The organism is Variovorax sp. P1_H12_2 (assembly GCF_056405335.1).
On the sequence record NZ_JBFUCI010000002.1, the window covers coordinates 1 to 57671 of the forward strand.

Consider the following 57671-nt stretch of genomic DNA (forward strand, 5'->3'; position numbering starts at 1 on the left):
TCCTTGCGCGCCAGGATCTCGTTGCCGATCTTCTCCAGCGCCTCGGAGCGCGCCTGGATGCCGCCGGTGGCCCAGGCCGGGAAGGCGGCGGTGGCGGCCGCGACCGCCGCCTCCACCTGGGCGCCGTCGCCCTGCGCATACTGGCCCAGCACGTCGCCGAGGTTGCTCGGGTTGACGTTGGCGCTGTAGCTGGCACCGGCGCGCCATTCGCCGTTGATGAGGTTGTCGAAATTCTGCATGTCGGCTTTCAATCTATTTGGCCCAACGCAGCACTTGCGCATCGAGGCGTTTGGCAGTTTCGATCAGCAGTGTGCGCGCAGCAGGATGGATCGGGGGGAAAGGATGACGCGGCGCTTCGCAAGCAATCACGCTACCTTCCTTCATCAAGGACTTCGCAGCCAGCGGGCCGCACTGCCGGTTCTCGATGTTGATGAGCGGCAGCCAGCGTTCGTAGTCGGCGATGGCCTCGTCGCGACGGCCTGCACGCCACGCGTCGAGGATCGGGCGAATGCCATCCGGAAAACCGCCGCCGGTCATCGCGCCAGTCGCGCCGGCGTCGAGGTCGGGCACCAGCGTGATCGCTTCCTCTCCATCCCACGGGCCTTCGATGGAGTCACCGCCAAGGCGGATGAGCTCGCGCAGCTTGGCAGCCGCACCAGCCGTTTCGATCTTGAAGTACGCGACATGCTCGATCTCCTTCGCCATGCGAGCGAGGAAGGCAGCCGACAGCGGTGTACCGGCGGCCGGCGCGTCCTGGATCATGATGGGAATGTCCACCGCGTCCGACAGTCGTGCGTAGAACTCGTAGATCTGCGCTTCAGGCACGCGGAAAGTCGCACCGTGATAGGGCGGCATCACCATCAGCATCGACGCTCCCTGGTCTTGCGCACGGCGGCTTCGCGCGGCGCACACGGCGGTGCTGAAGTGCGTGGTGGTCACGATCACCGGTACGCGACCATTGACATGTTCGAGGATGGCGCGTGTGAGCACTTCGCGTTCGTCGTCGGCCAAAAGGAACTGCTCGGAGAAATTGGCGAGGATGCACAGGCCATTGGAGCCGGCGTCGATCATGAAGTCGATGCAGCGCTTCTGGCTGTCGAGGTCGAGTTCGCCGCTTTCGGTGAAGGTCGTTGGCACGACGGGGAACAACCCCTGGTAGCGGGCGGGTCGGTGGGTGCTCATGTCAGTCTCTATTCGATGATGTCGAAGTCCTTGAGAAATTCGGTCTTGAGCGTGAGGCCCAGGCCGGACTTGTTGTCGTCGAGCTGCAGGAAGCCGTTCTCCGCCACCGGCTCGCCGTCGAAGATGTAATAGAACAGCTCGTTGCCCACTTCGACGTCGAACATCGGGAAGTACTCGGCCATCGGCGAGGCCAGCGTGCTCATGGTCAGGTGGTAGTTGTGCATCTGACCGGCATGCGGAATCACCGGCACGCTGTAGGCCTCGCACAGGGCGTTGATCTTGTGCGCAGCGGTGATTCCGCCGACGCGGTTGGTGTCGTACTGCACCACGCTCACCGCCTTGCGTTCGAGCAACTGCTTGAAGCCGTAGAGGCTGAACTCATGCTCGCCGCCCGAGATCGGGATGCTCGTGAACGCATTGAGCTCGGCGTAGCCGTCAATATCGTCGGCGATCACCGGTTCCTCGACCCAGCGAGGCTGGTACTTCTCGAGCTTGGGCAGGATGCGCTTGGCGTATTCGACGTTCCAGCCCATGTAGCACTCGAGCATCAGGTCGTTGTCATAGCCGATCACTTCCCGCATCGCTTCGACGGCCTTGAGGTTCTCGGCCACGCCCTTGGTGCCGTGCGCAGGACCGTAGCCGAAGCGCGACTTGAACATCGTGAAKCCCTGGTCCAGGTACTTCTTGGCCTCGGCCTGCATCGCGTCGAGGTCGGTGCGGTAGAGCTTGGAGTAGTAGCACGGGATCTTCTCCTTGGTGCGTCCGCCCAGCAACTTGAACACCGGCTTGTTGACGGACTTGCCGAGGATGTCCCAGATGGCCAGGTCGATGGCTGAGATCRCCGCCATCGTGACGCCCTTGCGGCCCCATGCGTGCGTGGCGCGGTACATGCGCTGCCAGAGATATTCGTAGTCCCACGGGTCCTGGCCGAGAACCAACGGCGTCAGGTACTCGTCGATGATGGCCTTCGCGATCTTGGGTGCCAGAGCCACGTTGCCAAGGCCGACGATGCCGTCGTCGGTCTCGATTTCGACCACGGTCCACGAGTGAAAGCGGAAGGTGCTCATCGTCTCGGTCTTGGAGTACACGAGATCCATCGCGTTGGAGCAGAAGTTGCCCTGCGGCGGGACGGTCTTGCCCTTCCATTGAAAGACGCGGGCGCGGACGGATTTGATCTTCATGATTTGTCTTCGTTGTGCGATGTGAATCAGGCAGCGACGGGTGCTGCGAGGTGATGCGCCGCGCCCATGCGACTGGCGATGCGGAAGGCTTGCCATGTCGCCTCGACGTTGGCCTTGCCCTGGCCCGCGATGTCGTACGCCGTGCCATGGGCGGGCGTGGTGATCGGAATCGGCAAGCCGCCCTGGACGGTGACGCCGCGGCTGAAGCCCAGCAGCTTGATCGCGATCTGGCCCTGGTCGTGGTACATGGTCACGATGGCCTGGTACTCGCCAGCCTGGGCTTTCAGGAAGATGGTGTCGGCCGGGAAAGGGCCCGCGAAGGGTGACTCGGTCGGCCAGGTGCGCGCCTGCAGTGCCTTCACCGCAGGTTCGATGATGTCGATTTCTTCGCGGCCGCAAACGCCCCCGTCCCCGCCGTGCGGGTTGAAGGCGGCAATTGCCACCTTCGGCTGCACGATGCCGTTCGCCAGCAACGAGCGATAGATGAGTTCGGCCGCCTGCTCGATGCGCGCCACACTGAGGAGGCCGGCCACGTCCTTCATCGGAACATGCGAGGAAATGCGCGACGTCCAGAGGTCGCCGAGCGTGTTGAACTCGCAGAAGTAGCCGGTCACGCCGAGGTGCTCGGCAAAGTGATGCAACTCGTCGTCATGCTGCATGCCGCCGACCTTCATGGCCTGCTTGTTGAGCGGCGCAAAGCAGATCGCATCCACGTCGCCAGCCACCGTGGCGTCCATGCATCGGTCCAGCACCTTCAGCACCGAGCGGCCACCCGCGGGCTCCGCCTTGCCGCGATGCACTTCGGTCGGGTCGATGGTGTCGACGGCGAGAAACGCGGGACGCCGTGTGTCGGCGCGGTCACGCACTTCGACGAGTGAATGCACTTCATCGGTGGCGACCTGCTGGCCTGCGATGCGCTGGCCATCGTCCCACAGCCAGCGGTCACCCACCAGCACGACGTTGGCAAGGGCAGTGGCTTCGGGCTTGGCGAGAAGACGGGCGATGAGTTCGGCGCCGATGCCGGCAGGGTCGCCGAGCGTGACGGCGACGACGGGGAGGCTTGCGTTGTTGTTCATGGCCTCAGTCCATCCGGATGTTGCTCTTCTTGATGATGTCGCCGAAGCGCTTGTATTCGGCCGCATGGAATTCGGCGAACTGCGCTTGGGTCATCGGCGTGATCTCCGCGCCGATGGCGTCGAGGCGAGCCTTGGTTTCGGGCAGGGCCAGCACCTTGTTCACGGCGTCGTGCACCTTGTCCTGCACGGACTTCGGCGTCGAGGCAGGCATGTAGATGCCGTACCAGGCACTGATCGCAACGCCCGGGTACCCTGCCTCGGCCATGGTCGGAACGTTGGGCAACTTCGGGTTGCGCTTGGTCGTGGTCACGGCCAGCGCACGGATCTTGCTGTTCCTGATCTGGCCTAGCACCGAGGGCAGCGTGTCGAAGCTCATTTGCACCTGGCCGCCGATCAGGTCGACCAGCGCGCCGCCGCTGCCCTTGTAAGGCACGTGCGAGATGTCGATGATTGCTGCATCCTTGAACATTTCCGCAGCGATGTGCTGCGTACTGCCCGCACCGCTGGAGGCAAAGTTGAGCTTTCCCGGCTCCTTCCTGGCAAGCGCAACGAGTGACTTCACCGAATCGGCCGGCACGTCGTTGTTGACAACCAGCACGTTGGGCACGGCGCCGACGAAGACCACCGGCACCAGATCCTTGTTGCTGTCGTAGTTGAGCTTGAGCAGATGCGGCGCGATGCCATGCGCCGTGACCACGCCCATCACCATCGTGTGGCCATCGGCCGACTTGGCCGTCGCATCGGCCGCGATGGTGTTCGACGCGCCGGGCCGGTTCTCCACGACGACGGGTTGCTTGAGAAGCGGGCCGAGGCGGTCGGCCACAGCGCGAGCCATGGCATCGGTGCCTCCGCCAGGCGGCGAGCCGACAAGGATCCGAACCGGCTTGCCGGGCCATTCGTCAGCATGCGCCGCACCGACGCCGGCAAGGAGCACCAGCGCTGCGGCGCATGCGGTCATCATCTTCTTCATCTGTTTTGTCTCCAAGCYGTTGGGGGTCAACGAGGCCGATGGTAGGCAAGCGATTGATTGCCGTAAACTGAAAACAGTTGATTAATTGATTACCTGAGGAGATCAAAAATGGGCTCGATCGACCGACAGGACAGCACCCCGCAATTGCTCAACCGTCTGCGCATGCGGCAGGTTGCGTTGATGTTGGCGATCGAGGAGCGGCGCACACTGCGCGCCGCCGCGACGCAGCTCGGGCTGACGCAGCCGGCTGCCACCAAGATGCTTCACGAACTGGAGGACGCGCTGGGCCAGACACTGTTCGAGCGCGTCGGCCGCGGCTTGCAAATCAACGCCGCGGGGGCGCGCGTGACCGGCTATTTCCGTAGCATCCGCGGCAGCATGGAAGCATTGAACCGCGAACTGGGAGAACTCAAGCTCGGCAGCGCCGGCAAGTTTTCCGTCGGCAGCATCATGGCCGCTTCGCCTGGGCGTCTCACGAATGCGTTGCTCGGCCTGAAGGCGATGTACCCGCTGTTGTCATTCGAGATCGCGGTCGACACCAGTGACAAGCTGCTGGCGCAACTCCGCGAAGGCGTGCTGGAGGTGGTGATCGGGCGGCTCGTCGAACATCCGGGCGTCGACTGCACCTTTCGCGCGATCGAAGACGAGGCGCTGGCCATCGTGGTGGGCAATGACCATCCGCTGGCGCGCAAGAGAAAGGTCGAGTTCGAGGCATTGCTCGACCACCCGTGGGTGCTGCAACCTGCAGGCAGTCCGATGCGCACCCTGATCGATCGCGAGTTTCGTGACCATCATGCGGCGTTGCCGAAGGGGCTGATCGAGACAGGCTCGATCCTCACCACGATCAACCTGATCCGCCGCTCGAACCTGATTGCCGTGATTCCCGCGGCCGTGGCAGCGAACGATGCGAAGCACGGCATGTTATGCATCCTGCCTTACCGCTTCCGCCAGACGCTCGAGGCCTATGGCAGCCTGGTTCGCTCCGATCGACCGTTGAGCAAGCCGGCCCTGGAATTCCTCGAACTGCTGCATGGCGGAAAACAAACCGAGATCTGATTCGGGCGGTGTTCAATCGGGCATGCCGTCGATCGCAGAACTCGGTGAAGCGAGTGGTAGTCAAAGTGCGCAACGGAGCGTTTCCAATGTTTGCAGACTTGCTGAAGCACTCGGTCGATGCCAACATGAGCGAGGAAGAACGAATCAGCGTCAGCTTCAACCTGATGTTCTCTTCGTTCACGCAGCAGTTGAGCAAACCGCTCGGGTGACACCAAACGGAGACCCTGATGGACGCTGCCGACAAGCTCGAAGCGGTCCTGCGCTATCACGAACGCACCAAGCACCAGTTCCACCGCTATGCGCGCTCCGCCGGCGCCCTGGATTGGGTGAACCAACCCAACCCGCTCCGCCGTTACGAGGGGGCGCCGCTCACACAGTTGCCCATCCTTGGCGCGGACGAAGAGCCGCTGTCGCCTCGCTACGAAGCTATGTATCGGCGGGGCGCGGTGCCGAGCGCGCCGCTCACGGTCCGCTCACTGTCGCGGTTGTTCGAGTACGCGCTGGCGCTGTCGGCCTGGAAGCAGGCGGGTGGCACGCGCTGGGCACTGCGCAGCAACCCTTCGAGCGGCAACCTGCATCCCACCGAGGGCTACCTGCTGATCGGCGTGTTTCCCGGGCTGGCGCTCACGCCCGGCCTGTACCACTACGCGCCGAGAGAACACGGCCTTGAACGGCGCGCGAATGGCTCCGCCGAATGGTTCGCGCAGTTGATGCGGGAGTTTCCCCCACAGGCCTTTCTGGTCGGTTTCTCGTCCATCCACTGGCGCGAAGCGTGGAAGTACGGCGAACGCGCGTTCCGCTATTGTCAGCACGACGCGGGCCATGCCATCGGCACGCTTCGCATCGCCGCCGCGACTTTGGGATGGAGCGCTGTCGTGTTGCACGGCCTAGCCGATGAAACCATCGAAGCCTTGCTGGGGCTGGACCGCGCCGAGGACTTCGCAGGCGCCGAGCGCGAACAACCGGAACTCGTCATGCTCATCTGGCCGAACGACTCGGCAGGGCCGTGGTGTGCAGGCGCGCAGCGCGCGGTGCCGCTCGGCCTGGATCCGCTGGTGGTGGGCCAGCTCACGAAGCAAGTCTGGTGCGGAACTGCGAACCGGCTCAGCCGCGACGACCCCGTCGCCTGGACCGTCATCGACGAGGTGGCGGTCGCCTCACGTCGAGCGATCGGCGAGCGGTACGGCTTGGACCTGTTCGACACGCCTGCCCCGGCGGATCGATGCGCAGCACTCCCAGACGGGCCACCGGCCGGCCGCATCATCCGCCAACGGCGCAGCCTCCTGGCCTGCGATGGCCGGACCTCGATCACGGCCGAGCGCTTCCACGGCATGCTCGCGCGCGTCATGCCGCGCGTGGAACTGGAGGTGAACCGGCGGCCGATGCCCTGGGATGCCATTGCCTGGGAGCCGCGCATCCACCTGGCCTTGTTCGTTCATCGGGTGGACGGACTCGAGCCAGGGCTGTACGTCCTTGTCCGCGACCCGGCCAAGCTGGACAAGCTGAAGCGCGCCATGCATCAGCACTTCGACTGGTCCGAGCCTCCCGGGTGCCCGGCGGAACTTTCCCTTCGCAGGCTGGAAAGCGGCGATGCAAGGCAGCTTGCGACGCAAGTGAGCTGCTTTCAGGACATCGCGGGCGATGGGGTCTTTTCGCTCGGCATGATCGCCGAGTATCGAGACGCCTTGTTCACGCACGGGCCCTGGTTCTATCGCCAGCTCTTTTGGGAAGCCGGGGTGATCGGGCAGGTGTTGTATTTGGAGGCCGAAGCGGCGGGCATAGGCGCCACGGGCATCGGCTGTTTCTTCGACGATCCGGTGCACCGGGTGTTCGGTTTCAGCAACCTGGAGTTCCAGTCGCTCTATCACTTCACGATCGGCGGCCCGGTGGTGGACAGCCGACTTACCACGCTGGCGCCCTATGGTGTGCGTGATGAAGACGAGTTGAAGCGTCGTCCAGACCGCGGGTGACGCAACGAGCGCGGAGGTCGCGGGGCAAGCACTGCCCGGCGGGTGGCCCGTCTGGTTGGACGAAGCATTGGCCTGCGATCGCCGCACGTAGAGCGACGACGATCGAAGGGTGACTTGCGAAGAAACCCGCTACGAGGCGGGTTTCAGGGCAATGCGGGAGGAAGGGGCGAACCCCTTGGAGCAAAGCTCCCGTGGCAGGATGAGCCACTGAGTCCACCGTTGCATCACGAACGTTTGATCGTCCCCCGCACAGGAAGTTCCGGGCCAATTCACCGTGGGTGTGGGTCGCCGCAATGCGCCGGATTGAAGTGGTCGTCTACATCCAAGGCAATCGAAAGGCCATGCCAGGGTTGGCGGCGCGGTTGTCATGGCCGGGAAACGCGCTGCGCAGGCGTACAGTCGCGCATCAGCATGTCGAATCGGTGCGCACTCGGCTACTGATGGCGGCGTTACCCCGTCCATCGCGGTATGCACCAATCATCTTCCCCGGAGGCTGCCCATGAGCGAAAGATCCGCAATCGACGAAGCACGCTTTGCGCAAGCGGTGCAACTCGTTGTCGCAGCCGTATCAGCCACTTCGCTGAGCAGCGATCGGAGCTTTGATGCGCAAACTCACCAGGACGTCCTTCGAGTAGCGCTGATTCGCGCGTACCAGACGCTTGGGGAAGCGCGTGACGAAATTGAGGGTCATGTGCGCAGTCCGGATTGACCCGGTCCAGTGCGTAGCTTCCCAGCCGCGCAAGCACTCGAATCAGCGTCGGCGAATGCGCCAATCTCATTGCTGCTCGAGTGGTTGCCTCACGAAAGACCAGCAGCGCGACTCTGGTTCTCGCGAAGTGCGCCTTTTCGTACGCCTATTTCCGGCTGAGGAGAAATTAGGGGTATGCAATGAAGAGTACCCTGTCCCCACGTTCACAGCTTTCGCTCGCAATTGCGCGGCGGCCTAAGGTTCGTTCTGAGGAATCTTCGCCATGTCTTCCCCGCAACTGCTTGCCCGTTCCCAAATCGACTTCATCGGCGGCGACTTCGATGCGCTAGCAACCCACATGCGACATTGCGCGCTCGCACAAGGGCGATGGTTTGCAATGGGGCGCCATCTACAGCGGGTGCGTTCAGTCGCCGCCGGCCGCATCGTGACGATGGCCTGCGTGGCCGTGTTGCTCGCCATCGGACTGTTCGCGGTCGTTTGAGCGCTGTCGCGGTCGTCGACCGACTCGACACGCTCAGCCAATACGCACGCGAGCTCCTCCTGCGTCCCCACGAACCGGTCGAACCACCGATCCGCGCCGAGCTCTTCGGCACACAACGCTTCGAGCAGCACGGCCACAGCCTGGCCCGCGCGCAGGTGGTGCAGCGTGGGAGCGCCCACGGCGACACTACGCCTTTTTTTCCGCGGGTCGACAAGAACCTCAAGTCACTGCGCCGCGCCTTCGACTACATCGCGCTGATGTCGCAGAGCGGGCGTTATGTGACACCAGCGGCCGAATGGCTGCTCGACAACTTCCACCTCGTCGAAGCGCAGCTYCAACAGATTCGCGAGGGCGTGCCCCGCAGCTATTACGCGCGCCTGCCCAAGCTCGCCGCGGCGCCGTTGGCCGGCCTGCCGCGCGTCTACGGCATTGCCTGGGCCTACGTGGCCCATACCGACAGCGTGCTGAACGAGGAACTGTTCACCGCCTTTCTCAACGCCTATCAGGACATTGACGAACTCACGCTGGGCGAACTGTGGGCACTGCCGACCACGCTGCGCGTGGTGCTGCTGGAAAACCTGCGTCGCGTCGCCGAAAGCATCGCCGAGAACAAGGTGGCGAGCGAAGTCGCACACGCGGCGTGGGATACGGCCGAGTCGCTTTCCGCGCAAGATCTGGACGTGCTCTACCGTGCGCTCCAAAGCCGCGGCATGCAGGAAAGCTACCTCACCCAACTGTGGCGACGCCTTCCGCTCGAGCACGGCGACGACACCCCCGCTCTCGTGAAATGGACCGAGCAGCACTGCCCGAACGGCCCCTCGCTGATCGCCAACGCGCAGAGCGCGCAGGCCGCCGCCAATCTCACCGTCGGCGACATCATCACCACGCTGCGCATGATCGGTCAGGTCGAGTGGGCCGACCTGATCGAGCCGGTCAGCCGGTCGCTGCGCGTGCTGCGCGAGCTGCCGAGCTTCAGCCGCGAAAGCGAAATCACGCGCCAGCAGATCACGCACGCAATGGAGCAGGTCGCACGTGCCAGCCGCCGGTCCGAGCGCGAAGTCGCTCAGGTGGTGGTGCGGCTGRCCTTCGACGTCGCCGCCGACCCGCACGAGCCGGACGACGACGAGGATCGCTGGTCGCTACCAGAACGAACGGCAGGCTACTACCTCTTTGGCGAAGGCCGCCCGGCGTTGATCGCCGCCCTGGCGCCTGCGCGCGGCAACGGCAAGGCTCCCTTTGCGATGCGACGGATCGCCCATCGCAGCTGGCGCCTCCCGCTCTACCTGCTGACGATCGTCGCCGGCACCGCGCTGTTGCTGGCCACGGCGGTACATGGGTTGAACCGCATCGGCTGGCCGGACGCGGCATGGACTTCGATCGTTGCGCTGGTGCTGCTCGCATGGCCGCTCTCCGAAGCCGTGATTGCGTTGGTGCACCGTATCGTGGCCGAATCGACTCGCGTACGCGCGCTGCCACGACTGGATTTCGCGGCCGGCGTTCCGCAGGCGCATCGGGTGCTGGTGGTCGTTCCGTCGATGCTGGGTTCGCTGGAGGCGAATGCCCAGCTCGCCCATCGCCTCGAACTGCACTGGCTGGCGAACCGCGAGGATCACGCGCAGTTCGCGCTGTTGACGGACTGGGCTGACGCGCCGCGGGCCTCGATGCCGGACGACGCGGCTTTGCTGGACGACGCGACGCGGCGCATCGCAGCGCTCAACGAAACGTACCCTCCACCGGCGGATGCTCCCCCGCGATTCGCGCTGCTGCATCGTCCACGGACCTGGTCCGACACCGAGCAGCGCTGGATGGGCTGGGAGCGCAAGCGGGGCAAGCTCGAGATGCTGCTGCGCCTGCTGGCTGTCGGCGATGCGAGCGGCTTCGTGCCGATGGCCGGGGGAATGCAACTTGCAGCGCGCATCCCCTACGTGATGACGCTCGACAGCGACACCGGCCTGCCTCCAGGCACCCTGCGTGAACTGGTCGCAGTGGCGGCCCATCCGCTGAATGCGCCGCAGATCTCCAAAGCCGGCCATCGCGTGGTGGCCGGCTTCGGCATCTTCCAGCCACGCATCGTCACACCCTTTCCGGAGCGGCGGGAGCGCTCGCTGTTTCACTGGATGTTCGCGGGTCAATGCGGACTCGACCCCTACAGCAACAGCGCTTCCGACATCTACCAGGACGTCTTCGGCATCGGCTCCTTCACCGGCAAGGGCCTGCTCAACGTGCGGGCCGTCCATGCCACGCTGGACCGGCGGGTGCCTGACGGCGCCGTGCTGAGCCATGATCTGTTCGAAGGCACGGTCGCCCGCTGCGCCGTGGTGAGCGACCTGGTCCTGATCGAAGACCACCCGCACCACCCCGGCGTCGCGGCCTCGCGCGTCCACCGCTGGACGCGCGGCGACTGGCAGCTGGTCCCGCTGATGCTGCGCGCGCGACACTTCGGCATCGATGCGCTCGGGCTGTGGAAGATGGGCGATAACCTGCGACGGGCCATGGTTGTTCCGGCATCGACGGCACTTCTCGCGTGGGTCGCCTTCACCGATTCGTTCCCGTTGAACTGGGGACTCGCAGCCGTCGGCGCGGCGCTCGTCCTCGGGCCGCTGCTGGGGGCACTCGCGGGGCTGGTGCCGACGCGACGCTCGATCGAACTGCCCCACTTCTTCGACGTCGGAGCCACCGAGCTGATGCGCACCACGGTCAGCGCGGCGTGGCAATTCGTGCAGCTGGCGGCGCAGACTCGCCTTCTGCTCGACGCGTCCGCCCGCGCCGCATGGCGGCTCGCGGTGAGCCGCCGGCATCTGCTCGAATGGACGACCGCGGCCCAGGCGCAGACACAGGCGCGCTACGACCTCCCTGCGTTCCTGCGCGGCGCGGCACTCACGAGCGCCGTCTGCATCACATTCGCCGTGGCGTCGTTGTGGAGCCCGCATCCGCGGCTGGGCGCCGTTCTCTTCGTACTGTGGGCGCTCGCCCCTGTCGCCGCGTGGTGGAGCAGCCGCACGCCAGCGGAAACCGAAAGCAAATTGACCGCCGAGCAGCGCGACTATCTCGAAGCGTTGGCACACGACACGTGGCACTTCTTCGAGCAGGTGGTCGGGCCCGAGGACAACCATCTGCCACCCGACAACTTGCAGCTCGAGCCCGAGCCCACCATCGCGCACCGCACTTCGCCGACCAACATCGGCATGTACCTGCTGGCAAGCTGCTGCGCGCGCGAGTTCGGGTGGATCGACACGAAGGCGCTCGCCGCCCGGCTCGCGGCGACGCTCGACACCATCGATCGCCTCGACAAGCACGAGGGCCATCTCTACAACTGGTACGACACGCAAACGCTGCGGATGCTGCCGCCGGCCTACGTGTCCAGCGTGGACAGCGGCAATCTCGCGGGCCACCTGATTGCCGTCGCGCAGGCCTGCCGCAGCTTTGCCACCGACAACGCCGATGGCGCCGGACTGGAGGCGCTCGCGCAGCGCTGCGAGACCCTGTGTGCCGGCATGGATTTCCGGGGGCTCTACGACACCAAGCGTCATCTCTTTCACATCGGTCTGCGGGTGGAAGAGAACGCGCTCGATTCGAGCTACTACGACCTGCTCGCCTCCGAATCGCGCCTTTTGAGCTTCCTTGCCATCGCCAAGGGCGACGTGCCGCGGCGCCACTGGATGGCGCTCGGCCGGCCCTTCTTTTCGGTGGGCGTGAAGCCGGGCCTCAAGTCGTGGTCGGGCTCAATGTTCGAATACCTGATGCCGGCGCTCGTGATGGCGGAGCCGGTCGGCGGCTTGCTGCAGGTCGCGAACCTCGCCGCGATCGGCGAGCAGCAGGCCTTCGGCTCGGTGCAGAACCTGCCGTGGGGCGTCTCCGAATCGGCGTATTTCGCGCAGGACCATTCCCTTGCCTACCAATATTCGCCCTTCGGCGTGCCGCGTCTTGCGCTACGTCGCACGCCGCCGACCGACCGCGTGGTCGCGCCTTACGCCACTGCGATGGCCGCACTGCTTCGGCCAGCCGATGCGGTGTCGAACCTGCGCTTGCTCGAGTCGCTCGGTGCACGCGGCGAGTTCGGCTTCTTCGACGCGATCGATTTCACCGTCTCGCGCCAGCCCGCCGAGCAGCCCTTCACCGTCGTGCGCAATGTCATGGCGCACCACCACGGCATGTCACTCGTGGCTTTGTGCAACGCCGTGCGTGACAATGCGCCGCGCCGCTGGTTCGGCAGCGCGCCGCTGGTGCAGGCGCACGAATCGCTGATGCATGAGCGCACGCCGCGGCAGATCATCGGCAGCGCCGATCCGCGCCCGCCGCCCGAGCCCGCGACCGGCGAAGCGCCGCCGATTTTCCAACCGCGCGTGGTCGATCCGATGGCACCCGGCTTTCAGCCCACGCACTTGCTGTCGAACGGGCAGTACACGGTGGCGCTGCGCGCCAATGGCGCCGGCGTGAGCCGCTGGCGCTCGTTCAACGTGAGCCGCTGGCGGGACGATCCGCTGCGCGACGGCTATGGAACCTTCTTCTACGTGCGCGACGCGCACAGCCCCGCGCTCACCTCGCTGACCGCCCTTCCTGCGCCCGGCGAACACTGGCGCTACCGCGCGCGCTTCCTGGCCGACCAGGTTCAGTTCGACGCGAGCGGACCCGGTCTTCAGGCGCGCATCACGGTGCTCATCAGCCCGGAGGACGACACCGAGCTGCGTACAGTCTCGCTGCACAACACGGGCAGCGAGACGCGCACGCTGGATCTCATTTCCTACTTCGAACCGGTGCTGTCCAACCCCAAGGCCGATGAGGCGCATCCGGCCTTCGCCAACCTGTTCGTAGAAAGCCGCTGGGAGCCGGGCTGGCGTGCGCTGCTGATGTCACGCAGGCCCAGCCTGCACGGCGACCCGGTGGTTGCTTCCGCGCACTTCGTCGCATCGGTCGATGCGCAGGTGCTGTCTGTCGACTGCATGACCGACCGACGCGCTTTCGTCGGGCGCAATCGCACACTCGCGGCGCCGGCGATCGATCTGCAGCCGCTGGCGTCCGACGGCAGGCCGATCAATGGCCTCGATCCGATCGCGTGCCTGCGCGTGCGTCTTTCCATCGCACCGGGCGCCACCGCGCGCGTGACCTTCGCGACCGCCGCCAACGACAACGTGGATGCATTGATGCCCGGCATCGACCGCTACCTGCAGCCGATGCACGTGGAACGCGCTACACGCATGGCCGCCACGCTGGCGCAGGTGCGCTTGCGCGATCTCAGGCCAAGAACATTGCGCTGCAGGACCTTACGACCATCCTGACTTACACCACGCCTCGCGTCATGCGCGATCGGAGCCTGATCGACCTGCGGCAGATCTGGCGTTTCGGCATCTCGGGAGACAAGCCGGCCTGAGCGTTCGCGTTGCCCGGCGAGCTGGATCGCCGGCGTCTATCGACCCTGTCCGCCGCGCACGTCCGCTATGCGGCGCCGACTTTGACCTGCCGAATGTCGCTCTTGGGCCCGTTCCGGGCGTTGGCGATGTGGCGGATGAACGTCCGCAATGCAGCGATGAGCTGACCGACGATCGACAGAACCTACGTCCACAGCTTGGGAAGCTGCCGTTCTGCCATTGAACTACACCCGCGAACCGGACCGGATTCTACCGGCAGTCCGGATGCAGGCCAGTCCTCGACTTCGACTGCGAACCCAAGACCCGCCCCATGCGAAACGCCCGCCCCGTAAACCCCTGATGCGGCCAAACGGCGGCTCGGCCATTCGGCCAATTGACCCAGCGCCCGCGCAGTGACAGATTGTGACTTGTGAATGCCAAGTGTTGGCACACGCAGGACGTTGTCGCGGGCGTGCCCGCACGAGGAGTCGAGACATGCTGGGAGAATTCGTCCCGAGGAACATCGCAGCCAAACTCGCAGAGCGGGGGCGYGGGCTGTCCGAGCACCTGATCGATTTCTCACCGGATGCGGTCAAGGATTCCTACAACCGGCGGCCCTTCCTGGTCAGCCATCACCTCGACCAGCATCCCGCTTTCAAGCTGCCATCCCTGTTCGCGTTGTGCCGGCGCCTGCCGCCCACCGAGGTGAAGTACCGTGTCGGCGTGATCCCGGAGACGGCGGACTTCGACTCCTCCTACGCGCGCTTCAGCAAGGGTCTCTCGCTGGAAGACGTGCTCGACCGGTTCGAGCAATCCAAGGCCTACATCTGCATCTACAACCCGGAACGCGACCCCACCTACCGGCCCATTCTGGAAGGCATCCTTTCCGAGGTCGCCGCGGCCATCGACGAATGCGATGCGGTGATCACCTGGTATTCGACCTACATCTTCATCTCGACGCAGGATTCGATCACGCCGTACCACATGGACCGCGAGATGAACTTCCTGCTGCAGGTGCGCGGCACCAAGCAGGTGTCGCTCTGGGACCCTGCCGATGACGAGATCATGAGTCCCGCGGAAAGGGATCGGCTGCTGTCGATGTTCAGCAGCCTGCGAGCGACCTATTCGCCCTCGTTCGAATCGAAGGCCATGAACTTCGACTTGCGGCCAGGCATCGGCGTGCACCACCCCTTCATCGCGCCTCACCGGGTGACCACGGGCTCCGAGCTTTCCATCTCGCTGGCCTTCACGTTCCGCACCCAGAAGTCCGACAAGCTGACGAGCGCCCACGCCTTCAACTACCTGCTGCGCCGGTGCGGCTGGCTGCCCGCGGAAGTGGGTCACAGCGCCGTGGCCGACGAGATCAAGGTGGTGGCATCCCATGCCGCGAAAGTGCCGATCGGCCTGCTGCGGGCCTGGCGCGCGCGGCGGATGGCGACCTAAGGAGACTCTGAAAAAGTCCTCGCGAGAGCGTGCGCCTCGGGTCGGGATGGGATGCAAGACGCAAACCGGAGCCATAGCCAAAGCTATGGCAGGATTTGCAACGCCGCAGACCGCCCGAGCCGAGGATGCGCGGTCCGCGGGGACTTTTTCAGAGTCTCCCTAACGCAGCTGCTATTTGCTGAGCCAGGGAGCGTTGGCGCTCGCGGCCGGATCGGGCCGCGCGAACATGGACAACGCAGCCTGCTGTCGCCACTCGAGCATGCGCATGCGGGCCTGTGCCAACTCGTCTTCCGGAACGTTCTTCACGGGCATCGCTTCGGTCGGATCCTTGTCGAGATCGAAGGTGTCCATTGGCGTTCCATCCAACGGATAGTGGTACTTGCGTGTGCCGCGGCGCATGGCCAGCGTGGTCCCGTCGATGGAGCTGGTGAAGAACACGGCGCGATCCGCGCCCGCCGGTTCCAGCAGCGACCGCCCCGGCAGCCGTGCCCCTTCGACCTGGTAGCCCAGCAGTTGCGCAATCGTCGGAAGGATTTCGATCTGCTGGCGCGCGCCCTGCACCCTTGCGCCCTTCAGGGCGGGCATGCCAGGCGCGTAGATGACGGCGGGGATGCGCAGGCTTTCCTCGTAGACCATGTTGAAAGACTGCTTGGCATCGTGCTCGTCGAGCATCACGCCATGGTCGCCCAGGAACACGAAGATCGTGTCGTCGAGGATGACGTGCACGCTTGGCGCTGTCGCGATGGATCGGTTCATCTGAAACGCTGGCGATAGCGGCGCGGCCTTCAATAGCTTTTTCGATTCCCCTCGGCCGCTTCACCTTCGAACGTTGCACCAGAACCGTCACCGCATCGGTTCCTCTCGATGTGATCGGAGATGTTGAACGATCGCGGAACGCTTCGTGTGCCTGCAAAAGCGCTCAGTGATCGAGAAGCAGCTTCCCAAGCTGTAGACGTAGGTCCTGTCGATCGTCGGTCAGCTCATCGCTGCATTGCGGACGTTCATGCGCCACATCGCCAACGCCCGGTCATGGCCGGGACTGCCTGTTCGCCAAGCTTGCCGACAGCAGTCCTTGGCTAACCAGGCGAACACGCCGAAGGTCAATTGCCAGGCACGCCCGCGAACTGGTGCTCGCGGCCATGAGGAGCCGGTCGTTCATCCGCCACCTACGACCGCTTTAAATGTAAGCCGACATTCGATGCGAGAGGAAGGTTCGGAAGGTCCCGCGCGCGCTCACCGCGCGCTGCGCGGCTCCATCGGGTGGATGTGAAAATCGGCTGTGCCTGCGCCGCAGGAGCCGGCGGCCACCTCGCCCACGGGGCACGAAGCGTCGAGATACTCGATGTCGTTGCCCCTGGCGCTGCGGACATGTGGAAGCAAAAGCCTGAACGTCACCATTTGGCAGCCGCGTCAGTTTTTTTCCGCCAACTGTGCAAGGACAGCCGGGTTCTCCAGCGTCGACGTGTCCTGCGTGATCGCCTCGTCTTTGGCCAGCGATCGCAGCAGGCGCCGCATGATCTTCCCGCTGCGCGTCTTCGGCAGGTTGTCGCCGAATCGGATCTCCTTCGGCTTGGCAATCGGACCGATCTCGCGGCCGACCCAATTGCGCAGTTCGCTGGCGATCCTCTTCGCCTCATCGCCTGTCGGGCGGGCGCGCTTCAGCACGACGAATGCGCAGATCGCCTCGCCCGTGGTGTTGTCAGGCCGCCCGACCACCGCGGCTTCGGCGACCAGGTCAGTGCATGACACCAATGCCGATTCGATCTCCATCGTGCCCATGCGATGCCCTGAGACATTGAGCACGTCGTCGATGCGGCCGGTGATGGTGTAGTAGCCGGTCTTCTCGTCGCGGATCGCACCATCGCCCGCCAGGTAGTAGCCCTTGAGTTCTGGCGGAAAGTAGCTGCTCTTGAAGCGCTCGGCTTCGCCCCAGATGGTGCGGATCATGCTCGGCCACGGCTTCTTCACGACCAGGATGCCGCCTTGTCCGTTCGGTACGTCATTGCCGGTCTCGTCCACGATGGCAGCGGCGATACCGGGGAATGGCAGCGTGCACGAGCCCGGCACCAGTGGCGTCGCGCCCGGCAGCGGCGTGATCATGTGGCCGCCGGTTTCGGTTTGCCAGAAAGTGTCGACGATCGGGCAGCGCCCTCCTCCCACATGCTGGTGATACCAATCCCAGGCGGCTGGATTGATCGGCTCGCCCACGGAGCCGAGGATGCGCAGGCTCGAGAGGTTGTAGCTTTTCGGATGCACTGCGTCGTTGCTGTCGGCCTGCTTGATCAGCGAACGGATGGCGGTCGGCGCCGTGTAGAAGACCGTGACCTTGTGGTCCTGGATCATCTTCCAGAAGCGGCCGGCGTCGGGGTATGTCGGCACGCCTTCGAACACCACTTCGGTCGCGCCCAGCGCGAGCGGGCCGTAGGCGATGTAGGTGTGGCCGGTGACCCATCCGATGTCGGCGGTGCACCAGAACACGTCGTCGTCCTTCAGGTCAAAGGTCCACTTCGTCGTGAGCGCCGCGTGCAGCWAGTAGCCACCCGTCGAGTGCTGCACGCCCTTGGGCTTGCCGGTCGAACCGGAGGTGTAGAGCAGGAACAGCGGATGCTCGGCGCCCACCCATTCGGGCTCGCACACGTCCGGCTGGCCTTGCGTTTCTTCATACATCCAGCGGTCGCGCGCCGGATGCCAGGCAATGTCGCCGCCGGTGCGGCGATAGACGATCACGTCCTTCACCGAATCGCAGCCGCCCAGCGCGATGGCGTCGTCGACGATGGCCTTGAGTGGCAGTTGCTTGCCGCCACGCGCCTGCTCGTCGGCGGTGATCACCATGGCCGCGCCGGCGCCTTCGATGCGGTCGCGCAGGCTTTGCGCCGAGAAGCCGCCGAACACGACCGAATGCGTGGCGCCGATGCGCGCGCAGGCCTGCATTGCGACCACGCCTTCCACGCTCATTGCCATGTAGATGACGACGCGGTCGCCCTTCTTGATGCCGCGCGCCTTCAGCGCATTCGCGAGGCGACAGGTGCGCGCCAGCAGCTCGCTGTAGCTGACGCGGGTTACCCGGCCATCATCGGCCTCGAAGATGATTGCGACCTTGTCGCCCAGGCCACGCTCCACCTGGCGGTCGAGGCAGTTGTACGAGACGTTCAGCGTGCCGTCTTCGAACCACTTGAAAAACGGTGCCTGGCGCTCATCGAGCGAACGCGTGAAAGGCGTCTTCCACGTCACGAACTCTCGCGCAAGCCGGGCCCAGTACGCACCGTGGTCGGCATCGGCCTCGGCGACCAGCGCCTGGTAGGCGGCCATGCCGCGGACGTGGGCGCCTTGCATGACGGCTTCGGGAACCGGATGGATGATTGCTTCGTGGTTGCTCATGGTCTCGTCCTTAGTCTCGGGTCAAAACGGGGGGATGGGAATTCAGGGGTCTGCATGCGCCCGCAGCCAGTTGGCGACCGCGGCAGCACTTCGGAAGTCGTCGCAGGCGCGTGCGGGAATGTGGGGGTGGCGCTGGCTCCACATGCGCGTGAGCGCCTGACCCGGGCCGATCTCCAGCACGCAGCGCACCTGGCGCGCGGCAATGTTTTCCATGCACTCGTCCCAGCGCACCGTCTGCGCGATTTGCGCGGCCAGCGCCGATCTGGCCGCGCCTGCACTGTGAATGCGGTCGGCCGCGTTGCTGAACAACACGACGCGCGGCGGATGGAAGGGCACTTCAGCGAGCGTTTGCGCGAAGCGTTCCGCCGCGTCCCGCATCCATGGCGTGTGGGATGCGACGTTGACCTTCAGGCGGGTGCATTGCCCGCCCTCGGCCGCCGCGATGCGCTGCGCTTGTTCCAGCGCCGCCACGGGGCCGCCGAGCACGACGCTTTCGATGCCGTTGCGGATCGCAATCGACAGGCTCGAGTCGGCGAGTATTCCCTCCAGCGCGCGTTGCGCAAGGCCGGTGATGGCGAGCAGGCCGCCGGGCATGCGCGCGGCACTGCTGTCCATGTCCGCGGCGCGCAAGGGCGCAAGGGCCGTCGCGGTGCCGCTGTCGAAAACGCCCGCCGCGCTGAAGGCGGCGAGTTCACCGACGCTGTAGCCAGCGACCACCGCAGGCGCCGGGACCATCGGCGCCAGTTGGCCCCACGCGGCCAGCGCCAAGCCGGTCAGCAGCGTCTGCGCGTTGGCGTTGTTGGCTGCCCAGGCCGGGTCCGCAAGGCTGCGACGCCAGTCGTCGACACCGAGCCGTGCGCGCATCTCGCCCACGCGCTCATCGTCGGCGAGCCAGGGCAGCATGGCCGCATGCTGGTTGCCTTGACCGGAGAAGATCAGCGCGAAGGTCATGCCGAAAAACAAATGCGCGTGACCCAGCACGCCGCGGCCAAGGTGTCGGCAGCGCCACCGGGCGACAGGCGCCGGGTGACGAAATCATCGGCGATGGCGTATGCGTGTGCGAGTCCGCCGCGCCTGGAGACTCCCCCTTGCTCAATGAACTGGCGTGCCGCGTCCTGTGCGTAACGCAGTCCTGCAAGTCCACCGCGATGCGCAAGGTTGCTGTCGTCCAGCACGGCCATCACGTGGAACAAGGTGTCGAGTCGAGCCAACTGCGGCGACTGCCCGCGTGCAAGCCCTCGCGCCAGGGCGGGCACCGCAACATCGAACAACACCGGAAAACCCAAGGCCGCCTCCTGCGACGCACCTCGCAAGCCCAGCCGCCGTGTGGCGATGCCGCCGGGCAGCGTCGGGACGCGTTGGCTGCGTACCGCCAGCGCCTCGCCCCAATGCCGATGCAGCGCATCGCGCAATCGCGAGGGATCCATCGCACCATTGCATTCGCGCGCAACGGCACCCGCCGCGGCGCACATCAAGCCMAGCATGAAGATCGCGCCGCGATGCGTGTTGATGCCGTTGGTTGCAGCAAGCATGCGCGCCTCGGCGGCGATGCCGCAGCGCTCCAGCTCGGAGAATTCCGCCCCGGCGTGGCCTGCATGTGCGATCCGCACAAAGTAGCTGCGCAGCGCGAACAGGCTGCGCATGAAAGTGTGCGCGTCCATGTCGGAATGGCTGCCGTTGTCGACCAGCGTGACAAGGCCTGGCTTGGGCGCAAGCGCCAGTTCGTCGTGCAACGCGAGCGTGGCGGCACGGCCGATCGCGGCGGGCGTGAGCGACGCGGCAGAATGCTGATGCGAGAAGGCCGCGGCGTTCATGCTGCCCACTTCGCATTCCGAATGGTTGCGCACCACGACGTGTCGTGCTGCAAGGCTGTGCCCGTGAGCCGCTTGACCATGACAGAGCGCGTGCGTGCCGCGCGCCAGTCCGACCACTCGCGCCACGCGACAGCCGTGCCGTCGGCAAACATCAGCTCCCCGTCCAGCCGCGGACGTTCGGCGCCAAAGCAGCGCAGGCGAGCGGCGACGGCATCCGCGTGCGCGGCATCGTCCACCGCCACCCACACGTCCAGGTCGGAACCCGGCCGCACGTGATCCAGGCCGCTCAGCGCCTGCCAGCCAAAGCTGCCGTAGACGTACGGGGTCGCGCCGCAATCCGCAAGCGCAGCCTGCAGTTTTCCGGCAGCGACGCGCGCTGGCAGCGGCAAGAGCGGCAACACGTCGACAAGCAACGGAAACTCCTCGAAGCCCGTCACGGATGAGCGTGGTACCTGCAATGCCAGCCGGCGGCGCGCCCAGCGCGTCGGCGCCGGCAAGCCCATGGCGATGAGGCCGCAGGCGCCCGCGTCAAGCGGTTGCCGCGTCACTACCAATGGCCATTGATGTGCGGCCCAGTGCGCCAGACACTCTCGGGCCTGCGCATCCCAAGGCCGGTCCAACACGGTGGCCCAGCCTTCATTGGAAAGCCGGGCGAGTCGATGTCTGCGCAGCGATTCCATGGCGCGTCCTGCCTTCAGGCCGCTGCCAGCACGCGCTGCACGACAGACGCCGCCAGCTTGCGCCCACCGCGTTCGGCCCCGTCCTTYGCGCGCGCGTCTTCAACGGGCGTGTTGCCCAGCGCATCGCGCAGCGCGGCATGGAGGTCACCGTCCCACAAGGCACGGACGCCACCCATTGCCACGTAGTTGCGCACGCCCGGCGCAAACACCGGGTTCGATTCCGACAAGGCCGTGAGCTTTTCTTCGGACAGCTTGGTCACCCGCGCCATCGCGGGAATGCGCATCACGCGGATCTCCGCTTCGGGCAGCGCATAGCAGCCGTCGGCGATCAGCCCCGAGGTGATGAAGCCGCCCGACAACGCCTGGTCGTACACCAGCCCGATCACCGGATGACCCTGTCGCCGGGCCAGGTCGATGCACATTCCCAGGTGCGCCATCGCGCGGTTGATGCCAAGCGTCTCGTCACGTCGACGCAGCTGCTGGCCCTGCGTGTCGATGAACAGCAGGATCGGCCGGCCAGGATGCTGCGCGATCGTGTCGAGGATCACACGCGCCTGCTCCAGCGCCAGTGCGACGCCGATCGGCGCATGGTTCGTGGTGCCGACGACCGTGATGGGCCGGCCTTCGAACATCACATCGCCTTGCAGGAAATCGCCCGCCGCGCGCATCCCGTGGAAAGACCCGAAAAGCTGGGTCGCGAGTTGGTTCCAGTTCATGGTCGTTTGCCTCGTTGTCATGCGACGACGCGCAGTGCGCGCACCGCGTCTACATTCAGTTCGGGCACGCGCTCGGGCTTGTCGATGCCGAGTTCGCGCCACAGCCAGGTTGCCGCATCGACGCCCTCGGTGTCGGATGGCAGCATGTGCAGGCGCATGTCGAGCAATGCGTGCTCGGCTTCGAGCCCTTCGAGCGTCACCGGCCTCGACGCCTTCAACGCGGCGATGGCCGCCGAGCGAAACGCCTGCACATCGTCCTCGACCAGCGCGTCGCAATCTCCGATGAGCCAGCGATGCTTGCCGCCGCTGGTGCGCCATACCAAGGCACGGTCGCGCGAGTCGTACTCCTCCACGCCGTGCGAGGCCTCGATGACTTCGGGGCCCGACATGGCGAGCCGCCCGACATCGCTCATCACGATGAAGTCGGCGCAGCGCGCCACGATGCCCATGCCGCCGAAGCATCCGTTGGCGCCGCCGATGAGCACGACCACCGGGATGCCGGCGGTGCGCACGTCGAGCACGGCGCGCATCACCTCTGACACCGCAATGAGACCGGCGTTTGCTTCGTGCAGGCGCACACCCCCCGACTCGGCCAGCAGCAGCACCGCTTCCGGCTTGTCTCGCAATGCGCGTTGCAGCAGGCCGACGAGCTTGGCGCCATGCACCTCGCCAACGCCGCCGCCCATGAAGGCGCCTTCCTGCGCGGCGACGAACACCTCGTGTCCGTCAAGCTTCGCGCGTCCGATGGCCACGCCGTCGTCAAACGCCGACGGCACGCCGAGCTGCGCAAGGTGCGGGCTGGTCAACCGCTCGGCCGGCGGAATCCATTCATGAAATGTGCCCTTGTCGAGGAGCAAGGCAAGTCGCTCACGCGCTGAACATTCGGCAAAGCTGATCATGTGGATGCTCCTTGCGGCAGTTCGGCCACGGCCTGGTCCAGGCGCAGGCTGACCACTGCGGGCGTGGCGCCCATGTCGTTGATCGAAACGCGCACGCCGCCGATCGGGTGCCGCGCAAAAAAGTCGTCGGCTACCGCCTGCCAGATCGGGCCGAAGCCGCGCGCCGAGGTTTCGACGCGTACCGCGCAACCATTGCCGGCAGCGGCTTCGAGCATCACTTCGAGATTGCCCGAGCCCACCACGCCAACGAGCACCGGTGCGAAGGCGGCAACACGATAGCCACCTGAGAAAGAGAAGTCCAGGGTTTCGATCCCTGCGGGAATGTCGCTCATGTTTGATGCTCCTTACCAGTTGCGGAAGCGCTTGGGCGGCTGGTACAGCCCGCCCGATGCGCGCACCAGGTCGCGCATGCTGCGTGCGGCCAGCAGATTGCGCGTGGCATCGCGCGGGTCGATGCCGAGGTCCTGGGGACGCCTGATCACGCCGCGGTCGCGCAGGTTTTCCACGGCGCGCTTGTCGCGGCCCAGCCCCACGGTCGTGTAGCCGGCGACACCGCGGATCGCCTGCTCCCGCTCCTCGTCGCTGCGGCACATCAGCAGGTTCGCGATGCCTTCCTCGGTGAGGATGTGCGTCACGTCGTCGCCGTAGATCATGATGGGAGGTAGCTCCATGCCAGCCTGCTCCTGCAGCGTCCACGCATCCAGACGGTCGACGAAAGCCGGCTGCATGTGCTCGCGAAAGGTCTCGACCATCTGCACCACCAGTTTCTGTCCGCGCGGCGTGCCGGCGGCGCCAGTGCGTCCCGCGCGCGCCTCGCGGCCGGCCTTGAGCCACGCGGGACTGGAGTGACGCCGCCCCCGTGCATCGGCGCCCATGTTGGGCGCGCCGCCGAAGCCGGAGATGCGGCCCAATGTCGCGGTCGAACTGTTGCCATCGAGGTCCATCTGCAAGGTCGAGCCGATAAACAGGTCGCAGGCGTAGTGGCCCGCCGCCTGGCAGAAGGCGCGGTTGCTGCGCAGGCTGCCATCCGGGCCGGTGAAGAACACATCGGAGCGCGCCCGGATGTAGTCCTCCATGCCCAGCTCCGAGCCGAAGGAATGCACCGACTCGACCCACCCTGCCTCGATGGCCGGGATCAATGCAGGATGCGGGTTCAGTGCCCAGTGCTTTGCGATCTTCCCCTTGAGCCCGAGCGATTCGCCGTATGTCGGCAGCAGCAGTTCGATCGCCGCCGTGTCGAAGCCGATGCCGTGGTTCAGCCGCTGCACGCCGTACTCGCCGTAGATGCCCTTGATGGCCATCATCGCCATCAGCACCTGGATCTCGCTGATCTGCGCCGGGTCGCGCGTAAACAGCGGCTCGATGAAGTTGGGGCGGGGCGCTTTCACGACGAAGCTGACCCAGTCGGCCGGGATGTCGATGCGCGGAAGCGTGGTCGTCTTGCCATCGACCATCTCGTTGACCTGCGCTATGACGATGCCGCCCGAGAAGGCCGTCGCCTCGACGATGGCCGGCGTGTCTTCGGTGTTGGGGCCGGTGTAGAGGTTGCCCTCGGCATCGGCCGCCTGCGCCGCGACCAGCGCCACCTTCGGCGTCAGGTCGACAAAGTAGCGAGCAAATAATTCCAGGTAGGTATGGATCGCACCGATCTCGATGCGCCCGGCCGACACCAGCTTGGCCAGCCGCGCGCCCTGCGGCCCCGAGAAGCTGAAGTCCAGCCGCGAGGCGATGCCGTTCTCGAAGATGTCCAGGTGCTCCGGCAGCGCCAGCACCGACTGCACCATGTGCAGGTCGTGCACACGCTGCGGGTCGAGCCCCACCAGCGCGTGCGCCAGGAAGTCGGCTTGCTTCTGGTTGTTGCCTTCGAGGCAGACGCGGTCGCCGGGTTCGAGCACCGCTTCGAGCAGCTTGCCGACCGCTTCGGTCGCGACGACCTTGCCCACGCGTTGCGCCCCGAGCGCTTCAGAGACCCGCGCCAGCCGCGCCGTGCGGTTGGCTGTCCGGGTGTTCCAGTTCATGCGATCCATAGTGTTTGACCTCAATGCACGATGGCTTTGACTGCAAAGAACAGCAGCGACGGGCCCAGCAGGCAACCGAGGCCGGTGTGGAAGGTCGCGACCAGCGCGCCGTAGGGCACCAGCTTGCGATCGGTGGCGGCAAGGCCTGCGGACACGCCGCTCACCGTGCCGGCCAGGCCGCCGAAGACCATCGCCGAGCGCGGCGTCTTCAGCACCAGGAACTTCGCGGCGATCGGCGTGCCGACCATCACGATGATGGCCTTGACCAGGCCGGTGGCGATGCTCAGCGCCATCACGTCCGGGCTGGCGCCGATCGCCGCGCCCGTCACCGGTCCGACGATGTAGGTCACCGCGCCGGCGCCGATGGTCGTCATGCTCACCGCATCCGAGTAGCCGAAGCTCCAGGCGATCGCGGCACCGACGATGAAGGGCAGCACCGTGCCCAGCACCAGCGCGACGACGCCGATCATTCCGGCCTTGCGTGYCTCGGTGGCCTGCACTTCGAAGGCGGTCGCGACGATCGCAAAGTCCCGCAGCATCGCGCCGCCCATCAACCCGATGCCGCCGAACAGCGACATGTCGGCCAGGCCCTTGTGGCCGCCGGTCTGCGTGCCGCCCCAGTAGGCGAGCGCGAGGCCGATCACGATGGCAATGGCCGAGCCGTGGACGCGCCCAAAGGTCAGGCGTTTCGAGATTTGTCCCGAGATCAGGACGACAAAGCCGACGATGGCAAAGGCGGTGACGAGGCCGTTCAGGGCCGCTGCTTTTTCAAGGATTTCGAGCATGGTGTTCACTCCGCTTCGGCGAGCAAGGGGTTGTCGTGCAGGGTCGGGGTGGCCACCGGCTCATGGGCCGGGCGCTCCGTGCGATTGATGACCGAGATGACGACGGCGCAGACGCCGACCGCGGCAAATGCCGACAGCAGCGCGACTGGCCCGCCGCGCAGTGCAGAGACCATGTCCTGCTGGGCCGCCATGGCGACGACCACCGGGATGTACATCGCGCCCCAGTACTCCACGCCCAACTCCGTGAGCTTGGGGAGCATGTCTTTCTTCTGCAGGTAGATGCGGGCGAAGATCAGCAGCAGCATCGCGATGCCGACCCCGCCGACGTTGGTCTTGACGCCCAGCGCCTGCCCGAGCAGATCGCCGATGAAGATGCCGAGCAGATGGCAGATTGCCAACAGCGCGGTGCCGTAGATGATCATGGGTTTGTCTCCTGGTTCGCGCCGCGCGACTGCGCAACTCGGAGGAACTTGGCGCCTTGTCTGCTTGGCAGATTCAGTGCTGTTCCCTGGAGACGAAAGGTACCGATGGCCCCGGCTTCGATCAATTAACCACCCGCGCGCAGAACCGCGTGGAGCGAAACGATCGAGGGTTAACCCTGAAGCGCAGCGCGCTACGACAGGTCGGCGCGGACCATCCGGCACACCGCCAGCAGCGCCAGCAGGTTCGGATCGCGCTCGCGCGTGCGCAAGAAGCTGACGCAGATCTTCTGGCGCATGAGGTAGCGCTGCTGCAGGGGAATCAGCTGCACCCGCTGCGGCATCACGCTGCGCACGCGGCCCGGCAACAGCGTGTAGCCGATGCCGCCACTGACCAGGTTCATCAACGAAAAAATGTCGCCGGTTTTCATGACCACATTGGGCGTGAAGCCGGCAATGCGAAACGATTCTTGAAAGCCGGTGTAGGTCACGAAGCCTTCGCCCAGGCTAACGAAGCGCTCGCCGGCGCACGCGCTCAAGTCAACCTCCTGCATTTCCCCGTACCGCGAGCCGGTCGGCGCAGCGAAGAAGATGTCGTCCTCGAACAGCAACTCCGATTCCACGTCGGCCGCGCCTTCGGGCGCGCCGATCAGCGCTGCATCGACCACGCCATCGCGCAGCCGCTGAAGCAGGTCGGCATTGGAGCCGAGCACCAGTTCCAACTGCAGTTCAGGCTTTCGGACTTTCATTCCCATCACGATCGTTGGCACCGTGCGGCTGCTCAGAGAATACAGCGAACCAATTCGAATCCGGTCAGCCGAATAGCCGGCGAGTTCGCGCGTCGCGCGTATCCCGTCGGACATCGTGCGCAGTACATCGCGCGCTGCCTCGGCCAGTGCTTGCGCGGCTTCTGTGGGATGCAGGTTGCGGCCTTCGTGGCGAAACAAGGCGCACCGCAGGCCTGTTTCCAGCGAGTGGAGCGCCCGGTGGACGCTCACCGTGCTGATGTCCAGCCGTTCTGCGGCGCGCGCAAGATTGCCCGTCTCCATGAAGCTCAGGAGGATCTCGAGCTTGCGGAATGTGATGTCCTCGTCGATACGTATGAGCATGGGCGGGTCGTCGCTGAAGCACTCATCGTAGTGCCAATTTCTTGACTGCCAAGCGCACGGACACCAACGTTTCGCTCGGCGAAAGGCAACGGTTGTTGCAATATAGCCGCTGCGGGAACTGGATGACCGCTTCCGCCCGMATACCTATTGTTGAGCGGACAATGCCGACGGACAGCAATGGGCCCGGAGCGTTGGTTGGCGACTTGCGGAAGCAGCCGTTCATGCGCGATGTCGACCTGGTCGTCCATTGCTGCCCGCGATCCGACGCTGGCGTGGAACTCGAACTTCCTAAACGACGTCGGCGAAGTCGGGTTCAAAAGTAGACCGGCCGTTCGTCAAAGAAAGGGCCAAGGTCAGGTTTCGGCGACCGCCGTCGTTCGGCCGCCAAATTCGAAGGACAGCAAACAGTCTTCAGCAGACATATCGGAGCCGCCCTCCCCGCGGCTCCGCCCACCTCACGACCGATCGGGCACCCTCGCCTCAATCTTCTCCCGCACCCCTCTGATCGCACCCCTCAACGCCTGCAGCTGGCGATCCATGTCCGCATTGAGGACAGTCACCAAGCCCCGCAGCTCGGTCGGCTCGATGTGAAATTCTTCGGCACCTCTCAGGGGGTAGCGAGGCGACAGAAAGCTCTGCAGGCACTCGTAGGCACGGTACGAATCAGCCAAGTTGCAGAATGCATCCTCGACTTCCGAGAAGTTCGTCATTGCCGACTCAGGCGGCTCTGGCGCCTCTTGTTTGGCGACTGGCGCGCGGCGCCGCTTCGCAGCGACCGATGGGGGTTTGATTGACTTGGCGATCCTCGGAGAATGCGCGATCGCGCGAGCAGACTTGGCCATGTTGGCCTCCCTGAAGGTTGCGGTTTACTGAAACCGCCGTCCCCGCTTCCAAACGGTGGCGGCAGCTCGAACGGGCACGCGCGCCAGCGCCCCTTGTTGCTCAGCGGATCTCCGCGATGCCCGTCCCCGCCGCGACGTAGGCGCCCTGTTCCGCCTGGAGCGCGATGCGCCCCGGGCGGTGCGCCTTGACCTGCATTTCCATCTTCATGGCCTCCATCGAGCCGATCGTGTCGCCGGCTGCGACAGTGTCGCCGTCGGCCACCGCCCACGATTGCAGGGTGCCGGAGATCGGCGCGGCGACCGCGGCAGGGTCGGCCACCGCCGAAGCCGCGGCGCCCTCGCTCGCTGCGCCGCTGCCCGCGGCCGAAGACAGCCCGCGCAACAGTTCGGCCGGCAGGCCCAGCRCCATCCGGCGGCCATCGATTTCCACCGCCGTGCGCACCAGCGAGACCTCCGCCAGCGGCTCGGGTCGCACCGCCGCGGCCAGCACATTCGCGAAATCCGTCTCGATCCAGCGGGTGTGCACCTTGAAGGCCTCGGCGGAGACGAAGTCGGCGTGCTCCATCACCGCGCGGTGGAACGGCAGGACCGAGGGCACGCCTTCGATGCGGAACTCCTTGAGCGCACGCCGGGCGCGGGCGATCGCCTGCGCGCGCGTGGCGCCGGTGACGACCAGCTTGGCCATCAGCGAATCGAAAGTGCCCGGCACCGTCGAGCCCGACTGCACGCCGGTGTCGACGCGCACGCCCGGGCCCGATGGCGCTTCGAACACGCGCACCGGGCCGGGCGCGGGCAGGAAGCCGCGGCCGACGTCTTCGGCGTTGATGCGGAACTCGAAGGCGTGGCCGCGCGGCACCGGCGTCTCGGTGATCGACAGCGGCAGGCCGTCGGCAATGCGCAGCTGTTCGACCACCAGGTCGATGCCCGTGGTCTCCTCGGTCACCGGATGCTCCACCTGCAGGCGCGTGTTGACCTCCAGGAAGGAGATCGTGCCCGAGGGGCTGAGCAGGAACTCCACCGTTCCGGCACCGACGTAGCCGGCGCGCATGCAGACATCGCGCGCGGCCTGGTGAATGCGCTCGCGCTGCGCGTCGCTGAGGAAGGGCGCGGGCGCCTCTTCCACCAGTTTCTGGTTGCGCCGCTGCAGCGAGCAGTCGCGCGTGCCGAGCACGACCACGTGCCCGTGCGTGTCGGCGATCACCTGCGCCTCGACATGGCGCGGACGGTCGAGGAACTGCTCGACGAAACACTCGCCGCGGCCGAATGCGGCGACGGCCTCGCGCACGGCCGATTCGTACAGGTCGGCGACCTCGTCGAGGCGCCAGGCGACCTTGAGCCCGCGCCCGCCGCCGCCGAAGGCCGCCTTGATGGCGATCGGCAGGCCGTTCTTCTCGGCGAAGGCCACGACCTCCTGCGCGTCGCGCACGGGGTCCGAGGTGCCCGCGACCAGCGGCGCGCCGGCCTGCAGCGCGATCTTGCGGGCCTGCACCTTGTCGCCCAGCGCCTCGATGGCGGCAGGCGGCGGGCCGATCCAGGCCAGCCCGGCGCCGATGACGGCGCGCGCGAAGCCCGCGTTCTCCGACAGGAAGCCGTAGCCCGGGTGCACCGCGTCGGCGCCGCAGCGCGCGGCCACGGTCAGCAGCTTGTCGATGTTGAGGTAGGTGTCGGCCGGGCGCTGGCCGTCGAGGCCATACGCCTCGTCGGCCATGCGCGCATGCATCGCGTCGAGGTCGGCATCGGCGTACACGGCGACCGACTGCACGCCGTAGTCGGCACAGGCGCGCACGATGCGCACGGCGATCTCGCCGCGGTTGGCAATCAGGACTTTTTTCATGGGGTCTCTCGCAGGACGGAGCGGGTGGTCGGATGGAAGGCGCGGATCGGGTTGAAGCGCACGCTGGCGCCGATCGGGATCTGCCCGGCGCGGTCGAGGTGGTGCGGCGCCACGGCGCCGATCACCGGATAGCCGCCGGTCAACGGATGGTCGGCCAGGAACAGCACGGGCTGCCCGCTCGGCGGCACCTGGATGGCGCCCAGCGCCGTGCCCTCGCTCGGCAGCTCGCCGGGCTTGGCGCGCGCCAGCGCCTGTTCGCCCGCCAGCCGCAGCCCGACGCGATTGGACTGCGGCGTGACGGTCCAGAGCTGGCTCGCCAGCAGCGCGACCGCCTCGGGCGTGAACCAGTCGGTTCGCGGGCCCATCACCACGTCGAGCACGACAACGTCCCGTGCGGTGGGCAGATCGGCGGGGGGTTGCCCGGGCAGGCCGACCACGGCGCCGCGCTCGACCGCGCGAACGGGCAGCACGTCGCCGGCCTGGATCGGCGGCGGACCGACGTGGGCGAGCGTGTCGGTCGAACAACTGCCGAGCACCGGCGCCAGGTCGAAGCCGCCGCGCACCGCGACGTAGGAGCGGATGCCCGCGGCCGGTTCGCCGAGCGTCACGGTATCGCCGTCGGCCAGCGCGAAGGCTTCGTGGCGGCGCATGTTCAGCGTCGTGCCATCCGCGGTAACGAGGCGAACCGGCGCATCGGCACCGGTGACGGCCATCACGGCGTCGCCGCGGCAGACGAACTGGAACCCGCCATACACGAGCTCCACGCAGGCCGCGTCAGCCGGATTGCCGACCAGTCGGTTGGCCGCGCGCAGGGCGCCCTGGTCCATCGCACCCGAAGCCGACACGCCCTGCCCGGCCTGGCCGTGCCGGCCCCGATCCTGGAACAGCGCCTGCAGCCCGGTGGCCCGGATCTGGAGCGCGGCGCCTGCCGGCGGCGCAGCCGCGACCGGTTCGGCGGGTGCGATCCGCCGGGGCGCCGGCGAGGCCGACGGGCGCTGTCCGGACACATCGACGAAGCGCACCTTGAAGCCCGGCTGCAGCAGCGCCGGAACCTCGCGGCCCAGGTCCCACATGGGCGTGGCGGTCACGCCGATGATCTGCCAGCCGCCCGGGCTGGCCTGCGGATAGACGCCGCTGAAGGGGCCCGCCAGTCCGACGGCGCCGGCCGGGATGCGGGTGCGCGGCGTTGCGCGGCGCGGCACGTTCAGGCTGGGGTGCCCGCCGCTCAGGTAGGCGAAGCCCGGCGCGAAGCCGGTGAAGGCGACCATGTAGTCGCTGCCGGTGTGGCGGCGGATCACTTCCTCGCGCGAGATGCCCAGCAGCTGCGCCACCTCGTAGAGATCCTCGCCCTGGTAGTCGACCGGGATCTCGACCCGCGTGGCCGCGCGCTCGACCGTCGCATGCAGGCTGCGGCCGCCGATCTGGTCGGCGAGCTGGTCTGGCGTCACCRCCGTGGGGCGAAAGCGGACCAGGATCGTGCGGGCCGCAGGCACCAGTTCCTCGATGCCGGCGATGGGCTCGGCCTGCAGCGATGCGAGCAGGGCCAGGGTCTGCGCCAGGTCGTCGAGTTCGACCAGCAGCGCATTCAGGTTGACAGGCAGGAAACGCATCATCCCCGCGCTCCTTCGACCACTGCCGGATCGACGAAGGAGCCGATGACCACGCCCGAACGCTCTAACAGGCCGCGCACCTGGCGCGCCATCTCGACCGCGCCGGGGCTGTCGCCGTGCACGCAGATCGAATCGGCCTGGACGCGCACCGTGCTGCCGTCGATGGCCTCGACCACGCCCTCGGTCGCCAGCCGAAGCATGCGCGCCGCGACCACCTCCGGGTCGTGCAGCACGGCGCCCTTCTCGCGGCGCGACACCAGCGATCCGTCCGGCATGTAGGCGCGGTCGGCGAAGGCTTCGGCGACGGTGCGCAGCCCGCTCGCCTCGGCCCAGCCGAGCAGCGGCGAGCCGGCCAGCCCGACCAGGGCCAGCCCGGCATCGATCGCCAAGATGGCGGCGATGACATCGCGCGCCTGGCGCTCGTCGTGCGCGATGGTGTTGTAGAGCGCGCCGTGCGGCTTGACGTAGCGCACCGCGGTGCCCGCGGCGGTCGCAAGGCCCTGGAGCGCACCGATCTGGTAGATCACGTCGGCCACCAGGTCGGCGCTGGCCACGTCCATGTTGCGCCGGCCGAAGCCGGCCAGGTCGGGGTAGGCCACGTGGGCGCCGACCGCCACGCCGAGCGCCTGCGCGCGCCGCAGCGTCTGCAGGATGCCGGCCGCGTCGCCGGCATGGAAGCCGCAGGCCACGTTGGCGCTGCTCACGATGCCGAGCATCGCCGCGTCGTCGCCCATGCGCCAGGCGCCCAGACTCTCGCCGAGGTCGCTGTTGAGGTCCATCTTCATCGCGGCGCCCTCAGCGGAACATCAGGAAGTACAGCAGGAACACGTTGCAGGTGAGCAGCGCGAGCGCGGTGGGCACCTGGGCGCGGATCACGGCGTTCTTGTCGGGCAGTTCCAGCAGCGCCGCGGGCACGATGTTGAAATTGGCGGCCATCGGCGTCAGCAGCGTGCCGCAGTAGCCCGAGAGCATGCCGATGGCCGCCATCACCGCCGGGTTGCCGTGGTACATGCCGACCAGGATCGGCACGCCGACGCCGCCGGTCATGACCGGGAAGGCCGCGAAGCCGTTGCCCATGATGACCGTGAACAGCGCCATCCCGACCACGTACACGACCACCGCGAAGAAGCGCACGTCCATGTTGATGTAGCTGGTGGTGATGTGCGCGACGGCCTTGCCCACGCCCGCGTCGGAGAACACCAGCCCGAGCATGCCGAGCATCTGCGGCAGCACCAGCGCCCAGCCGAGCGCATCCGTGAGGCGGCGCGATTCGCGGATGCCCTGCACCGGCGTTTCGTTCGTGAGCCTGCAGGCCAGTGCCAGCGCGACGATGCAGCCGACGCCCAGGCTCACCAGGGTGGTGTTCTTCGGGTCGAGCAACGGCGTGCCGCCGAACACGAGGTACTTGGCCGAGAGGGTGCCGACCATCGTGACCAGCGGAATCGCCAGCGCCGGCATGAACAGCTTGTTGCCCAGCCGCCGCGCGCTCGCCGCGTACTCCGCCGCGGTGCGTTCGCGGTGGCGGCCCACGCCGACGCCGCCGAAGGCGGCGATCAGCGCCATGACCACGACACCGACGCCGACCCAGACCGGCGGCACCTGGTCGCCGATGAGGAACACCAGGGAATACAGGCCCCAGAAGAAGGCGCTCGAATAGCGCTTGGGATGCTGCCGGTCCCTGAGCGTCATCACCGCGGTGATGGCGAGGATGGCGCCGACCAGATAGTAGAGATGAGCGATGGAGAGCGTCATGATCAGGCACCCTTCACTGCAACGGCGTCATCGGTGGCTGGCGCGGGCGCATCGCCGCCGAGTTCGCGCGCCAGCATCCGGTCCAGCCGGCGCAGGCGCCAGGCGTGGATCACGAAGGCGCAGGTGGCGGTCGGAAGGCCCCACAGCGCTACATGGATCGGCTCGACGTCGATGCCGGCCTCGCGCAGGAAGGTGGTCATGAGCACGATGGCGCCGAAGGCCACGAAGATGTCTTCCCCGAAGAAGAGACCCACGTTGTCGGTGGCCGCGGCGTAGGCGCGCAGCTTGTGCCGGATGCGATCGGGCAGCTTGCCGTAGCGCGCCTCGGCCGCACCCTCGGCCATCGGGGCCAGCAGCGGCCGCACCATCTGCGGATGGCCTCCCAGGCTGGTGAGGCCGATCGCGGCCGTCAGCTGCCGCGCGCCCAGGTAGACGATCAGCAGCCGGCCGACCGTCGCGGACTTGATGGTGCTGATCCAGTTCTGGGCATGCTGGCGCAGCCCGTGGCGCTCCAGCAGGCCGATCACCGCCAGCGGCAGCAGGATGATCAGCGGCAGGTTGCGCGTCTTGATGAAGCCGGTGCCGATCGTCGCCAGGATCTTGTCGACCGGGAAGTTCGCGGCAAAGGCGGTGACGACGGCCGTGACGATCACGACCAGCATCGGATTGAAGCGCAGGATGAACCCCGCGATGATGACGGCGACCCCGAGCAAGGGCCACAGGTTGATGTCGGTAGGCAAGGCGGTTACTCCTGAATGAAAGGTGGTTGACTCAACAGATCAAGAATTAGATTGAGTCAACTGGCATGGATTGTTCAACAATTCAGACAAAATTGCTCGCAAGTTGCATGCCAATTCATAGGTAGAAACCCGGATTTCGTTGAGCAAACGGGAGAAAGCGGGGGGCTAGATCTGCTACAACCGTGAACAAATGAGCCTTGTCACGCCCCCCTCCCCCGCCGTCCAGACCCTCAGCGAGCGGATGGCCGAACAGCTGCGCCTGAAGATCACCCAGGGTGAGTTCTCGCCGGGCCAGCGGCTGTCGGAGCAGGCACTGAGCGACAGCCTGGGGATTTCGCGCAACACGCTGCGCGAGGTGTTCCGCATGCTGACCAAGGACGGGCTGGTCAAGCACGCGCCCAATCGCGGGGTGTTCGTGGCCATCCCCAGCATCGCGTCGATCATCGACATCTACCGGGTGCGCCGGCTGATCGAGTGCCAGGCGCTCGCGCAGGCCTATCCGCGCCATCCGGCCAAGAAGAAGATGCGCGAGGCGGTGGAGACTTCGCTGCGCTGCCGCTCCGGTGGCGACTGGCTGGGCGTGGGCACCGCCAACATGGCTTTCCACATGGCCATCGTCGAGCTGGCCGACAGCGAGCGGCTCAACCTGCTGTTCGAACCGGTGCTGGCCGAKTTGCGGCTGGCATTCGGGCTGTTGCGCGATCCCGAGTTCCTGCACGCCCCGTATGTGGACATGAACGTGAAGATCCTGGAGCTGGCGGAAGCCGGCGACTATGCCGGCGCCGCCGCCGCGCTCAACGACTACCTGGTGCACTCCGAGCGCATCGTGCTGGCCGTCTACGCCAGGCACATCAGCGACGCCGGCTGGGAGAGCTGACGCCGGGTGGCGGCGCCGGCTGCGCTGTCCGGCCCTACTCGGGCTTGAAGTCGATCGACTTGAGCACCGCACCCATGCGCTGATAGTCCGCGCTCAGGGACTTCGTCAGTTCCTCGGGGCTGCGCGGCTGGCCGGCCTCGAAGCCGATGTCCTGCAGCCGCTCGCGCACCGCGGGCAATGCCAGCACCCTGAGGGCGGCTTCGCGGACCTTGGCCTGCTGCGCCGCGGGCACGTCCGGCTTGACCCACAGGCCCATCCAACCCGTGGCCTCGAGCTGCGGATAGCCCAGCTCGGTGAAGGTCGGCACATCGGGCAGCAACGCCGAGCGCTTGGGCGTACTCACCGCGAATGCCTTGATCTTGCCGGCCTTGACGAGCGGCAGCGAGCTCGGCATGGCGTCGAACATCAGCGGCACGTGGCCGCCCATCACATCGGTCAGCGCAGGCGTCGAGCCCTTGTAGCCCACGTGGGTCATGTCGATCCCCGCCGCCTTGTTCAGCTGGAGCCCCATCACATGGGAGAGCGTGCCCGCCGTGTAGGAGGCGTAGTTGACCGTGCCGGGATGGGTCTTGACCCACGTCATCAGCTCGCCGAAGTTCTTGGCCGGCACCGAAGGCGAACCGACCAGCACCAAGCCGCCGCGGCTGAGCTCGGCCACCGGCTTGATCTCGGTCGCCATGTCGACGCGCAACTTGACGATGTGCGGAATCTCGCTGACCAGCGAATTCACCGCGACGAGCACGGTATAGCCGTCATGCGGGGCCTGCGAGAGCTCGTTCACCGCGAGCACGCCTCCGGCTCCGGGCCTGGGGTCGACGACTACCGCCTGGCCGGTCTCCTTCGACAGGTTGTCGGCCAGCAGCCGGGCGATGATGTCCGCCGAACCTCCGGCGGGGCCGGCGGCGATGATGCGCACCGTCTTGTCGGGCCATTTCGGCGCATCGGCGTGAGCCATCGATGCTGCCAGGCAGATCGCCGCAACGCTTGCGAGGGACGCGGCGCGTGCAATATGCCGCATTGCCTTCTTCGACTTCATGATCAGTCTCCTTGTGTCTGGGGTCAGGGCGCCCAGCGCAACCGCGCGAGCACCAGTATGACGAGAAATTCGCTCTCGCCGAGCATCGTTGCCACCGGCTTCGAGCCGAGCGTGGCGAGGTCGCGCAACGGCGTTTCAGGCCACAGCCAGCAGGTGGTCCTGGAACGCTTCGCGCAGCTTGTTCTTCTGCACCTTGCCTGTCGGTCCGAGCGGAATGTGATCGACGAACACCACGTCGTCCGGGGTCCACCACCTGGCGATGCGGCCGTCGTAGAACCCGATCAGCTCGTCGCGCGTCAAGGTCGCTCCCGGCTTCCGGGTCACCACCAGCAGCGGGCGCTCGTCCCACTTCGGATGGCGAGCCGCAATGCAGGCCGCCATCGCGACGGCCGGATGGGCCATGGCGATGTTCTCCAGGTCGATGGAACCGATCCACTCGCCGCCCGACTTGATCACGTCCTTGCTGCGGTCGGTGATCTGCATGAATCCGTCGGCGTCGATGGTCGAGACGTCGCCGGTGGGGAACCAGCCGTCGACCAGCGGACCCTCGCCCTCCCCCTTGAAGTAGTTCGAGATGATCCACGGGCCGCGCACCATCAGCTCGCCGGCCGAGATGCCGTCGCGCGGCAGTTCCTCGCCGTCCGCGCCGACGATCTTCATGTCGACACCGAACACCGAGCGTCCCTGCTTGGCCTGGATGGCCAGGCGTGCCTCGGTGTCGAGTGCCTGCTGCCCCGGCTTCAAGGTGCAGACCGTACCCACCGGGCTCATCTCGGTCATTCCCCAGGCGTGCAGCACCTGGACGTCGTAGCGCTCCTGGAAGGCGCGCATCATCGCCGGCGGACAGGCCGAGCCGCCGATGACCGTGCGGCGCATCGTGCTGAACTGCAGGCCCTGGCCCTCCACATGCGCCAGCAGACCCTGCCAGACGGTGGGCACCCCGGCCGACATGGTCACCCCTTCGGCCTCGAACAAGTCATGCAGCGATTTGCCGTCGAGCCAGGGGCCGGGAAACACCAGCTTCGCGCCGACCATGCATGCTACGTACGGCAAGCCCCAGGCGTTGACATGGAACATCGGGACGACCGGAAGGATGACGTCGTTGGCCGAGCAGTTCAGGGCATCGGGCAGCGCCGCGGCGTAGGTGTGCAGCAGTGTCGAGCGATGGCTGTAGAGCGCGCCCTTCGGATGGCCGGTCGTGCCCGAGGTGTAGCACAGCGACGAAGCGCGCTTCTCGTCGAAGGTGGGCCAGGCGAAGTCGGCCGACTGCGCCTCGACCAGCTCTTCGTAGCAGAGCAGGTGGGGCAGCTTCGACGACACCGGCATGTGCGCCCGGTCGGTCATCGCCACGAAGGCCTTAATCGTCGACACGCGCGAGGCGATCGCCTCGACCAGGGGCAGGAAGGTCAGATCGAAGAACAGCACCTGGTCTTCCGCATGGTCGGCAATCCAGACCACCTGGTCGGGGTGCAGGCGCGGATTCAGCGTGTGCAGCACGGCGCCCGACCCGGAGACGGCGTAGTACAGCTCCATGTGGCGGTAGCCGTTCCAGGCCAGCGTGGCGACGCGGTCGCTCTCGCCGATGCCGTGCGCCGCCAGGGCGTTGGCCAGGCGGCGCGAGCGCTCGGCGAGTTCGCGGTAGGTGGTGCGGTGGAGGTCGCCCTCGACCCGGCGCGAGACGATTTCCTGCTCGCCGTGATGGCGCTCCGCGTGGGTGAGCAGCGTCGAAATCAGCAACGGCTGCTCCATCATCAATCCATTCATGGAGATCCTCTTTGGTTCGGTGGGTTGGAGATTCGGCCGCTTCAGGCCAGGGCCTCGCGCGCTGTCTGCGCCGGGCCCCGCTTCGGCAGCTCGGCGTCGTCGGTGGCTTCGGTGGCTTCTGCGGCCTCGCGGGCCCGCAGGAGGTCGGACTCGTAGGTGCGTGCGGCCACCAGCAGCGCGCTGGCCGCCAGCACACTGAAGACGGGCACCGCCGTCAGCGCGAATTCGAGCGACCAGGCGTCCGACAGGAAGCCGGCGACGAGCGGCCCGGCGGCAAGGCCGAACAGGTTCTGGAACAGCGAAATCACCGAGGCGCCGGTGGCGCGGATGCCGGGGTGGATCACGTCGATGACCGCCGCCGGCAGCGGCCCGACCGTGCAGGTCATCAGGAAGCCGCCCACCGCCAGCAGCGCGAACTGCCCCTGCGCGCCGATGGCGAGCCCCAGGCGCGGAGCGCCGAAAGCCAGCATCAGCACCAGCATGGACGCCACGCACAGCAGCGCCACGACGTACAGCTTGGCGCGCGGACGGTGCCGGCCGGCGCGATCGGCCACCGCGCCCCAGACCACGCTGCCCAGCGCGCCGCAGAGCACGACCAGCGCCGCGTTCATGGCGGCCTTTTCCGGCACGACGCCGTGGACGCGATTGAGAAAGCTCGGCAGCCAGGACCAGATCGCGGAGACCACGACCAGCTGCGCCGCACCGGCCACGCAGAGCCACAGCATGGTCCGCGTGCGGATCAGCGCCTGGGCGATGGCGCCGGCGGCGCTGCGCGTCGAGCGCGTGGCCCGGTCGAGCCTCGGCGTGAGCTTGACAGTCGGATAGTCGCGCACCTTGAGGTACAGCAGTGCGAGGATGAGGCCCGGCACGCCCACGACGCCGAAGGCGGCCTGCCAGCCGAAGCGCGCCGCGATCATGCCGCCGAGCAGCACGCCCAGCACCGAGCCGACCGAGGCGGAAGCAAAGAAGCCGGCCAGCAGGGCACCGCGCAGCCGTGCCGGGAAATGGCTGGCAATCAGCGCGGCGCCGACGGAGCCGTAGCCCGCCTCCCCGAGGCCGACCATGGCGCGGGCCGCCAGCAGCTGGCCGTAGCCGCGGCTGAACATGCACGAGATCGATGCCAGGCTCCAGACCAGGCCCATCACGACCACGCTGCGGACGCGACTGCCGCGGTCGGCGAGCAGCGCCACCGGGATGGCGCCCAGGGCGACGGTGACCGACACCGCCGACACCAGCCCGCCGAGCTGCTTGTCCGACAGGGCCCATTCGGCCTTGAGGTACGGAAAGAGCGACACGATGACCTGGCGGTCGATGTAGTCGACCATCATCAGGCCGATGGTCATGGCGAAGGCGAACCAGGCTTGCCCGCGGCTGAACAGGTAGCCGTCCTCGTGCCCTTGCGTCGCTTCGCGAAGCGCAGCGGTGTTCATGCTCAGAGCGCCAGGACCGTGGCGCCGACCGTCCGGCGCGATTCGAGTGCGATGTGCGCCTCGGCGGCATCGGCGAGCGGGAATACCTGCTTCGGCTCGCTGACGATGCGGCCTTCCAGCACATGGCCGAACAGCTCACCGGCCATGTCGAGCATGTGCGCGCGCGGCATGATGTAGTGCATCATCGCGGGCCGCGTGAGCCACAGCGAGCCCTTGGTGGCGAGCGTCATCGTGTCGATCACGACCGGGCCCGACGTGGTGCCGTTGCTGACCAGCACGCCGCGCGGGCGCAGGCTGTCGAGCGAAGCTTCCAGCGTGTCCTTGCCGACCGAGTCGTAGACCACCGGCACGCCCTTGCCGTCGGTGATCTCCCGCACCCGCTCGGCGATGTTCTCCCGCGAGGTCACGATGGTGTGCGCGCAGCCGTTGGCGCGGGCGATCGCGGCCTTCTCGTCGGTGCTGACGGTGCCGATCATCGTCACGCCCATCGCGCGCGCCCACTGGCAGGCGATCAGGCCCACGCCGCCGGCGGCCGCGTGGTACAGGATGGTCTCTCCGCCGTGGAGCGGGAAGACCTGGCGGAACAGGTACTGCACCGTCATGCCCTTCATCATCAGCGTCGACGCGGTGCGATCCGACACACCGTCCGGCAGCGGAATCAGCACCTCGGCGGGCATGACGCGGACGTCCGAGTAGGCGCCCTGCGGTCCGATCAGGTAGCCCACGCGGTCTCCCACCCTGAGGTCGGTCACACCGGGGCCGACGGCCTCGACGACGCCCACGGCATCGGAGCCCAGCCCGCTGGGCTTCGGCAAGGGATAGCGGCCGGTGCGGAAATAGATGTCGATGAAGTTGACCGCGACGTAGCTGTGGCGCACGCGCGCCTGGCCGGGGCCCGGCTCGCCGACCTCGACGTTTTCCAGTTTGAGCACTTCCGGGCCACCGGTCTCGTGCAGGCGAATGGCTCTTGCCATGGATGTCTCCTAATGATTCGAAATGAGGTGGGCGAAAAAACGGCAGGGCTCAACCTGCCGTTCGCAGGCCGCGTTCTTCGCGGCCCTCGGCTCAGGCCGCCTTGCGCAGGAAGCCCTGATGGCCGCCCTTGCGGTTGGGCGCGAAGCCGTTGGCCAGCAGCGACTCCTCCACCGTCTTGTAGAAGACGCCGATCTTGCAGATCTCGCGCGCCTGCCGGGCGGTGGCCACCTCGCGGCCGAACTCGCGCGAGATGCGCACCAGCTGCTCGATCTGCTCGACCGTGCTCATCTTCTTCGAGCGGGCCTGGTTCCACAGGTTGTCTTCGGTGCCGCAGCGCACGTGCAGGCCCATGGCGATGCCCATCATGTTGACCGGCAGCACGTTGCGCATCGAGCTTTCCACCGTCAGCACCGCGCCGTCCGGCGTGGCGCGCACGAAGTTCGCCAGGTTGTAGATGTTCGGCGCGTCCATGCCGCCGCTGATCGCCACCCAGTTCATGACCAGCGGGCCCTTGTAGATGCCGCGCCGCATCAGGCGCTCGACCGACTCGAAGCTGTTGATGTTGTAGCACTGGAAGGCGCTCTGGATGCCGGCTTCGTTCAGGCGGCGAATGTGCTCCTCGGCCCAGCCGGGCTGGGCCGGCACCGTCATCTCCTTGTAGGCGTTGAAGACCGCCGGGTCTTCCATCGAGGTGCCCTTGTAGTCCTCGTACTCCCAGTGCTCGACCACGTTCATCTGCGAGGTGTTGATGGTCACCGTGACCTGGTCGGGCTTGGGGTCGAGCTCGGCCAGCATGTGGCGCGTGTCGTCGCTCAGCCACTTGGCGGCCGCGCCCTCGGACTCCGGCGCGAAGCTGATGGAGCCGCCCACCTGGATGATCATCTCGGGCACCGCGTGGCGCACGCCGGCGATCAGTTCGTTGAACTTGGACAGGCGCTTGCTGCCCTTGCCGTCGAGTTCGCGCACGTGCAGGTGCAGCACCGTGGCGCCGGCGTTGTAGCAGTCCACCGCCTTCTGGATCTGCTGCTCCATCGTGACCGGGATGTCCTCGGGGAAGTCGGAGGGCACCCAGGACGGCGCATAGGGCGCCGCCGTGATGATCAGGGGTTGCTGGTTTTCGGGATACAGGGAGCCGTCGAGAAAGTTCATGGTGTAGACCTCGTGGGAAAGGGAACAGGAGGAAGAAAAGAAAGATCCGCTCAGAAGGTCGCTTCGCCGACGATGCCGGCGCGCTCCATCTTTCGGACCGCGGGCCAGTAGTCCTGCACGGCGTAGTGCTGGGTGCAGCGGTTGTCCCAGAAGGCCACGCTGTTCTTCTTCCAGCGGAAGCGAACCTGGAACTCGGGAATGGCGGCCTGGCTGATCAGGTAGTTCAGCAGCTGGCTGGCGCCGGGCGCGTAGTCCTGGCCGTAGCGCACGTTCTCGGGCGTGTGGAAGTTGACGAAGTGCGTCGCGAACCCGTTCACGAAGAGCACCTTTTCACCGGTCTCGGGATGCGTGCGCACCACCGGATGCTCGGCGTCGGGGTACTGCGCCTTGAGCTTGTGGCGCTGCTCGATCGGCATCGCCGCGCCGAAGGTCGCTTCGATGCTGTGGCGGGCGCGCAGCCCGGCGATCTGCACCTTGATCGACTCGGGCAGGTTCAGGTAGGCCGCGGCCATGTTCGACCAGATCGTGTCGCCGCCGACCTCCGGCGTCTCGACGCAGCGCAGCACGCAGCCGAACGGTGGCTTGTCGCGCCAGGTGGCGTCGGCGTGCCAGGCGTTCTCGTAGTGCTCCTTCTTGCTGTCGAGGTCCTTGTAGATGCGCACCAGCCCCGGGTGTTCGGGGTCGCTGCCGAGCACCGGGTGATTCTCCAGCTCGCCGAAGCAGCGCGCGAAGGCGACGTGCTCGGCGCGCGTGATGTCCTGATCGCGAAAGAAAAGCACCTTGTGCTTGAGCAGCAGAGCGCGAAGCTCGGCCATCAGGCCGGGATCGCGCGAAGCCGCGCCAAGGTGCACGTTGTGCAGTTCGGCGCCGATCGTGCAGGTCAGCGGCTCGACCTTGATGGAGGTCTTCAGCGCTGCGGCCGAGACGACGGCGGGTCCGGCCGGCAGCGGGCTCGGGAGGGTGACTGAGTTCATGGGCCTGTGTGTCTCCGTGGTGAGCCTCTGGACGGATCCGGGCTCGTTGGGGGTGGAGCGAGCCGCGATCCGGCGGCTCCGCAGGCACCGAGAATAGGCAGAAGGCCCCGCCGGCGCCCCCTCCTTGCAGGAGGGGCACCCACCCCACCCCAACCCACCCTGGCGGAGGGCGGCGGCCCTAGTCCGCCGGCTGGATCAGCCCGAGGATGCGGGCACGAAGCACGGCCTGCTTGCGGGTACCCGCATCCAGCTTGGCGAAGAGGTTCTTCACGTGCCACTTGATGGTGGTCTCGCCGACCTGCATGGCGCGTCCGATTTCCTTGTTCGACAGGTTGCGCGCCAGCAGCTCCATCACCTCGCGCTCCTTCGGCGTGAGCACCATGCCGAAGGAGGCGGCAGGCCGTGGCGCCTCCGGCGGCTTCGTCGCGGTCGGCCGCGGCGCCGACGCCGGGCCGGGGGCGAGGGCTTCGCGCCCAGGCCCTTCTGCCGCGACCTTGCGCACCCAGTCGCCCAGATCGGGATGCGCGTCGGCGAACACGCGCCGAAGACCGTAGGTATCCGCCAGGTCCATGGCTTCCTGCAGGCGTGTCTGCGATTCCTCGCCGCACCGGTCGAGGGCGAAGGCATGCAGGCCGAGGATTTCGATATGCAGGCGGCCCTGCTGGAGCGCCCGTGCCAATTCGTCGGCGCGCGACAGCGGCTCCAGCGCAGCACGCCAGTCCTTCGCGGCAATCGCCGCATACCCCTGGGCCACCTCGCGCAGGATGTCCACGCTGCGCCGCCAAAGCCGGCCCTGGGGCCATGCGTCGTCGCGCAGCAGCGCATCGATCCGCTCGCAGAGCTCTCGGCAACTCGCCGAGCGGTATCGCCCGGCATGCATCCGCACCTGCTCGGTCAGGCTTGCGATACGCAGACGCGGCAGCCCTCGGGCAGCGCCGACGGCATCGAGGGCGCCGAGCAGCTCGAGCGCACGGTGTTCGGCGCCCTCGGCCGCCGCAATGCGCGCCATGGTCCGGTAGGCCAGCAGCAAGGACTCCGCGAAGCCGCTGCGCTCGAGGATGTCCAGCCGATCGGCCAGCAGGGCTGTCGCATCGTCGGGACGGTCGCACTCCCAGGCCGCCGCGGCGAGCAGCGCCGCCAGCATGCAGCTGAACCGGTTGCGCCGCCCCAGGTCGGCCTCGGCGCTCGCCACGGCCGGCCGCAGAAAGCTGTCGGCAAGCAGGATCTGCCCTTCCCAGATGTAGCTGAGCCCGACGATGAACTCGCCCCAGCGTCCGATGTACCCCACGCCGCGGCCGAAATCGCCGCGCGGCGCCTGTTGCTCGCGCAGGCGCGCCAGGGCCGGCTCGCCTTCGAGCAGCGCACGGTACGCCGTCCGGTTGGCATGCACCTGCAGGAGCATCGGATCGCGCAGCGGCGCTGCATCCGCCCAGGGATCGTGCAATGTCGCGAAGCGGTCCGGATCGTCTGCGAACAGCGCCGCGCCGCCGAGGATCAGCGCGCATTCGCAGCGAAGCTCGTCGTCGACCTCGGGCTGGGCCAGGATCCGCGCCACCAGGCGCTCGGCTTCCTCGTGGCGTTCGCTGACTCCCAGGGTCCAGGCGGCAGCCAGCAGGAGCCGAGGCCGCCGATCCAGTTCGGCAGCCGGCAGCTGCGCCAGCCATTCGAGCACCGCCCCCTGGCGGCCATGTCTCATGATGGACTCGTAGAGGCTGCGCTCGGCCAGCCCATAGGCCTTCTGCTGCTCGCCTGCGGTCAAGGCATGCCGGGCCGCGTATTCGAGCAAGCCGTGGTCGGCGAGCCATGCCGCCGCGCGCGCATGCGCCTCGCCCTGCTGTGCCTCGGTCAAGGCCGAAAAGAGCTTGCGCAACACGTCGCGCGCGAGGGTGTGCATGCGCAGCCAGTCGCCCCGTTCGGCCGCGGCGAAGACCGGCGTGTCGCGGCTCAGGCGCGCCAGTCTTTCGGTCGCGTCATCGTACTGCGTGACTGCGCGGCACAAGTCCGGATGCAAATGGTCCAGGATCGAGATGCGAGTGAGGAAGTCGCTGTCGCCGGGGTCGAGGTTGGCGAGCAGCAGCTTCACGAAGTGGTCATGCAACTCGCCGCCCAGCGCGGCCATGCTCGCGACATCGGCGTGCGCATCGACACCGCGTGCGACGATCGTCAGTGCAAGCTGAAGGCCCAGGGGCCAACCCTCCGTCAACTCATGCAGCCGGGCGGCGGTGTCGTTGTCGAAGCGAAGTCCCAGCCGGCCTCGCACGAGTTCCAGGGTTTCGGCAAGCCGGAAGCGAAGCGAGGCCGGCCCGATCACGACGCATTGGCCGTAGGCGATGAGATCATCGATGTCCAGTCGGCAATCGGGACGCGCGCCGATGATCACGCGCAGGTTCGGCGGCGCATTGCGCAACAGATAGGCCAGGGCTTCGCGCGAGGCCGGCGGCAGGCGATCGGCCTCGTCGACGATCAGTACGACGTCGAGCGCCGACTGTGCCAGTTCCGCGAGCCACACCGTGACACCCTCGAGGCCGCCGGGGCCGACGGCTTCGAGCAGGGTATGGCCGAAAGTGGACCGCCCGGCTGCGCGCCGGACCGCCAGAGCGAGGCTCTGCGCCAGCCGCTGAGGGTCGTCCTGCGGCTGGCCCGACAACCAGGCGACCACCGACCCGTGGGACAGATGCTCGAGCCGCCACTGTGCCAGCAAGGAGGTCTTGCCGAATCCGGCCGGGGCTTGCACCAGGATGGCGGGAAGATCCCGAATCGCGGCTTCGGTGGAAAGGAGGCGCGCGCGCGAAACCAGATGGCGAGGCACCCGCGGGGGAGCGACCTTGAGCAGCAAGTCATCGTCGACTTCGGCGGGACCACGCGTCACGAAATTCCCTCTGAGAACATGAGGAGGTGCGGAAGTCGACTGCCCGGTGCGATTCAGGTGACTCGACAGCTCCCCGTCGCGCAAAGGCAGCCCTGCAGCTTCGGGAATTCTAGCTTCGCCCTCGACGTGGCTGACGCAGCGAATTCTGCCCCCCCGCGAAAGACGGCCTTCGACGTCGGCCGAACGCGGACTCCTCAACCCGGAATATTCGGCTCGACCAACTGGGCCAGCGCGAGCAGCGACTCCTGCCAGCCCAGGTAGCACATCTCGGCCGGAATCACATCGGGGATGCCTTCCTGCACGACGGACATTTCGGTGCYGCATGACACTGGGGTCAGCGTCACGGTGGTCTTCATGGTGCCCGGCAGGTTGGGGTCGTCGAACGTCGCATCGTAGGCAATGCGCTGGCCGGGGACAAGTTCCAGGTACTTCCCGCCGAACGAGTGGCTGTGGCCGGTACCAAAGTTGGTGAAGGACATGCGCCAAGCGCCCCCGACCACGGGCTCCATGTGATGGACCTGGCCCGTAAATCCGAAGGGTGGCAGCCAGCGCTCGAAAGCGCTGGGTTCGACGAAGGCACGGTAGAGCCGGTCCGGTGAAGTGCGCAGCACGCGGTGCAGACGGATGGTGTTGGTAGCCATGGTGGTTTTCTCCTGAAGTTGCCGAGGATGATCCTCACTGACACGACGAATGAGCCTGCGGAAAATCGACACCGCGCGACGTCGCCCCGCATTTGCATCAGCCGAGGCGTGCCGGCCCGCTGGGCTCGAATGCCTGCAGCGGTACGGCTCCAGTCGCCATCGGCCCGGCGCCTGGGAAGGATGGAGCCGCCAGACTGCGCTTCATCAGCCATGGCACACCCGGCAGGCGCAGGCCCATTGCAAAGAGCGCATCGCGCCAAAGTCCGCCGCCCTGGGCCTGGAAGCAAGGCGTCAATGCCCTGCTGAGGGTCTGGAACGCCTGCGACGGTCGCAGCCGCTGGCTCGAGTACTCCCGCGCGGCTTCGGATGCGCCGTGACCCTCCACGGCTTTGGCAAGGGCGAGGGCATCTTGGATGGCGAGTGTGGTTCCAAGGCCGAGTTGGGGGCTCATGGCGTGCGCGGCATCGCCCACGACGCAAAGAGGCCCCTCGCCCATGGCGCGCGGCCACGTGTGGCGATAGACCGCAAACGACAGGTCGTCGTGGCGTCGAATTTGATTAACCACGGGCGCCGCCTCCGGCCAAAGCGACAGCACATGCGAGCGCCATGCGCAGAGGTCGCCCGCCTGCCATTGGCCATAGCGGTCGACGCGAAGACTCCAGAAGAACGAGAGGCGAACCGCGTGGCCTGAGACCTCGGTCGGCAGAAGGCCCATCATCTCCGACGTTCCCCTGAACCGCTGGAGCAGGACATCCGGCTCTTTCCACTCGGGAACCCAGAACTGGCCCCACAGGGCGCCCCACCGGTAGGTCTTGGAAGGGCCTGCAAGGCCGACGTTCTCTCTCAGGCGCGAAGCGGCCCCGTCAGCAATTGCAAACAGGTCGAAATCTGCGCCCCCTTGATTCGTCGTTGTCCGTGCGCGCCCATCCAGCGGTGTGAGGGATTGGACCTCGCACCCCAAGGAAAAATGGACCCCCGACGCTTGCGCGGCCTGGTAGAGCACTCGGGAAAGCGCAGCCCGGCCGACAGCACGGGCTGGCGAGCCCTCGTAGTCGATGTCGACGACGCGCCACGCGCGGTGGCTGGCCCCAAGAAGCCGCCTGATGGGAACGCTGATGCTGTCGAACTCACGCCGTACACCCAGTTCTTCGAGTGCGCGCAGGCCCTGCGGCTGGATGAGCAGCCCGGCACCCAGCGGTTCGAGAGTCGGATGCTTCTCGAAAACCTGAACCCGGTGGCCTTGCCGGCTCAATGCAATCGCTGTGGCCAGACCGGCAGGGCCGGCGCCGGCAATTCCGATGTTCAGTTTGGTTGACGGCGGTTGCATGCGGTGCTGAGTCGAACCACTTGAGCATATAGCACCGTCGGGTTGCGGTCCTCAAGCAGACTTGGGAGAAGTGGTTCTTTGGCGAGCATTTGACTGTCACTGAGCAGTCATCAAGAATGGCAAGAGCATCCGAGGAGTACCCCATGAAGCAACGACGCGTCAACTGGGAAGTTCCAGGCCCGTTTCCAATTCGTGTGGTTGCAGCAGCCACGCTGGTCGCATGCGCGACGCTGGCCGGTGCACAGACGGACACGCCTCAGCAGCGCTACGACAGCCTCATCGCTCGCTGCAACGATGGCACGATGCCCCGCCCGGAGCGCGATGCGTGCGTGCGGGACGCCGGCCTCGTTCTGCAGCAGGGGCGATGGGGGAGCTCGGGAAATTCCCAGACAGAAGACAGGTCCACGGTGATCTCACCCAGCGGCGCATCACGCACGGGCACCGACTCCAGCACCATCTTCACCTCGCCGGACGGCCGTGCAGTCATCGTGCCGCCGGCCGGCTCCGCGCCGCCCGCCGGCGCCGTGACGCAATAGGCGACCGGCGCCGAGATCAATCACGACAACCCGACTGGGCGTTGGGCTTCGGTCGAGCATCGCGGTGTGCGGAGCGATCTGGATGCGTCTTCGATGCATGGCGCCGTCTCCCTACTCCCTCGCAAATCTGTCAGTCAGCCCCAGGCACAGCGGTCCGTCGAAATCGAACGGGCGCCGCACCACGCCAGCGTCTGAACGCCCGGCTGAAAGAGAACTCCGACTGGTAGCCGACGCGCAGCGCGATCTCGGAAAGCCGCAAGTCGGTCTCTTGCAGCAGTTGCGCAGCAACGCCCATGCGCCATCTCGTGAGGTAGTTGTGCGGCGGTTCGCCCACCGAGGCGTTGAACTGTCGGGCGAAGGTCGCGCGCGAGAGGCCGGCCTCCTTCGCCAGTTCTTCCAATGTCCAGCCGCGCTCGGGCGACTCGTGGATGCAGGCCAGCGCACGTGYCAAGTGCGGGGTGCGCACAGCGGAGAACCAATCGTTGACACGTGGTCCAGCGGAGTTCGCCCAATCACGCATGAAATATACGAAGAGCATGGATAGCAGGTTGCGCACGACGATCTGATTGCCGAAGTTCGGCGTCTCGACCTCGGCCTGCAGAAGGCGCATCGTGTCGCCCAGCGCGGAGTCGCCCGGCTCACTGCCGGGGCGCAGGTGCACCACGGCTGGCAAAGCGCGCATCGCCGGCAGCGCAAGGTGCCGGTCAATGCCGAACTCGCCGCAGATCAGCGTGCATGCCTCGGTCGCGGAATCGGCGACGCCATTGCGCCGTGCCATGAATTCGGCAAGCGGCAGGGCCTTGCCGCGGGCCGAATGGGCCACTTCGTGTGCCCTGCCCCGGGGGAACAGCACCAGTTCACCAGGCAAGACCTCGATGGCTTTCGCATCGGACTGGCGCACGACGGCGCGCCCCTCGGCCACGAAGTGGAACACCGCGGCGTCGCGCGCGTCGACGGCAAAGCCCCAAGGACCGGCCACGCGCGTGCGTACCAGCACCATGCCGTCGGCGCGCACTGTCCTGAGCCAACCGTTCAATGCCTGCATGGCCGCATGGTAGCGAATGAGACGATTGGTTATTGAATCGAGACTCGCACGCATGGATCGTCTGAGCAATTGGCGCTCCAATCGCTGCAACGCCACGCATTCGCGAGGCGTGTCAAAACCCGGAGAAATCATGCAAAGAGCCAAGATTCAAGCCGCAGTGGCCACCATCTACGACCAGATCTTCAATGAAGGCCAAGCCGATCTGCTGCCGGGCCTTGTCGCAGGTCCTTACATTCAGCACAATCCACTGTTCCCGAACGGCACGGATTTCATCACCGGCTTCATCAAGCAGGTCAAGACGGTCCCGTGCGAAGTCAAGCGCGTCGCGATCGATGGTGATCTGGCCTTCATCCATGTGCGGTATCTGGATTGGGGTGGCAAGGAAACCGCGGGCGTAGACATCTTCCGCTTCGATGCCGATGGAAAGATCGTCGAGCACTGGGACGTGCTGCAGCCGGTGCCAGAGACGGCGAACAACACGAACACGATGTTCTGAGCGAGTCGAAATGACGCTCACACCCCAGTGAAGTCGAATCGCAGGTGCGTGCGTGTAGCTGTCTCGCCCGAGCATCTCGAGCAGCTGCTCTTCACCCAACAGTCATGGGCGTGCGCGGCGGCATGTCATGCGACCTTCGGTTCGGACAGGACGGCCGTCAACGCAAAGTCGACAAGATGGAGCCAGGTGGCTTCGAGGCCCATGATGCTGTGGTGGTTGGAGCCGGGAATCGTCTGCACGCTGATGGGCGTCGGCCAGGCGGCGATGAGCTTCTGCGAGCGCTCCGGCAGCACGACGTCGTCCGACTCGGCCAGCAGGACCTGAGTTTTCGCGGCGACCTCCCGGCTGTGAGCGAGCGAATTGAACGGATGCCGCAGCAGGATCGAAAGCGGCACCAGCGGAAAGCGCTTCCTCGCCACCTCCAGCATCGAGTCGTACGGCGTGACCAACTGGAGGCTCGAGAACTCCTGTCGCGCCACCAGCTGGATGGCCACGCCCGTCCCCAGACTTCGGCCGACCACGTGCAGGCGTACCTTCGGCAAGGCCCGGCGCAGGTGATTGGCAAACTGGCACGCGTCCGTGACCGAAGCGACTTCGGAGGGGCGACCTTCGGAATCGGCCACCCCCCGATAGTTGACCGCGGCAAATCCGAAGCCTTCCGGCAGCCAGTGCAGGGCCTTGGCGGTGGCGCGGACGTCCTCGCCTCGACCCGCGAAATAGATGAGCAGGTCCTGCAGTGCAGCCTCGCCCTGGGGGTGATAGACATACCCGCGGACCATCCCGCCCGGCACGGTGTGAGAGTAGGTGGAAAAGTCGTCGGACAGGTGAACGACCGGGTGGCGCTTGCGGGCGTCGAACAGGATATGTCCCTGGCGTGTCGCCAGGAGGGTCCAGTAGGCCGCGATGCTTCCAAGCGCAGCCGCCGAGGCCGAGAGTGCGATGCGAGAGACTTTGGATGACAAGGTTGGATCCTGACCGCCTTCCGAGGCGAGGGGTATCGACCCGAAGGTCCGCGACGGGCCCGACAGCAGTCGGTCGTTCGTGAGCTTAGCAGCACGCTCTTGGCGCTCGCCGCTGTGCGAGCAGGTCTAGCAGTCCTCAATCAGCCGTTCACCTCGGCGTGCATGCTCTCAAATCCATGCCTTCACCGCTCAGCCGTCGCTCGCCGTTGGAGGAGTTTCTGCCATGACCTGCCAAGCCTCCGAACCGCTCGCGTGCCTTGCCAGCGAACTGACTGTCAAGTTGGTGCAGGGCATGATCGAGTCGCTGCACCAGTTATGGCATTTACGTGTCAGCCTACGATTGACTCACCACTTCGGCGGCAACTTTCTGAGCAGCACGATGCGCTCGCGCGAGACTTCGATGTAGCCACCCTTGGCCAGGTCGGTCAGCAGCCGGTTGACCATTGCCTTCGAAGCGCCCACGCGCTCGGCGATGCGCTGCTGGCTCAACGGCCCGGGCACCACGCGCAGGCCTTTGTCSTCGACCGCCAAGGCGTCGAAGAGCCCCACGAGCCGGCCGTAGACGTCCACCGAAGCCAGGCGGCCCACCGTGCGCGTCAGGGTGCGCACGCGCTGCACCAGGCGCTGGATCAACTGAAACGCAAGCTCGGGCCGCTGCGCCAGCACGCGCTCGGCCTCGGCCCGGGTCACGCGGGTCAGCCGCGCTCGGGTGGTGACCTGCACCGTGGCGGAGCGCAGTTCACCACTGAGCATCAGTTCGCCGAAGAGCTCACCCGCGTGCAGCGTATTGAGCTCCACCACGCGTCCGCCGTCCCCGGCCACGAACGCGCGCAGCTCGCCTTCGTGGATGAGGTACATGCAGTCGGCAATGTCGCCCTCGGTCACGACCAGGGCACCAGGCTCCCAGGTACGCGTGTCGCCCAGCCGCGCCAACTCGGCCAGGAAGTCGCCGGAATTCTCTGCCCTCGACCCTTCAAACATGCCTGCTCCTAGCTTGCACCTGAGGCCGAGACTGTACGGCACGGCCCGCCGGTCGCAGGCCTTGCTCGAACGCTCGGAGCCTGGGCGCAACTCGTCAGAGGTCCGCGCATGTGATGGCGGGCCGGGCCTGGCTTTAAATCCACGCAAATGTCCACGGAGCCGTTAGTCTTGCCGACTGCGCCTTTGAAACCGTCTGCGGACCCGGAGAACCCATCATGCCAGCGATGAACGTACCCATTCCCACCTTGCCAGGTCAAGGCACCGCGGCGCGCGCGTTGCAGCTGTCGCTGTCCCGCACGGCCTATAACTACGTTCGAAGCTACCCCCATCTCGAGGCGGTGCCGATGTGCGCGGGCGTGCCGCCTGGCGAGGAGTTCAGCGCCGCCTACAACGCGCTGGTCGCGCAGACCAGCGCGCAGATCGCCGAGAACTTCGCCCGGAATGCGCGCAGGTTCCTGGCGCAGGAGATCGAGAAGGACCTGGACARCATCCAAAACGACATACCTTTCCATGCCTTGCGACTCAGTACGGATTTACGCCAACTCGAGCAGGATGTTGAAAWGCTGGTCGACGGCATCTTTGCCGCTGCCGCCGAGACGGTGGAAAAAGGTCCCACGGCGATTCTCAAGTCGACCCTGTTCGACCTGGTACGGTCGCCCTTCCTCGAGGCCAAGGCAGAGTCGGACTACGAAAGCCTGATCGCCACGCTGCCCACGCCCCAGATGTTGGYGATCGAGGCGAAGGCTTGGATGTCCGAGAAAGGCAAGCCATGCGAGCAGGATTGGTTCTTCGGTTATCTGCAACTGGCCGGCTTCAACACCACCAACTTGCGCCGCGTGGTGCACGACAACGCGACGGGCAGCAAGGCGCTGGCCTGGAGCGAGCTGAAGGCGAAGATGACGATCCCCGATACAGTGAAAGTCCTGAGCCGAGGCGGCTCCACCCCCCTCTCGCTGGCCGAGATGATCAGCGACGGCAAGCTCTACGCCTGCGACTACGCCGCGCTGATCGGCGACGGGAAGCTGGAACCCAAAGAGAGCTGCCTGCACCGCAAGCACCGCTACCTGCCGTCGCCCATCGCCCTGTTCTATTGGAACGAGTCACCTCCCGAGGGCTATCCGCCGGCCTACGGGAAAGGCCAAGCGGGCGTGTTGCAGCCCATCGCGATCCAGTTGGGGCAGACCCCGGACTCTGCCATCTTCAGCCCGAACGATGTTTTCGATGCGAACGATGCCAATCATCTGAAGTGGAAAATCGCCAAGTACTTCGTCAACGTGGCCTGCGCGATTCAACACGAATCGGTCGCCCATCTCGGGGATTGCCACTTGATCATGGAGGCCGTCGCGGTGGCCACGCACCGCCAATTGGCAAAGGAACACCCGCTGTTCCATCTGCTCGAACCGCATCTGCGGTTCACCATCAGCATCAACGATGGCGCCGCACACAACCTCATCGTCCCGGGTGGCGTGGTGGCCGCCAACGTCGGCGCCCACATCGATTGGACGCTGCAGATGGTCAACGACGCGCGTATGGCCTGGCGCTGGGGCGAGAACAGCCCGGACAAGATCTTTTGCCTGCGCGGCGTAGACCAGCTGGCGGCCTACCCGTTTCGCGACGACACGCTGCTGCTGTGGAAGGCCATCAAGGATTTCGTCACCGGCTACGTGGCGAGCTACTACCTCGACGACGCCTCCGTCAGTACCGACCGGGAACTCATGGCTTGGGTGCACGAACTTGGCTCCCCGCAGCACGGCAATCTGCGAGGGTTTCCCGCGACGCTGAACACCCGTGACCAACTCGTTGAAGTCGTCGCGCAAATGATCTACACCGCAGGCCCTCTGCACGCGTCGGTCAACTACGGTCAGTATCCCTTCGCGGGCTTCGCGCCCAGCGTGGCCGCGGCGATCTACAAAGCCGCGCCGACGCGCGACGACCCGATCGCTGACGAGACGAAGTGCCTGGAGTGGTTCCCGCCGCTGGACGTCGCGCTGTACACCCTGTCGTTCGTGTACCTGCTCAGCAGCATCCAGTTCGACGCGCTGGGGCACTACGCCAGCAACCCGCAATACCCGCACTTCGCGCACCGCCCGGCCCAGAAGGCCCTCGAGGCTTTTCAGGTTGCGTTGGCGCAGGCCGAGATCACGATCCACCAGCGCAACCTCGAACGGCCGATTCCCTATCTTTTCCAGTTGCCGTCCAGGGTACCCAACAGCATCAGCATCTAGGCCGCGCGCAACCAGCGTGCCCCGTGGGTTGTCAGCAGGCCTCGGGCTGGCATCCCGGTGCCAGCATCTCGGTCGTTGCTTCGACGTCGATCACGCCTTGGCTGTGCATGACGGCCTCTCCAGCGATCACCAGCGCGCGGCCTGCCCCGCCGCCCATCCACTGCCCCTGCCTGCGCCGCGCGGCGGCGCTGTACAGCTTCAACCCCGTGGCGTCGAAGGTGGCTGTCGCAGCCTGCAGCCACTCTGCCGCCCGAGCCGGTTGCCGCTTTTCGCACGCCAGGCCGGCTTCAAGCACCGCGGCCCAACCGGGCAGGTGGGGCAGGCGGGTCTTGTTCATCAGCCTGACCGTCGTTCTGGCAATCGCCAGACCTTCGGCGACGTCCGTCGAGCGTTGCCGCGCGGCAGCCAGTGCACAACCGGCTCGGTAATAACTCATCAACCCGAACGCAGTCTTCATGCGCAGGAGCTGCGATTTTTCAAGCGCCGACCACTGTTGCGCTGCCAGCAAGACGCCTCGCGCCGGCTGACCCTCGTAGAGCGCCAGGTTCAGATCGGCCAAGAGGATCAGGTAGTCGGCCCATTGATAGATGCTTTGAACTTGATAGCTGGCCTTGGCCTGGCCGAGCCGCCGGCCCGCGTCGGCAAGACCGCGGTGCGCCAGCAAGGCAGGCGCCGCAAAACCGACCACGCCGCAAGCCAGATACTGGTCGCCCCGTCGCAAGGCGTTCTCGACAATGCCAGGCGCCGTGGTCGAGGTCTGGGCATAGTCTCCAAGATGATTCGCCGCATTCACGCAGTAGAGTTGGGTGCCAGCCAACTCGAACGGCACCTCCGTGCATTGAGAACCCAACCACTCCAGGACATCTTGCAGTACCGGTTGGGCTTCGGCGAACCGACCTTCATGAGCCAGCACGCAGCCGCGAATTTGCCGAACCCATCCCGTCAATTCGTTCTGCGACACCTCGCTGGCCAAGCGCTCGGCTTGCAGCATGATCGGTTCCGTCTTTGCGCGCGTGCCCAGGCCATCGAGGCTGACCATGTAGGCCTCCATGGTCAGGGCCCGCGCCGCATGCGCACGTGAGCCCGTGTTCAGGGCCAGCCGCGCATAGCGGGCCGCCATGTCGACCATCACGAATGCATTGTTGCCGACCGACCCTTGGACCACCGACCACATCGCGCCCAGCCGGGCTTGATCGCCCGGTCCGGGTACTGCGGTGGGGTCGATCTTCAGCCCTCTGCACATGAGCAGAAAGCGCGAAGCCAGCGCCGCGACCATCGCTGCCCGAGGCGACCGCGGCATGGACAGGCCGATGGCGGCCAGCACCTCGCCCAACAGAACTCGCGCCTCGTCGGTAAAGCCACTGGTGCTGAGCAAATGCGCCGCTGCACGCTTGTGTTCGAGCGCTTCCTGCGGCGGCGCACCGATGCTCGCAGCACGATAAACCTCTGCGGCCTCGCGGCTGTTGCCCATCGATGCCAGCATCGCGGCGAGTTTGACTTGCGCCTGCCGGAACCGCGCAGGGTCGGCACCGATGAGGTCCAGGCACTGTCGATACTGGCGGGAAGCGAACTCGAACGCCAGCGCGGCTGCAAAGACATCGCCTGCCTTCTCGTAGTAGACGCTGGCACGCTGGCTGTCCCCGGCGCCATGAAAGTGCAGCGCCAAGTGCTCCGGCTCCGAGTCCTCCTGCGCGGACAGCGCTTCGGCCAGGCGGGCGTGTATGCGGCGCAGGGCGTCGGGGGTCAAGGCGTCGGCCACGGACTCGCGAATCTTGTCGTGATAGCACTCCAGCACGCGACTGTGCGCACTGACCCTTGCGGTGCGTACGAGCCGCTCGAACAACAAGGCGTCGAGGGCTTCATGCGTCGCATCGGCGGCATCCACGGCCAACTGCGCTGCCATCGGGCGGCCTGCCACTGCCAGCACGTTCAGCACATCGCGCGCTTTCGCAGGCAGCAGGCTGACGTGCCTGTCCACGGTCTGGCCCAGCGTGAGCGCGGTCGGGCCGGCCCCCGTCAGCCGGGCCGAGAGCGCCTGGCGAACCAGTTCACCGACGAAGAAGGGACTGCCTCGGCCCTCGGCCGCGATCGACGCGGAGTCCGCGGTGGCGGCCGAACCGAGCAGGCGCTGCGCCAACCGCACCGAAACTGCCGGCGGCAGCGGGCCCACGTGCAGAGAACGGCACTCCACCCGCGGACTTTTGGCCGCGATACCCAGGATTTGCTGCAAGAGCGCGTTGTCCTGGGCGTCTTCGCTGCGGTGCGTCGCCACCCACAGGAACGGCGTCGGTTCCGGCTGGCTCAGCAGGTACTCGAGGACGACGATCGAATCGCTGTCGGTCCATTGCAGGTCGTCCACGAAGATGACCAACGGCCGCCGGTCGCGCATGCGTCCGAGCAGTTCACTCAGCGCGGCGAACGCGCGCAGTCGCAGTTCCTGGAGATCGGGGATGACCTTCTTCGGCCCCTGGGCCACAGCGTCGACACGCTCGAGCACGGGGAAGAGGCGTGCCAAGGCGTACATCTCGCGCGGCATCAGATCGCCGGCTTCTTCGCGCGTCAGCCCGTGCAGGTGGCTGCTGAGCTCGTCCATCACCGAGTCGAAAGCCTTGAAAGGCACGCTTTCACGGTCGTAGCAGCGTCCCTCGAGCGCGACCGAGCGTCCACTGGCTCTCACCTGGTCGAGAAACGCATGCATCAGCGCACTCTTGCCCATGCCTGACTCGCCGCTGACGAACATCGCGACCGGACGGCCGGCCAGCATGGATGCATGGGCGGCGTGCAGTGCAGCCATTTCGCTCTCGCGTCCGAGCAGGATGTCGGCCCGCAGCGCCATGCCCGTCAGTTCCGCGTGTGCAGGGCCCGATACGGGGGCCACTTGGCCTGGCGCGTCCGCCCGGTCGAGGGCTGCCTGCACCTGGGCCGCATCGGGCCGCGCTGCGGGGTCGCGCTGCAGCAGCGCATCGCACAGCTTGGCAAGGTCGTGCGGCGCGTCCGCACTCAGGCTGTGCACGCGGGGTGCGGCCTGGTGCCGTTTGAGCTCGAGCACGTCACTGAGCGGCCCTTCGAACGGCAGCCTGCCGGTCAGGGCAACGAACAACATCGAGCCGATCGCGTACAGGTCGCTGGCGGTCGTCGGAGCCGAATTCGCCGCGCTCGAAGTTTGCTCGGGTGCCAGGTAGCCGGGTGTGCCGCTGAAGCCGACTTCGACCGCCGGGCGCCGGGCCGCGCTGGCATGCCAGTCCACGACCAAGCCGAAGTCCAGGATCACGACCCGCCCGTCCTTTTGAACGAGGACGTTCGACGATTTCAGGTCCCGGTGCAGCATGCCGGCGCCATGGATCGCCACCACGCCCTGCAGCAACTGTTTCAGGGCGGCGCGCAAGCGCTGCGCATCGAGCCGCCCGTCAGGACGCACCCACTCGTCGAAGCGCTCGCCGTCGACGAGCTCCATGCTGAAGAACCAGCCCTCGTCGCTGAACAACTCGTGCAGACGGCACAGGTTCGGGTGGTTCATGTCGGCCAGCGAACGGAACTCGTTCTTCAGCCGGTAGACGCTGCCCGGGTCGAGCCAACTCAGGGTCTTGATCGCGACGACGCTGCGCCTGAGGTCGTCATAGGCTTCGAACACCACCCCCATGCCGCCCTCGCCAATCTGGCGCAGGATGCTGAATCTGCCGTCAAGCACGCTGGTTCCGGGCAGCGGTCGAAAGCCCGAGCCCAACAACTGCGCCCCGGGGATCGGCGAGGCTTGCTGAAGCATGTCCAGAAACGACCCGCCGCGACCCTCGACCGTGAGATCGAGCCGGGCGGGTTCAATTTCTTTTTGTGACATGACGCCTTCGCAACCACCATGGAGTGCTTAAATCATTATCAATGAACATCCAGACAGTCGGTGACCAGTTGCGGGGTTTTGCTACGGATTCACCTCCGCCGCCATCCTTCTCGGGTGTGCCGTGCGCCTGATCCTGGAAGCCACTGCCGCAGGTGCCGTCAAGCGCCTGGAGTTCTGGACCGCYGAACCTGTGACGATCGGGCGCTCGCCCGGCTGCCAGATCCAGATCGACGCCGACCAGGGCAGCGTGTCTCGGCTGCATGCCCAGCTCGTCCCTACCGCACGAGGCTGGGTGGTGGAGGATCACAGCAAGGTCGGAACCCTGGTGAACGGCATGAGGCTTGGGCATGGACAGCGTTGTGCGCTGCGCATGCACGACGAGTTGCGGGTCGGACCCCTGCGCCTGCGGGTGCTTGAGCTCGGGGGCCAGATCGAGCAGACGCTGGCCACCGAGCTCAAGCTGACGGCGGTCAACTTCGCGACGCTGGACCCGCAATTGATCCTGAAGTCGGCGCTGGAACTGCCTCGTTTGTTCGGTGA

At 66.4% G+C, this 57671-nt stretch carries 48 protein-coding genes (1 of these 48 running past the window's edge); 12 read left to right on the forward strand and 36 right to left on the reverse strand.

Features of this window, described 5'->3' with window-relative positions; translation table 11 throughout:
* From AC1D2K_RS00425 to AC1D2K_RS00445, 5 genes are all read right to left on the reverse strand, one after another.
* A partial coding sequence (locus AC1D2K_RS00425) for an aldehyde dehydrogenase family protein (protein WP_478085408.1) occupies positions 1 to 239 on the reverse strand: 239 nt, incomplete at its 3' end.
* 13 nt (positions 240 to 252) lie between these two features.
* Entirely contained in the window at positions 253 to 1182 is a 930-nt protein-coding gene (locus tag AC1D2K_RS00430) for a dihydrodipicolinate synthase family protein (RefSeq protein WP_478085410.1), read from the reverse strand.
* A gap of 8 nt (positions 1183 to 1190) precedes the next feature.
* Positions 1191 to 2363: an L-rhamnonate dehydratase gene (locus tag AC1D2K_RS00435; protein ID WP_478085412.1), complete on the reverse strand. Its 1173-nt coding sequence runs from the start codon at positions 2361 to 2363 to the stop codon at positions 1191 to 1193.
* 26 nt (positions 2364 to 2389) lie between these two features.
* Positions 2390 to 3439 (reverse strand): 4-hydroxythreonine-4-phosphate dehydrogenase PdxA, encoded by a 1050-nt coding sequence (locus AC1D2K_RS00440; RefSeq protein ID WP_478085414.1) that lies wholly within the window; start codon positions 3437 to 3439, stop codon positions 2390 to 2392.
* Positions 3440 to 3443: 4 nt separating this feature from the next.
* Complete coding sequence (locus AC1D2K_RS00445) at positions 3444 to 4400, reverse strand: Bug family tripartite tricarboxylate transporter substrate binding protein (RefSeq protein WP_478085507.1); 957 nt, start codon at positions 4398 to 4400, stop codon at positions 3444 to 3446.
* A 117-nt stretch (positions 4401 to 4517) separates the two neighbouring features.
* Between AC1D2K_RS00445 and AC1D2K_RS00450 the strand changes: the two genes are divergently transcribed.
* From AC1D2K_RS00450 to AC1D2K_RS00480, 7 genes are all read left to right on the forward strand, one after another.
* Positions 4518 to 5465 (forward strand): LysR family transcriptional regulator, encoded by a 948-nt coding sequence (locus AC1D2K_RS00450; protein ID WP_478085415.1) that lies wholly within the window; start codon positions 4518 to 4520, stop codon positions 5463 to 5465.
* 8 nt (positions 5466 to 5473) lie between these two features.
* Complete coding sequence (locus AC1D2K_RS00455) at positions 5474 to 5674, forward strand: putative 2OG-Fe(II) oxygenase (protein WP_478085417.1); 201 nt, start codon at positions 5474 to 5476, stop codon at positions 5672 to 5674.
* Positions 5675 to 5692: 18 nt separating this feature from the next.
* Positions 5693 to 7435, forward strand: a complete 1743-nt coding sequence (locus AC1D2K_RS00460; protein WP_478085419.1) for a SagB/ThcOx family dehydrogenase — start codon at positions 5693 to 5695, stop codon at positions 7433 to 7435.
* Positions 7436 to 7934: 499 nt separating this feature from the next.
* Positions 7935 to 8144, forward strand: a complete 210-nt coding sequence (locus AC1D2K_RS00465) for a hypothetical protein (protein ID WP_478085421.1) — start codon at positions 7935 to 7937, stop codon at positions 8142 to 8144.
* Between the two features lie 262 nt (positions 8145 to 8406).
* On the forward strand, positions 8407 to 8625 hold the full coding sequence (locus tag AC1D2K_RS00470) for a hypothetical protein (RefSeq protein ID WP_478085422.1): 219 nt from the start codon (positions 8407 to 8409) through the stop codon (positions 8623 to 8625).
* Positions 8622 to 13901, forward strand: a complete 5280-nt coding sequence (locus AC1D2K_RS00475; protein ID WP_478085424.1) for a glucoamylase family protein — start codon at positions 8622 to 8624, stop codon at positions 13899 to 13901. Before AC1D2K_RS00470 ends, AC1D2K_RS00475 begins: the two co-directional genes overlap by 4 nt.
* A 564-nt stretch (positions 13902 to 14465) precedes the next feature.
* Complete coding sequence (locus AC1D2K_RS00480; RefSeq protein ID WP_478085426.1) at positions 14466 to 15413, forward strand: cupin-like domain-containing protein; 948 nt, start codon at positions 14466 to 14468, stop codon at positions 15411 to 15413.
* 171 nt (positions 15414 to 15584) lie between these two features.
* Here the strand turns inward: AC1D2K_RS00480 and AC1D2K_RS00485 are convergent, their stop codons facing one another.
* The 18 genes from AC1D2K_RS00485 to AC1D2K_RS00570 all read right to left on the reverse strand — a co-directional run bounded on the left by AC1D2K_RS00485 (position 15585) and on the right by AC1D2K_RS00570 (position 34009).
* Positions 15585 to 16139, reverse strand: coding sequence for a sulfatase-like hydrolase/transferase (locus AC1D2K_RS00485; RefSeq protein WP_478085428.1), 555 nt, complete (start codon positions 16137 to 16139; stop codon positions 15585 to 15587).
* A 684-nt stretch (positions 16140 to 16823) separates the two neighbouring features.
* Positions 16824 to 18791 carry an acetate--CoA ligase gene (acs, locus tag AC1D2K_RS00490; protein ID WP_478085430.1) on the reverse strand — a complete coding sequence of 656 codons (1968 nt, stop codon included), beginning with the start codon at positions 18789 to 18791 and terminating at the stop codon, positions 16824 to 16826.
* Positions 18792 to 18833: 42 nt separating this feature from the next.
* The gene (locus tag AC1D2K_RS00495; RefSeq protein ID WP_478085431.1) at positions 18834 to 19742 is read right to left on the reverse strand and encodes an acyltransferase domain-containing protein; all 909 of its coding nucleotides are present in this window, start codon (positions 19740 to 19742) and stop codon (positions 18834 to 18836) included.
* Entirely contained in the window at positions 19739 to 20605 is an 867-nt protein-coding gene (locus tag AC1D2K_RS00500) for a triphosphoribosyl-dephospho-CoA synthase (RefSeq protein WP_478085433.1), read from the reverse strand. Before AC1D2K_RS00500 ends, AC1D2K_RS00495 begins: the two co-directional genes overlap by 4 nt.
* A complete protein-coding gene (mdcG, locus tag AC1D2K_RS00505; RefSeq protein WP_478085435.1) occupies positions 20602 to 21285 on the reverse strand; it encodes a malonate decarboxylase holo-[acyl-carrier-protein] synthase in 684 nt (227 codons plus the stop codon). The genes AC1D2K_RS00500 and mdcG overlap by 4 nt, the downstream gene beginning before the upstream one ends.
* Before the next feature lie 14 nt (positions 21286 to 21299).
* Positions 21300 to 22001 carry a biotin-independent malonate decarboxylase subunit gamma gene (locus AC1D2K_RS00510; RefSeq protein ID WP_478085437.1) on the reverse strand — a complete coding sequence of 234 codons (702 nt, stop codon included), beginning with the start codon at positions 21999 to 22001 and terminating at the stop codon, positions 21300 to 21302.
* Positions 22002 to 22018: 17 nt separating this feature from the next.
* Entirely contained in the window at positions 22019 to 22900 is an 882-nt protein-coding gene (locus tag AC1D2K_RS00515; RefSeq protein WP_478085438.1) for a biotin-independent malonate decarboxylase subunit beta, read from the reverse strand.
* Positions 22897 to 23232: a malonate decarboxylase acyl carrier protein gene (gene mdcC / locus AC1D2K_RS00520; protein WP_478085440.1), complete on the reverse strand. Its 336-nt coding sequence runs from the start codon at positions 23230 to 23232 to the stop codon at positions 22897 to 22899. Before mdcC ends, AC1D2K_RS00515 begins: the two co-directional genes overlap by 4 nt.
* Positions 23233 to 23244: 12 nt before the next feature.
* Entirely contained in the window at positions 23245 to 24927 is a 1683-nt protein-coding gene (gene mdcA / locus AC1D2K_RS00525) for a malonate decarboxylase subunit alpha (protein WP_478085441.1), read from the reverse strand.
* Positions 24928 to 24938: 11 nt separating this feature from the next.
* The gene (gene madM / locus AC1D2K_RS00530; protein WP_478085443.1) at positions 24939 to 25703 is read right to left on the reverse strand and encodes a malonate transporter subunit MadM; all 765 of its coding nucleotides are present in this window, start codon (positions 25701 to 25703) and stop codon (positions 24939 to 24941) included.
* Between the two features lie 5 nt (positions 25704 to 25708).
* The gene (gene madL, locus AC1D2K_RS00535; RefSeq protein WP_478085445.1) at positions 25709 to 26125 is read right to left on the reverse strand and encodes a malonate transporter subunit MadL; all 417 of its coding nucleotides are present in this window, start codon (positions 26123 to 26125) and stop codon (positions 25709 to 25711) included.
* A 191-nt stretch (positions 26126 to 26316) separates the two neighbouring features.
* Positions 26317 to 27231 (reverse strand): LysR family transcriptional regulator, encoded by a 915-nt coding sequence (locus AC1D2K_RS00540; RefSeq protein ID WP_478085447.1) that lies wholly within the window; start codon positions 27229 to 27231, stop codon positions 26317 to 26319.
* A gap of 455 nt (positions 27232 to 27686) precedes the next feature.
* The gene (locus tag AC1D2K_RS00545; protein ID WP_478085448.1) at positions 27687 to 28073 is read right to left on the reverse strand and encodes a hypothetical protein; all 387 of its coding nucleotides are present in this window, start codon (positions 28071 to 28073) and stop codon (positions 27687 to 27689) included.
* A 100-nt stretch (positions 28074 to 28173) separates the two neighbouring features.
* Positions 28174 to 29907, reverse strand: coding sequence for an acetyl/propionyl/methylcrotonyl-CoA carboxylase subunit alpha (locus tag AC1D2K_RS00550; protein WP_478085450.1), 1734 nt, complete (start codon positions 29905 to 29907; stop codon positions 28174 to 28176).
* A complete protein-coding gene (locus tag AC1D2K_RS00555; protein WP_478085451.1) occupies positions 29904 to 31517 on the reverse strand; it encodes a 5-oxoprolinase subunit B/C family protein in 1614 nt (537 codons plus the stop codon). The genes AC1D2K_RS00550 and AC1D2K_RS00555 overlap by 4 nt, the downstream gene beginning before the upstream one ends.
* The gene (locus AC1D2K_RS00560; RefSeq protein WP_478085453.1) at positions 31517 to 32302 is read right to left on the reverse strand and encodes a LamB/YcsF family protein; all 786 of its coding nucleotides are present in this window, start codon (positions 32300 to 32302) and stop codon (positions 31517 to 31519) included. The genes AC1D2K_RS00555 and AC1D2K_RS00560 overlap by 1 nt, the downstream gene beginning before the upstream one ends.
* A gap of 10 nt (positions 32303 to 32312) precedes the next feature.
* Positions 32313 to 33269, reverse strand: coding sequence for a DUF979 domain-containing protein (locus AC1D2K_RS00565; protein ID WP_478085455.1), 957 nt, complete (start codon positions 33267 to 33269; stop codon positions 32313 to 32315).
* 2 nt (positions 33270 to 33271) lie between these two features.
* Complete coding sequence (locus AC1D2K_RS00570) at positions 33272 to 34009, reverse strand: DUF969 domain-containing protein (protein ID WP_478085457.1); 738 nt, start codon at positions 34007 to 34009, stop codon at positions 33272 to 33274.
* 190 nt (positions 34010 to 34199) lie between these two features.
* Between AC1D2K_RS00570 and AC1D2K_RS00575 the strand changes: the two genes are divergently transcribed.
* Positions 34200 to 34886, forward strand: coding sequence for a GntR family transcriptional regulator (locus AC1D2K_RS00575; RefSeq protein ID WP_478085459.1), 687 nt, complete (start codon positions 34200 to 34202; stop codon positions 34884 to 34886).
* A 34-nt stretch (positions 34887 to 34920) separates the two neighbouring features.
* Here AC1D2K_RS00575 and AC1D2K_RS00580 read toward each other — a convergent pair whose 3' ends face one another.
* The 9 genes from AC1D2K_RS00580 to AC1D2K_RS00620 form a co-directional block, all read right to left on the reverse strand.
* Positions 34921 to 35922 carry a Bug family tripartite tricarboxylate transporter substrate binding protein gene (locus tag AC1D2K_RS00580; RefSeq protein WP_478085461.1) on the reverse strand — a complete coding sequence of 334 codons (1002 nt, stop codon included), beginning with the start codon at positions 35920 to 35922 and terminating at the stop codon, positions 34921 to 34923.
* Positions 35923 to 36057: 135 nt separating this feature from the next.
* A complete protein-coding gene (locus AC1D2K_RS00585; protein WP_478085462.1) occupies positions 36058 to 37686 on the reverse strand; it encodes a 3-(methylthio)propionyl-CoA ligase in 1629 nt (542 codons plus the stop codon).
* A 41-nt stretch (positions 37687 to 37727) separates the two neighbouring features.
* Positions 37728 to 39116: an MFS transporter gene (locus tag AC1D2K_RS00590; protein WP_478085463.1), complete on the reverse strand. Its 1389-nt coding sequence runs from the start codon at positions 39114 to 39116 to the stop codon at positions 37728 to 37730.
* Between the two features lie 2 nt (positions 39117 to 39118).
* Positions 39119 to 40090, reverse strand: coding sequence for a quinone oxidoreductase family protein (locus tag AC1D2K_RS00595; RefSeq protein WP_478085465.1), 972 nt, complete (start codon positions 40088 to 40090; stop codon positions 39119 to 39121).
* A 91-nt stretch (positions 40091 to 40181) separates the two neighbouring features.
* Positions 40182 to 41240, reverse strand: a complete 1059-nt coding sequence (locus AC1D2K_RS00600) for a beta-keto acid cleavage family enzyme (protein ID WP_478085467.1) — start codon at positions 41238 to 41240, stop codon at positions 40182 to 40184.
* 50 nt (positions 41241 to 41290) lie between these two features.
* The gene (locus tag AC1D2K_RS00605) at positions 41291 to 42214 is read right to left on the reverse strand and encodes a TauD/TfdA dioxygenase family protein (RefSeq protein WP_478085469.1); all 924 of its coding nucleotides are present in this window, start codon (positions 42212 to 42214) and stop codon (positions 41291 to 41293) included.
* 178 nt (positions 42215 to 42392) lie between these two features.
* Complete coding sequence (locus tag AC1D2K_RS00610) at positions 42393 to 45083, reverse strand: winged helix-turn-helix domain-containing protein (protein WP_478085471.1); 2691 nt, start codon at positions 45081 to 45083, stop codon at positions 42393 to 42395.
* 194 nt (positions 45084 to 45277) lie between these two features.
* Entirely contained in the window at positions 45278 to 45724 is a 447-nt protein-coding gene (locus AC1D2K_RS00615) for an SRPBCC family protein (RefSeq protein ID WP_478085473.1), read from the reverse strand.
* 97 nt (positions 45725 to 45821) lie between these two features.
* Entirely contained in the window at positions 45822 to 47051 is a 1230-nt protein-coding gene (locus AC1D2K_RS00620; RefSeq protein ID WP_478085474.1) for an FAD-dependent oxidoreductase, read from the reverse strand.
* 143 nt (positions 47052 to 47194) lie between these two features.
* On the opposite strand from AC1D2K_RS00620, the gene AC1D2K_RS00625 reads away from it, so the two are divergent.
* Positions 47195 to 47587: a hypothetical protein gene (locus AC1D2K_RS00625; protein ID WP_478085475.1), complete on the forward strand. Its 393-nt coding sequence runs from the start codon at positions 47195 to 47197 to the stop codon at positions 47585 to 47587.
* Between the two features lie 130 nt (positions 47588 to 47717).
* On the opposite strand, the gene AC1D2K_RS00630 is transcribed toward AC1D2K_RS00625, so the two are convergent.
* The gene (locus AC1D2K_RS00630; protein WP_478085477.1) at positions 47718 to 48632 is read right to left on the reverse strand and encodes an AraC family transcriptional regulator; all 915 of its coding nucleotides are present in this window, start codon (positions 48630 to 48632) and stop codon (positions 47718 to 47720) included.
* 130 nt (positions 48633 to 48762) lie between these two features.
* Here AC1D2K_RS00630 and AC1D2K_RS00635 point away from each other — a divergent pair, with 130 nt between their 5' ends.
* Positions 48763 to 49128 (forward strand): nuclear transport factor 2 family protein, encoded by a 366-nt coding sequence (locus AC1D2K_RS00635; protein WP_478085479.1) that lies wholly within the window; start codon positions 48763 to 48765, stop codon positions 49126 to 49128.
* Positions 49129 to 49253: 125 nt separating this feature from the next.
* Here AC1D2K_RS00635 and AC1D2K_RS00640 read toward each other — a convergent pair whose 3' ends face one another.
* A complete protein-coding gene (locus AC1D2K_RS00640; RefSeq protein ID WP_478085481.1) occupies positions 49254 to 50090 on the reverse strand; it encodes an alpha/beta hydrolase in 837 nt (278 codons plus the stop codon).
* A gap of 345 nt (positions 50091 to 50435) precedes the next feature.
* Positions 50436 to 51071 carry a Crp/Fnr family transcriptional regulator gene (locus AC1D2K_RS00645; RefSeq protein WP_478085483.1) on the reverse strand — a complete coding sequence of 212 codons (636 nt, stop codon included), beginning with the start codon at positions 51069 to 51071 and terminating at the stop codon, positions 50436 to 50438.
* A 215-nt stretch (positions 51072 to 51286) separates the two neighbouring features.
* Here AC1D2K_RS00645 and AC1D2K_RS00650 point away from each other — a divergent pair, with 215 nt between their 5' ends.
* Positions 51287 to 53296, forward strand: coding sequence for a lipoxygenase family protein (locus AC1D2K_RS00650; protein ID WP_478085484.1), 2010 nt, complete (start codon positions 51287 to 51289; stop codon positions 53294 to 53296).
* 31 nt (positions 53297 to 53327) lie between these two features.
* Here the strand turns inward: AC1D2K_RS00650 and AC1D2K_RS00655 are convergent, their stop codons facing one another.
* Complete coding sequence (locus AC1D2K_RS00655) at positions 53328 to 57131, reverse strand: serine/threonine-protein kinase (protein ID WP_478085485.1); 3804 nt, start codon at positions 57129 to 57131, stop codon at positions 53328 to 53330.
* A gap of 121 nt (positions 57132 to 57252) precedes the next feature.
* Here AC1D2K_RS00655 and AC1D2K_RS00660 point away from each other — a divergent pair, with 121 nt between their 5' ends.
* Positions 57253 to 57671: the start of an FHA domain-containing protein gene (locus AC1D2K_RS00660; RefSeq protein ID WP_478085487.1), read on the forward strand. It continues 1315 nt past the right edge of the window; only the first 419 of its 1734 coding nucleotides appear in the window; its start codon is at positions 57253 to 57255; the stop codon falls past the right edge of the window.

What these genes read in the sequence shown, in the direction of transcription:
- AC1D2K_RS00430 (WP_478085410.1), bottom strand. Translation starts at nt 1,182, where the DNA reads ATGAGCACCCACCGACCCGCCCGCTACCAGGGGTTGTTCCCCGTCGTG.
- AC1D2K_RS00440 (WP_478085414.1), bottom strand. Translation starts at nt 3,439, where the DNA reads ATGAACAACAACGCAAGCCTCCCCGTCGTCGCCGTCACGCTCGGCGAC.
- AC1D2K_RS00445 (WP_478085507.1), bottom strand. Translation starts at nt 4,400, where the DNA reads ATGATGACCGCATGCGCCGCAGCGCTGGTGCTCCTTGCCGGCGTCGGT.
- AC1D2K_RS00450 (WP_478085415.1), top strand. Translation starts at nt 4,518, where the DNA reads ATGGGCTCGATCGACCGACAGGACAGCACCCCGCAATTGCTCAACCGT.
- AC1D2K_RS00460 (WP_478085419.1), top strand. Translation starts at nt 5,693, where the DNA reads ATGGACGCTGCCGACAAGCTCGAAGCGGTCCTGCGCTATCACGAACGC.
- AC1D2K_RS00465 (WP_478085421.1), top strand. Translation starts at nt 7,935, where the DNA reads ATGAGCGAAAGATCCGCAATCGACGAAGCACGCTTTGCGCAAGCGGTG.
- AC1D2K_RS00470 (WP_478085422.1), top strand. Translation starts at nt 8,407, where the DNA reads ATGTCTTCCCCGCAACTGCTTGCCCGTTCCCAAATCGACTTCATCGGC.
- AC1D2K_RS00495 (WP_478085431.1), bottom strand. Translation starts at nt 19,742, where the DNA reads ATGACCTTCGCGCTGATCTTCTCCGGTCAAGGCAACCAGCATGCGGCC.
- mdcG (WP_478085435.1), bottom strand. Translation starts at nt 21,285, where the DNA reads ATGGAATCGCTGCGCAGACATCGACTCGCCCGGCTTTCCAATGAAGGC.
- AC1D2K_RS00515 (WP_478085438.1), bottom strand. Translation starts at nt 22,900, where the DNA reads ATGATCAGCTTTGCCGAATGTTCAGCGCGTGAGCGACTTGCCTTGCTC.
- mdcC (WP_478085440.1), bottom strand. Translation starts at nt 23,232, where the DNA reads ATGAGCGACATTCCCGCAGGGATCGAAACCCTGGACTTCTCTTTCTCA.
- mdcA (WP_478085441.1), bottom strand. Translation starts at nt 24,927, where the DNA reads ATGGATCGCATGAACTGGAACACCCGGACAGCCAACCGCACGGCGCGG.
- madL (WP_478085445.1), bottom strand. Translation starts at nt 26,125, where the DNA reads ATGATCATCTACGGCACCGCGCTGTTGGCAATCTGCCATCTGCTCGGC.
- AC1D2K_RS00540 (WP_478085447.1), bottom strand. Translation starts at nt 27,231, where the DNA reads ATGCTCATACGTATCGACGAGGACATCACATTCCGCAAGCTCGAGATC.
- AC1D2K_RS00545 (WP_478085448.1), bottom strand. Translation starts at nt 28,073, where the DNA reads ATGGCCAAGTCTGCTCGCGCGATCGCGCATTCTCCGAGGATCGCCAAG.
- AC1D2K_RS00560 (WP_478085453.1), bottom strand. Translation starts at nt 32,302, where the DNA reads ATGAAGATGGACCTCAACAGCGACCTCGGCGAGAGTCTGGGCGCCTGG.
- AC1D2K_RS00565 (WP_478085455.1), bottom strand. Translation starts at nt 33,269, where the DNA reads ATGACGCTCTCCATCGCTCATCTCTACTATCTGGTCGGCGCCATCCTC.
- AC1D2K_RS00580 (WP_478085461.1), bottom strand. Translation starts at nt 35,922, where the DNA reads ATGAAGTCGAAGAAGGCAATGCGGCATATTGCACGCGCCGCGTCCCTC.
- AC1D2K_RS00585 (WP_478085462.1), bottom strand. Translation starts at nt 37,686, where the DNA reads ATGAATGGATTGATGATGGAGCAGCCGTTGCTGATTTCGACGCTGCTC.
- AC1D2K_RS00590 (WP_478085463.1), bottom strand. Translation starts at nt 39,116, where the DNA reads ATGAACACCGCTGCGCTTCGCGAAGCGACGCAAGGGCACGAGGACGGC.
- AC1D2K_RS00595 (WP_478085465.1), bottom strand. Translation starts at nt 40,090, where the DNA reads ATGGCAAGAGCCATTCGCCTGCACGAGACCGGTGGCCCGGAAGTGCTC.
- AC1D2K_RS00600 (WP_478085467.1), bottom strand. Translation starts at nt 41,240, where the DNA reads ATGAACTTTCTCGACGGCTCCCTGTATCCCGAAAACCAGCAACCCCTG.
- AC1D2K_RS00605 (WP_478085469.1), bottom strand. Translation starts at nt 42,214, where the DNA reads ATGAACTCAGTCACCCTCCCGAGCCCGCTGCCGGCCGGACCCGCCGTC.
- AC1D2K_RS00620 (WP_478085474.1), bottom strand. Translation starts at nt 47,051, where the DNA reads ATGCAACCGCCGTCAACCAAACTGAACATCGGAATTGCCGGCGCCGGC.
- AC1D2K_RS00625 (WP_478085475.1), top strand. Translation starts at nt 47,195, where the DNA reads ATGAAGCAACGACGCGTCAACTGGGAAGTTCCAGGCCCGTTTCCAATT.
- AC1D2K_RS00635 (WP_478085479.1), top strand. Translation starts at nt 48,763, where the DNA reads ATGCAAAGAGCCAAGATTCAAGCCGCAGTGGCCACCATCTACGACCAG.
- AC1D2K_RS00655 (WP_478085485.1), bottom strand. Translation starts at nt 57,131, where the DNA reads ATGTCACAAAAAGAAATTGAACCCGCCCGGCTCGATCTCACGGTCGAG.